Origin of the sequence: Cyclobacterium jeungdonense, from assembly GCF_010994275.1 — a bacterium.
Classification (GTDB): Bacteria; Bacteroidota; Bacteroidia; order Cytophagales; family Cyclobacteriaceae; genus Cyclobacterium; species Cyclobacterium jeungdonense.
Genome location: NZ_WMCD01000001.1, coordinates 1 through 57,671, shown reverse-complemented (window position 1 = coordinate 57,671; position 57,671 = coordinate 1). Strand labels below are relative to the sequence as shown.

The following is a 57,671-nucleotide window of genomic DNA, read 5'->3' as shown; positions in this document are numbered from 1 at the left end:
TGTATACATTGACGATATCCGGCTCAAGCAAATCCTGATAAATCTACTTGGAAATGCGGTGAAGTTTACCAAAGAAGGAGAAATCGAATTAAAAATCCAGACATTAGAGGAATTGCAGGACGGGCACAAACTGATTCGCTTTGAAGTCCGGGATACGGGAATAGGCATTTCGGATGAAAATCAGAAGAAAATATTTGATGCTTTTTCCCAGGAAGATGGGTCCACCACCAAAAAATATGGCGGAACCGGTTTAGGATTAACCATCTCCAATAAACTGCTGGCGATGATGGGATCGGAACTAAAATTAACCAGCCAATTTGGTCAGGGAAGCAAATTCTATTTTGACATAGCCCTGAAAACAGAAAATGGAAGTTACATAAAGAAAACCAATACCGATTTTATAAAAAAAGTATTGGTAGTGGATGACAACGAAAACAATCGCCTCATTTTAAAGGAGATGTTTTCTCTTAAAAATATCCAGATGGAAGAAGCTACGAATGGCTTCGATGCCCTCCAAAAAATAGAAAATAACGGTGATTACGATACCATATTGATGGATCTAAACATGCCCTACATGGATGGTTTAGAAACGGCGACAAAAATTAGAAATAATTTTTCGCATGAAAAAACCAATTTGCCCATCATGCTTTTACACAGCTCGGCAGATGACGATTATATCCATAAAAAATGCAAGGAATTATCCATCCAAATAAAACTATCCAAACCGATCAAAATCAAAGATCTATACGATTCTTTAGCACAACTAAACCCCCGCAAACCTGCCCAAAAAACGGCTCCTTCTTCCTCTTTTTCCCATAAATCATTACAGGATAATTACCGCGTGCTTATAGCCGAAGACAATTCTATCAATATGTTTCTGGCAAAAACCATCGTTCTAAAGGTTTCACCGAATACCGAAATCCTGGAGGCCACAGATGGGCTCTCTGCATATGAATTGGCAAAAGAGTATCTGCCTGATATCATTCTGATGGACATTCAAATGCCGGTCATGAGTGGCCATGAAGCCACTAAAAAAATCAAGGAATCTCCTTTGCTTAAAGATATTCCCATTGTGGCCATCACCGCAGGAAACATCAAAGGTGAAAGGGAAAAGTGTCTGCAATCAGGTATGGTGGACTTTGTGGCTAAACCTATTGTAGAAAAAAATATCCGCCAAATTTTTGAAAAATGGGTGCCCCCCAAACAAGGGCAGGAAAAAAATAGGACAGCAGGTTTAACCGAACCCAAGGAAGTCAAAAACGAGGATGTAGACCAGTCCTATGATGAACTTTCAGCCCATTTTAACCTGGAAAAAGTGAAAGAATACCTCGGTGGTGAAACAGAAGTAATCAAGGAAGTTCTGAAACTCACTTTATCTGAATTAGATCACTCCGGTGAGGTTCTAAAAAAACATTTTTCCAATAAAAATCTAGACGGGATCTGCACGGAGGGGCACAAACTGAAAGGGTCTGCGCTGACCGCAGGGCTTGATACATTATACACCATTGCGTTGGAACTTGAGAACATGGCACAATTCGATCAGGACAGGATAAAAGAACTCTTAGAAAAATTTTCTAAAGAAAATGAACTCGTAAAAAAGTTAATAGGTAAGCATATTGATAGGGATTAGTCCAGGAAAATCCTACCAGTATTTCATTGAAAAATATCGATCGCTAATCATTAAACCCCGTCATAGAAAATTGACGCTTTTCTTCAATTGATCTTTATACTTTGCACCGATAGGTATGATTTTTCCATCCACTACAGCCGTATCACTATCGAAATCAGTAAGGTAATGTAAGTTGATAACGTAAGAGCGGTGGACCTGTACAAATTCTGCATTGGTAGCCAATTTATCCAGGAAGTTGGATATAGTTGACTTAATCGTGAATGTCTGCGACTTGCACTTTAAGCTGATATAATCGCCTTTTCCCTCACAATAGCTGATATCGGCAAAGAGGATCTTTTTGTATAAGCGATCGTCCTTTACAAAAATAAAATCCTTAGAATAGGCATTCGGATCAATTTTCACCTCGGCTTCTTTGCATTTTTCTATTCCCTTTAGAAATTGGGGGTAGGCAAAAGGTTTGGGTAAGTAGAAACAAGCATTTGTTTCGAAAGCCGAAATCGCATTCTCATGATTTGCAGAGATGACAATCAAGGATCCGTCATACTGGCTATGTTTCAAAATCTCAAATCCATTCATTTCGGGCATCTCGATATCCAGAAAAATCAGATCGATAGTTCCTTTATTTTCAATCAAAAAGTTTAAGCCCTCGATGGCGTCCGTAAATTTAGCCAGCAATTCCAATGATTTTGTTTTCGATATATAATGCGAGAGCACCTCAATGCTGGCCGCATCATCATCTATAATTACACAACGATTCATCTCTTTATTAAATAATTTAATTATTCATTATAACTAATATTTTATTATATTTTATGGCACCAACACAGTTTCCGGCACCGGTAATTTCCTAATCAATTTGGCAGGGACTCCTCCCACAAGAGTATAAGGCGCCACATCTTTTGTCACTACTGCACCGGCGGCCACTGTAGCCCCTTTCCCAATCCGTACCCCTTTTAGCACCATACATCGGGTAGCCAACCAGGCACCGTCCTCTATAAAAATAGCACCGGATTTTCCCTTTTCATCCCGATTTTCTACACCATGAAAATCTCCATCCATGATGACTACCTGATTAGCTATTTGACAGTTTTTCCCAATGGATATGTGCTGACTTGCTGATAAGATACAGGCGGTATTAATAAAGGTATCGTCCCCAATTTCCAACAAAGCTCCCCGATCGGCATATAATTGGGTAGTGCCCATATGTGACCAAAGTTTACAGCGATCTCCAATTCGTATGGCACCACCTCCCTCTACACGGAGGCGACCCCTTACTGTAACTAATTTGCCCACTCGCTCGCATTTCCTCAATCTGATTTTTGCATTTAGTAAACGGATGATACCCTGAAGAATTTCCTTGAAAAGCGACAGGTAAAGGTGGGATTTTTCACCTGTAGTACGCGCTTCCCTTCCGAAAAGTGCCTGGCTTTTTTCCCGTAACCTATCCGCTAATTTCTGCTGAATCATCTATCTTTTAAATAATTAATGAATATATAGGGTGAAAATTTAAATTCAAAAAAAAAGGATAAATTAAAATTTTTAGTAATTTTATTTTAAAAATAGGGCAAAAACAGTAATATATTTTACATAAACCTATTTTTGTCATTAGCATATAAATAAATGAAATTCATGGTAAAAAAACCTTTTAGGTGCATAAACCTGGGCCTGATTTACTTTTTAGGAATTTTTACGCTGAGTGAATCTGTATTAGCTCAACAGGAAGGAGGTATTTTAGGAGAATTGGATTTAACGATTCCAATTGAAAATCAATTGCCTCCGCTAGACAGCCTTATAGAGTTGGCCGTAGGTCAGCATCCCACAGTCCAACTTAACGAAGCACTTGTCGGGTCTGCCGAATCGAGACTAAAGCTGGCAAAAAAATCCTGGACCAATTTGTTGCGCGGTTATGTGGATTACGGCTATGGTAATCAGGCCATCGTCACTACCGGATCTCAAGGTGCTGATCTATCGAATATTGCCAACGGATACCGCGCCGGTGCAAATTTGAGCATTCCGTTATCAGAAATATTTAACCGGGGTGACCGGATCAAGCTTCAGGAAAGAGAACTGGAAGCCACCTTTCACAAAACCCGGGAAATGGAACTGGTGATAGCTGGTCAGGTCATCGAGCAGTATAATGACCTTCTTCTGGCACAGCGGCTGATGAATATCCGTTCACAAATGCAGGAAAAGGCAAGAACGAATGTATTGCAAATGGAAATGGAATTCAACCTGGGCAATCTGGATGCTACCAGCTATATGCGCAATGTGGAGGTTCATACGATCGCCCAATCGGAATACGAAAATGCCAAAAGCAGTTTTTTTGTGGCCGTTCAGAAACTGGAATTATTAATCGGGGTCACACTGGACCAACTAATCCGTAAAAATGAGTATTAAGCACCTGATTCGTCTTCTCTGGAAAAACAAATTCCGAATCCTGATTCCTCCAATTTTGGTTGGGCTGGGTGTGTTTTTCCTCACTCAAAACATGCCACGCGAATACGAAAGCAAGACCATCATTTTCACCGACCCCAATACCAACCGTGGGGCTACCGATGGCGGAGTAATACGTATGGATTTTTACACCTCTAATAACTTATTTGATAACCTCACGCTACTGGTTAAATCAAGGGAGACCATAGAGGACGCTGTCCTCCGGCTACTGGCCATACACCTTTCGCTCTCTGAAGCTGTTCCCAGTATTATTCAGAAGGAGTCCTACCGGGATCTGCAAAATCACATTGACCCAAATCTCTGGAAGGAACTGTCCGTACCCGGCAACCTGGAACAAACCCTGGCACGGGTAAGGGCACACTACCAAAATATTCCCGACTCGCCCATTGAATACATACTTCGGGAACACGAGCACTATTCCATTAGAAAAGTACTGGAAAGATTGTATGTGGGAAGAAAATCCTCCTCTGATATGATGGAAATCTCCTACCGTACAAACGATCCAGGTATTTGTTTTCATACCTTACGACTAATTTCTGAAGCTTTTATGGAAAGGTATTCGGGGATGAAAGAAATGGAAAACACCAACTCCATTTCCTACTTTCAAAATCAACTTACGATAGCTCAGGACAAATTACGGGAGGCTGAAGGTAATCTGAAGTCATTCATGACCCAAAACAGAATCCTGAACTACTACGAACAGGGGAAATACCTGGATATCGCCAAATTAGAGCACGAACAAGACGAGGAAAGATCCAAGCGCCTGCTCTCGGGCACCCGGTCCAATTTAGATGAAATACAGGAAATGTTTAAGAATTTTGACAAAAGACAGGTGATTATTCAAAAAATATCCAGTCTTCAAGATAAAATTGTGGTTAGGGATATGGAAATCCAGGGCTTACTATCTCAGAACAGCTCAGCTCCTAAAATCGAAAGATTAACCGCTGAAATAACAAACCTAAAATCCCAAATAGAAGAAGCCTCCAAAGAGTTATTTCAAAACAGCAATACACTTCAGGGGATCCAAAGAGAAACCTTATTAGAAGAGTGGTTGCGACTAAAAATCCTCTTTGAACAGCAGAAACAATCCCTGGATGTAATGCAAAACAGAAAAGCTTACCTATCAGGAAAAATTGAAGAATTTGCTCCGCTTGGTGCAGAACTAAAAAAATTAGAACGGGATGTTAGTGTCAACGAAGAACAGTACCTTTCTATCCTTCACGGACTAAACATGGCTTATTTGCAAAAATACGACCTGGAGATGTCCTCTTCTCAGAAACTGATTGATGAACCCTATTACCCAAAAACACCCCTCCCCTCCAAACGCATGTTATTTATTCTGGGAGGTACCCTGGCCACGGGTTTTTTGGGATTTTCACTGGTGATTTTATCTTTTTTTCTGGACCGTACCATTAAATCTGCCCCTCAAGCAGAGAAATTAACCGGATTGAAGGTTTCCGGGGCATGGATCGATGAAACGGTTTTGAGCAAGGCGGTAAAGAAGGATATTTTATTTAACCGCCTGCGGAAGCAATTTTATAACAACATCGGCAAACACCTGCCCCAACAGGGAAAAAAAATCATCCTCTTTTATAGTTTAAAACAAGGGGAGGGTAAAACCTTCCTAATCCAAAAATTGGTGGAAGAATTAATGGACCAAAACAGAAATATGGCCTATTGGGGCAAACCTGGGGACGCAGCCCTAATGCCCTGCGATACCCTTACCTACAACCACCAAATGACAATTTATGATCAAGAAGACAGATACTGGGAAGATAGGATTGCTCAAACAGAAAAGGAATTTATCCTTTGGGAACTTCCCAACATCGAAGAGGTGCCCTTGAATTACACCCTTATTAATCAGGCAAATGTGTTGGTGATGGTTTTAGATGCCGAACGCAACTGGAATTCATCCGATACCCGCTTTCACGAGAGTTTGAAAGAAATGATAGAAATCCCTCATGTGGTCTGGCTAAATAACTTGAAAGACGATGAACTGGAGGATGTCAATGGAGAAATTCCCAGAAAAAGGTCCTTCGTACGGTCAAAAATTAAAAAAATCTTGTCCTGACCCTATGGATTTATCCCGAATTCAACTAACCTTTCCCCTGACAGCACTGGTCTTATCCTTGATGGTCAGTTTGTGGGTGGTCCATACCGGGATTTTTGGCATAGGAACCTTATTTGCTATTCCACTCGGAGTGGGCCTCGGCGTATACATGATGGGACATCCTGCCCATTGCCTGTACACCGCCCTGATATTTGCCTTTGTGTCCATCGGAGCGAGTAGGTATGTACCTAGCCTGCCGTTGGGACTAACCGTGGACTTCGCCCTGGCAGCAGTGCTTATCAGTGCTATTTTTCATACCCGTGTCAAAACCGATTTCACATATCTCAAAAACCCACTGATATCGGTTACCTTAATTTGGATGGGGTATAACGTGGCAGAGATTTTTAATCCTGAGGCCAGAAGTATTTCCGCCTGGGTGTATGCCGTCAGGGGCACAGCTCTTTACATGTTGCTTACCGTTCCACTCACCCTACTCTATGCTCATACTCAAAAAGATCTAGACCGGTTCTTCAAAATCATTTTTCTGTTTTCCATACTGGCTTCGCTGTGGGGACTAAGACAGTATTATATCGGATTAGACTTTGCAGAAAACAGATGGCTGGATCAGGGGTCCAGGTCCACGCATGTCTTATTTGGCAACCTGCGCGTTTTCAGCTTTTTCTCCGATGCGGGCCAATTTGGAGCTGGCATTGCTCATTCGGGAATGATCGCACTGGTACTTGCGTTGGGTCCTTTCCGGACAGGGTACCGGGTCCTTTTCGGATGTTGTGCCTTGTTATTTTTTTACATGATGATTATGAGCGGAACAAGGGGAGCCTTGATGGTGCCGGTAGCGGGAACGCTGGCTTATCTTTTTGCTTCAAAAAATTTTAAACTAATGGCCATTGGATTGATTGGTCTGGGAATGGTATTCGTATTTCTAAAATTTACGAGCATTGGAAATGAATATTACCAGATACGAAGGGTACGATCGGCTTTGGATCCCAATGACGCTTCACTCAATGTGCGGCTATCCAATCAGGCAAAATTTGCAGAGTACCTGAAAACCAGGCCCTTTGGAGGAGGTATCGGTACTTCCGGTTTTTGGGGACAGCGATTTAGCCCCGGCACCTTCCTGGCTGAAACACCCAATGATAGCTGGTTTATAAAAATCTGGGCAGAAATGGGGATCGTCGGGCTAGCACTGCATGTTTTTATCCTGGCTTTTATCGGTTTATTAGCTCTTTTCCGAACCTGGCAGGTAAAAGATCCGCGGCTCAGACAAAAATTACTCGCGTTATTTGCCGGTTACGTTGGAATAGCTGCCGCCTCCATAGGCAATCCATTATTGGGGCAAATGCCTACGGGGATCATATTGTACATGTCTTGGGCCTACCTGTATCTTTCTCCCCAACTGGAAAATAACACAATAAAATCGGGTAAAAATGGATAAACCGCTGATCTCTGTCATCACCATCAACTACAATGGATTAACGCATACCCTGGCTTTTCTGGCCTCTTTCCAGAAAGTCACCTATACACGGGTAGAAATCATTGTCGTAGACAATGCCTCAAAGGAAGACCCTGGAGAAATTCTTGTGCGGTATCCAAATACCATTTTAGTACGAAATCCTCTCAATGAAGGGTTTGCGGGTGGCAACAACCGAGGAATGGAGGCAGCAAGCGGGGATTATTTCTTCTTTGTCAACAATGATACCGAGGTCGCCGAAAATATTCTGGATGTACTGCTTGACCGCTCCCTTACAAATCCAACGATTGGGTTGGTTTGTCCAAAAATCTTATACTACGACCAACCGGACACCATCCAATTTGCCGGGTTTTCAGCCATTAATCCGATTACAGGCAGAGGAAAAGGAAAAGGGTATCTGGAAAAAGATCGAGGACAATACCAAAAAGCGGAAATCACACAGTTGGCACACGGTGCCGCCATGTTTATTCCCAAGACAGTGGTTTTAAAGATAGGTATGATGGCTGAATTGTATTTTCTCTATTACGAAGAAATGGATTACTGCGAAAGAATCAAGGACGCCGGCTATACACTTTGGTACGAACCACAGACATACATTTTGCACAAAGAGTCCATGAGCGTGGGAAAAAACTCCTTGTTGAAAACCTACTACATGAGCCGAAATCGCTGGCTTTTTTTACGCAGAAATGTAACCTGGCCTTTATTCTTTTTTACTGCCCTTTATTACCTGGCCATCGCCTTACCCAAGAATCTCATCGTGTATCTGATACATTCAGAATGGGCTCATGCTAAAACTTATTTTAAAGGCTTTGGGGCTGGGCTTTTTATGCAAAACATTAATGATAATTTAAACTTGATCCAGAATGAGGATAGGCATTGAAGCACAGCGCATTTTTCGTAAAAAAAGGCACGGAATGGATATGGTGGCCCTTGCACTGATCCGCAATTTGCAGGAAATGGATACTGAAAACCAGTATTTTATTTTTGTAAACGAAACTGAAGATTCATCACCCATTCAGCCCACTGATAATTTCACCATTATCCCCCTACCCGCTTCTCCCTACCCTCTCTGGGAACAATATCATTTGGCCCGGGCCGTAAAAAAATACGAACTGGACCTGCTGCATTGCACCAGCAATACGGCTCCTGTATTTTGCCAGACAAAACTCGTAATAACCCTTCATGATATCATCTATCTGGAAAAAATAAACCTGAAAGAAGGAAGTTGGTACCAGCGACTGGGTAACCTATACCGTCGATGGAATGTGCCGGTTGTGATGAAAAAAGCAGCGGGAATTTTTACGGTTTCAGCTTTCGAACAGGAGAGGATTACCCGCCATTTCGGATTGGATTCATCAACGGTAGCTGTCGTTTACAACGGCGTTGCCAGCCATTTTAAGTCCGAAACCATTTCCAGGCAACAAGAGGTTCGCGAAACCTATGCACTTCCGAAAACTTTCATGCTTTTTTTAGGAAATACCGATCCCAAAAAAAACCTGAAAGGGGTATTGAAGAGCTTGGCGCTTTTGGAGTCGGCAAATGTGGCATTTCCCGTTTTGGTCATGCCCGATATTGGAGAGGAAGTGCTTCAATCCATGCTTTCCGAAATCGGAGCTCCGCTGCTACTTTCCAAAATTCACTTGACCGGATACATTCCCAATGAAGACCTGCCAGCCATTTACAGCCAGGCCGTGCTGTTCCTTTATCCTTCTCTTCGTGAAAGTTTCGGTTTGCCGATTTTGGAAGCCATGGCCTGCGGCTGTCCCGTAATCACGTCCAATACCTCTTCCATGCCGGAAGTGGCTGGAAATGCAGCGATGCTTATCGATCCTTTTGATCCGGAGAGCATCCGCCAGGGCATCGAACAGCTTCTAAATAATGAAGAAATCCGTGAAAAATTAATAGCAAAAGGGCATCAAAGACCTGCATTATTCGATTACAAAAAGGGTGCCGCCACGACACTGGCCAAATACCAGGATATACTCCACCAGGCATGAGTGATAAAAAATATTGGCTTAAAAGTGGCTTTTTTACCATGATGCACCGAGGGGTGGATTTTTTACTGGGTTTTGTTGGGTTCATGTTGCTGGTTCGGATTTTTTCACCAGAGGATTTTGGGGTTTGGGTACTGCTCATCACCATTACTTCCATTCTGGATATGGCCAGAAACGGGTTTATCCAAAACGGTATGATCAAATTCATTGTAGGAAAAAATCCAGCCGTACAGCGAAAAATCCAATCTGCAGCTCTTTTGCTCAATGCCTTGCTTAGTTTCCTGATACTCGTGCTTCTCTTTTTGGCAGCTCAGCCGATTGCTGAACTATTCAATTCTCCGAAGTTGGCAACTATTCTAACGATTTATGCCTGGGTGCTACCTGTATTGGTTATCCACACGCATAACCTGGTTTTGATGCAGGCCAGTTACGATTTTAAGGCCTATTTCCTTGCAGGAATCAGCAAAAGTTTGCCCTTCTTTCTGGTAATTTTGATCGGGTACCTTAGCGAAAACAAATTAACCCTGGTTCACCTCGCCTGGTACCACAATGCCGCCTTTTTGTTAGCTACCCTGATGTCGGCCTATCAGGTCCGGCGCTATTTTGGTTTTCAATGGCAGGTAAAAAAATATTGGCTGGCAAAAATATTTCACTTCGGGAAATTTGTATTCGGAACCAATCTGGTTTCCATGCTTACCAACGGACTGGATAAATTTCTGCTTGGAGCCCTCCTCTCCCCCGTGCAGGTTGCCATGGCCAATACGGCCGGAAGGGTGTTAAACATGGTAGAAATACCTGTGAATTCCATTGCTTCCATTAGCTACCCCAAGGCGGCAGAAGCTCACGATACCAGGAAAACAGGGGATCTTAGCCAACTTTATGAAAAAACAACCGGAATGATGCTGAGCCTTACCTTTCCATTTTGGCTATTTTGTCTGGTTTTTGCGCATTACATCGTTTTATTTATAGCAGGAGAAACCTACCTGGATGCAGTACCTTTTTTACGAATTATGGCTTTTCTGGCACTGATCAAACCTTTTGACAGGCAGTCAGGTGTGTTTTTAGATGCCATTGGCAGGCCTTTTATTAATATGGTAATGGTTTTTGGAACCTTTGTTTATGGCGCGGGATTAAGTTGGTTATTCATTCATTGGATCGGCTTATTAGGAGCCGCCTATGGGTTGGTTTTGGCGGTTTCTTGCACCGCTTTGATCAAACACCTGGTTCTTAAAAGGTACATTAAGATACAATTTTTCCAATGCTGGGTACAGGCGGCCCGAGCCTATCCAAAATTAGTAGCTTCCTTACTGGCGAAATTCCGAAAAACGTAAAATAAACTTCAGGAATTATTTCCACCATGCTTCCAGATGGCTGAATTCATTCCGGCGTTTTTCCCAGAGAGGCTCAATTTCCGTGATTTCCTGATGACTGGTAGCCATAAAATCCTTGTTGGCTTTTCTTATTTTCAACATGCCGGACAGTTGGCCCCAAACAAAAAGTGGTATTTTGGGTATGGCTTTGATTACTTCCAAAGGGGTATGGTTCAATGTAAGGAGGGTCAAAAAACCCAACCCAAACAAAATCAAACATCCCGCCAATAGAAAAAAGTAACTTACCTTAACCCACAATGCTGCAAGAGCAAGCAATAAACTTACCCCTACCAAAATGACCATGGGAGGCATGGACACCATTACCGCAAAATAGATTTGGTTCCAATCCCAGGAAACCAGCCCTTTCAGCAAAAGCCGGAATGAAGTTGGAATCTGACCAAAATAGCTGTTTAGCCACCTGCTCCTTTGTCTGCCGATTTGGGGAGCAGCTGTAATCTTTTCATCAAAAATGATCGCTGCTGCCGCATACCCGATCCGGATTCCACTTCCCACCAACTCCACCTGCAGGGATTTGTCCTCGGCCACCACCAAGCCCTTTTCCTCCAACACCTGCATTTCATGGTAAATGTTTTGCTGATAGATTTCTTTTTCCAGAGACATTCCAGAACCGGCAATGGTGGACGAAGAACCTAAAAGGTAAGGGACATTGCGGACAGCAAAATCGTAGTAATACTCTCCAAGTGCATCAAGTGCCGCATAGGTGCCATTTGTATTTTTTGCTATTCGCTTCCCTTGCACCGCTTGAAACCCAGCTGCATGGTAGCGGTTGATCACTCCCAGAAAATGAGCGGGCACCAGGTTGTCCGGATCAAATATCACCACATGGGTGTGCTTTTTTTTCATTTTTTCCAGAACCAGCGCAATGGAGGCTACCTTGCTGTTTAGAAAAGGTCTCGGCTGAAAAAGGGTTAGTTTTTCATCTTGAACCTGCTTTTCTAAAGGCTCCTCGATTCCATCTGCCACCAGATAAACCTGATAGTGGGGATAATCTTGTTTAAGTAAAGCCCTTACCAAAGGCCAGGCAATGTCATTTTCTTTGTAAACCGTAATGATACAGGCAAAATTGGCCGAAAAAGAGTTTTCCCGAAGCTTTTCCTTCCTGCTCAGGACTGCCAGCAAACCACTAAAAAGGGGGAACAAAAGATAAAAACAACAAACCCAGACAATAATTTCAAACAAGATCAAAGCAACAAAAATTAATGGTTATTTTTATTCTAAATTTACCATTTACTCATTAGAATGCGATACAAGCAGGTCTAAAATAACCGTTTTTTTTATGAGCAATTTTTCACTTTCAGAATTCAAACAGCTTCCGATAGTTATGACCAGCATGTCCCGCTGGGATGGAGACTTTTCTTCTGCTTCCTGGTCCCTGGCCAAAACCTTTTCCAGAAATCAGGTAATTATTTATGTTGATTACCCATTTACACTACTAGATTTTATAAGGGAAAGGAAAAAACCCAGCCTGAAAGCAAGAATACCTGCATTGCTATACGGGAAAAATTGCCTGACTCCCCTTACCGAATACCATACTAACCTTTATGCGCTGACTCCTCCCCTGATGCTTCCAATCAATTGGCTGCCTCCCGGGAAATTGTATCGCACACTTGCAGGCTGGAATAACCGGCGATTGAGCAAAAGTATTCAAAAGGGACTTAGAAAGTTAAAATTCAGGGATTTCATTTTTTTCAATTCCTTCAACCCGCTTTACCTAAGTAGCCTGCCGAAAGGTTTTTCACCAAAAGCCTTTGTTTACCAATCCCGCGACAACATCAGAGCCCTGGAACCTTACCTTCGGAAGCATGGCGCCTATCTTGAAATTCAGGCAGTAAAAAATGCCCATCTGAGTCTGGCTACTTCACGTTTGCTTCAAACGGATCTGGAACACCTTTCCGGAGAAAAAGTAGCCTATTTTCCCAATGCCGCTGATTTCAATTTATTTAAATCTGCCTTTGAAAACGAAATACCTTTGCCCGAGGAATTAAAAAAACTTCCCAAACCTATCATCGGATATACCGGCAATATTTGCCATCGGATTGATTACGAATTGGTGAAGGGTATTTGTGAAAGAAACCCTGAAAAAAGCCTGGTCATGGTGGGGCCAAGAAACCATTGGGGACATACAAAGCTGGATTTGGACGAATTACCTAATCTGTATTTTACAGGACCCAAAAAAATAGAACAACTGCCTTCCTACTTAGCGCATTTCGATGTGCTCATCTTGCCGTTTCTTTGCAACGAGGTTACCAAAAGCATTTACCCTCTTAAGATCAATGAGTACCTGGCCTCCGGCAAGCCCATCGTGGCCACGCCATTCTCTGAAGATATTCAGTCCTTTTTTCCCCTTATCCGTCTTGAAAGAGACGCTAAATCCTTTAGCCAGGCCATCACCGAAGAATTGGAATCGGATACGCCCGAAAAAGGCACTCAAAGGTATCAAGAGGCTTCAAAAAACACCTGGGAAGGGCGGGTTTCCTTATTTTGGAAATTAATAAATCAAACGTTTTCGCTTTGAAAAAGAGCCGGAACCGTACGCAGCAAAATTTTCAAGTCAAACCAGAAAGAAAAATTTTTGACGTAATCGTTGTCAAGGCTCAATCGCTCTTCCTCTGACATTTCCCCTCTTCCTCTTTTCTCCACTTGCCAGAGACCGGTAATGCCAGCTGGCCCCAGAAATCGAAGTGAGTATTTGTCGGTGGTGATTTTTTCTGCTTCGTATAAGGGAAGGGGGCGATTACCTACCATCGACATATCCCCTTTCAACACATTCCAAAGTTGAGGTAACTCGTCTATACTGGTATTGCGGATAAACTTTCCGATACGGGTAACTCTGGGATCATCTTTAATCTTAATAAATGCGGCGTCTTGATTACCGGATTTTTTAGCCAAAAGGAGTTTCTCACAGACCATCTCATTATCGTCGTACAGGGGCTGAAGACAGCCACCTCCAGCTTGCTCACAGAATTCGCAAAGTTCCTTTACAGCAGTGGATCCCATTGAGGAGTTCACCTCTTGCCGCTTATTTTCTTCCGGCTTCTGGTACTGATTCAGGTGCTTTAGTTGGTGAAGCTTCGCATCTGCATCGGGATCCATGGAACGGAATTTGTAAAATTTGAAAACAGTGTATCCGGTACCAACACGATAGGAATAATAAAAAACCGGACCCCTTGATTCCAGTTTTATCAAAATTGCAATAATAAGAAACAGAGGGGATAAGGCTATAAGTATCAGACAAGAAACCAGTATATCAAAAAGCCTTTTTATTTTTGGAATTTTATACTGTTTTAGGGGGGTGATTTTCGACTCTTTTATTTTTTGTATGGGATGACTGATCTGGAACTCCAGTCGAGTAAGCAGCTTTCTTTTATCAATAGGTTTATAAATAAAATCAGAAATACCTTGCTTCATGGCTTGACGAATTTCCTCACGGCTTGCCTGATCCACCAACAAAAAAAACGGAAGGTGGCCAAAACCCAGCTTTTCCATGGTTTGCTTTAGTGGAATTCCGTGAACCCCTTTCATAGAGGAATCACTGATGACCATTAGAAATTCAATCCTGGCATGGGATAATTTGTTATAAAAAATGATACCATTGGAGTACGTAGCGATTTCAAATACCCCAGCAAGAGCCTGATTCACCAGATCCACTACTCCTTGATTTTCAGATATCAAAGCAATCTTTGGGATATTTTTACCCATCGATGGATTCCAAAGCTGGTTTACCGGTTCTTCGTAATATAGAGTTTATCCGTGCTTCCAGTTCCTTCGGGTTGAAGGGCTTCACCATAAAATCATCCGCCCCCAGGTTTAGGATAGCTATCTTCTTTTCGGAGGATTCTGTGGCGGAAAGAACGATCAAAGGGATAGCCTCAAAAAAACCACTGGATCGGATCAACTCCACAAACTCGGTACCGCTAATTTCCGGCATGTTGAGATCACAAATTATAATATCCGGCAAATTCCCTTCATGCATGGTAGCAATAGCATCAGCAGGTTTATTGAAAACACTGACTTCATATTTTTCCTTGAAGTAATGTTTAATGATCAGCAATACCGACGGCTCATCATCAATTGCGAAAATTTTATAACTGCTTTTCATAACAACTTGTATTACGGGTGATGTATTTTACCTAATAAAGATAGTTGTCGCCGAACAAATAAAAAAAGGTTTTACTGATTATTTTTAAATTAAAACTGATTTTTATTGAATTAAAATTAATTTTTATTCTGATTTATTACAAAATACAAAATTTGTCGTTTAAAAAACCAAAATCAGTGTTTAAAGAAATGAGTCTTTTGAATGTTTTTTATCAGGTTTATTCATCTGAAAAAAAGGCACAAAAAAAGCATTGCTCTCGCTCAGGAAAGCAATGCCTAAAACCGAATTAATAGCTTCACTAATACTGTCCTTCGCTCAAAATCTGCTCAAAATAATGGATGGTTTCTATAAGGCCTTCTTTGAGGTGCACCTTAGGTTCCCATCCTAGTTTTTCCCTGGCCAAATCAATGTTTGGTTTCCGCTGCATGGGATCGTCCTGTGGTAAGGGAAGGTATTTAAGTTTGCTTTTGGATCCTGTTAATTCCAGCACGTTCTCTGCCAGTTCCAGCATGGTGAATTCCACTGGATTACCAATATTCACGGGGCCAATAAATTCATTAGGACTATTCATCATCAGGTGCATCCCCTTGATCAAATCGCTTACATATCCGAAACTTCGTGTTTGTTTACCATCTCCAAAAATGGTAATATCTTCTCCTTTCAATGCCTGGACGATGAAATTACTCACCACCCTGCCATCCGAAGGATGCATGCGGGGACCGTAAGTATTGAAAATCCGTATGACTTTAATATTTAGTTTTTGCTGCCTGTGGTAATCAAAAAACAATGTCTCTGCACATCTTTTTCCTTCATCATAGCAAGCCCTGGGTCCGGTGACGCTTACACTCCCCTTGTAGGATTCCGGCTGAGGGTGAATCTCTGGGTCTCCATATACCTCGCTGGTACTTGCCTGCAAAATTTTTACTTTTAATCGTTTGGCAAGACCCAACATGTTAATGGCACCTATTACACTTGTTTTGGTAGTTTGTACTGGATCAAACTGATAGTGTACAGGACTAGCGGGGCAGGCAAGATTATAGATTTCATCCACCTCAACGTACAGGGGCAAAGTCACATCATGTCGAAGAAATTCAAAATTTTTGTTGTCCAGCAGGTGGTGGATATTTCTTCTTCTTCCTGTGAAAAGATTATCAGCACAAAGTACCTCATGTCCCTCACCTAAAAGTTTGTCGCAAAGATGACTACCCAAAAAACCAGCACCTCCGGTTACTAAAATCCGTTTCATTTTCCTAAAATAAATATTTCAAAATTAACCCTTTCTTTTTATAGAAAGCAAAAACCAAAAATAATAATTTATTTGCCATTGCTATACTTTTTTTTTAAAGTAGTTTGATTTTATTTACATTTATGTACTGAATCCAATATTTGGATTTTCATTACACAAAAAACTCAACGTAACATGCTAAAAAATTGCCCTTTTCTAATTGCCGGAAGCCTGATGCTACTGTTTTCCTTAACTAGCTACTCGATATCCCAGGCTCAGGATGGAAAAAGAGACCTTTACGAATTGAAAATCTACCATATTTCCAACCAAAATCAGGAAAAAATGGTGGATGATTATCTTAAGACAGCTTTTATCCCCGCAGCCCACCGGGCTGGCATAAGCAATGTAGGCGTATTTAAACCCCTGAGTTCCGAAAAGGATGCTGGAAAGAAAATCTATGTATTGCTTCCTTTCAAAAATTCCAAAAACTATTTTCAATTTCAGGGAAAACTGGATAAAGACCAGGCCTACCAGAACGCAGGTAAAGATTACATATACGCTGCCCACGACAACCCTCCATTTGTGCGTCTAGAAACGGCTTTACTTCAGGCATTTACAGGAAGCCCAAGGATGGCTACACCAAATTTGACTGCGCCAATGTCAGAAAGGGTATATGAACTCAGGAGCTATGAAGGCGCCACGGAAAGGCTTTACCGTCAGAAAGTCAAAATGTTCAATAGCGGTGAAATTGACATTTTTGACAAGCTTAACTTTAATCCTGTTTTCTATGCGGAAACCTTGGCGGGGGCGAATATGCCAAACCTGATGTATCTGACCACCTTCGAAAATATGGAAGACCGAAATGCACATTGGGATGCATTCCGCACAGATCCTGACTGGGATGCCATGAAAGACCTGGAAGAATATCGGAATACGGTATCCAAAAATGATACCCGTCTGCTGAAACCGACTGACTATTCCGATATCTAAATCTAGCAATGGTTAAATTTTTATTTAGTGCTGTTTCCGGTCCGAGACAGCACTTTTTTTATGGCGTTACCGCTGCTAAAAAAGCACTTGTCGGTAGGGTTTTTTGAATCAGTTTCACTTCTGACAACATTTTCATGGTATTCTCCAAATGAACGGGATGAATCTTCTTTGAGGTAGCCCAGGAGGTTTGTTTCAGCCATTGATTCACATCCTCGGCACCCAGGTCATAGGTTTTTTGGATCGCCGGAGCAATTGCTTTTTTATCCTCCATCAGGGATGAGTTGATGGCATAGATCGCGTCCAGCAATTTATCAGTAAGCTCCGGGTGTGTATTCAGAAAATGATCAGAGGCAACGATCACAAAACAAGGCCAGGGAGTGGGTATTTCACCGATCCGACGGAACCATCCTTTTGTTACGAGCGGCTGTGTGGTGTATTTCTCCCAAAGAAAGGCTTTCGGATTAGCGCTTTTAAAGGATTTGATGGCTCCATCCAAATTACCGATAATTTCAAAATTTATGCCCGCTGTGTCCCAGCCCTGCTCTCTGGCCAGGAGAAAGGCCATTAAATGGGAACCGGAACCCATTCTGCTTACCAAAAAAGGGACATTCTTTAATTCAGAAACCTGCTCCAACTTGGAGTTTCCAGGTACGTGAATTCCCCATACGAGTGGCGAATCTACATGAAAACCAATGATTTTTCCCGGGTTTCCTTCAATTTTGTCCTTTACAAAACTTTCTGTTAGAATAATGGCAAGATCTGTATTTCCTTCCCGGATGGATCTATTCATGGCTCCGGAGCCTTTGGATTCATTTTCCCAGACTAGTTGTATATCCTCGTCCAAAAATGGTTGTTTTTCTACCAACTTTAGCCATGGGAAATTAAAATGTTCTGGTACTCCGGTAATCGTTATCTTTTCCATAAATCAAAGATAAAAAGGAAATTTTATAGTTTCTAATAAAGATTAAAACCGCGTTTTCACTAGCATTCTTTGGTAAATCGGTTATTTTCATGCAAATCATAAGGCAATTGTTCAGCGGTATTCCTATCTTTGCACTTTGATTCTTCATTTCTTCCAGAAATAGAATCATACTATCATTAATCAAAAACCATTCCTTATGAAATTCAAACCTGGAGTTAAATACGGCGAAGAGCTGAAAGACCTATTGGCTTATGCCAAAGAAAGTGAATTTGCAATGCCAGCCGTAAACTGTATCAACAGCAATACAGTAAATGCTGTACTGGAAACGGCAAAAAAAGTCAATTCTCCCGTGATGATCCAGTTTTCGAATGGGGGTGCGCAATTTTTTGCTGGTAAAGGCTTGCCCAATGACAAACAACAGGCCTCTATCGCTGGTGGCGTATCCGGTGCTATGCACGTGCAAAAAATGGCGCAAGTTTATGGCGTTCCGGTAATCCTGCATACGGATCATGCCGCTAAAAAATTGCTTCCCTGGATTGACGGCTTACTAGCCGAAGGAAAAGCCTATTACGAAGCCTTTAAAAAGCCTTTGTTTAGTTCACACATGCTGGACCTATCAGAAGAATCATTGGAAGAAAACATTTCCATTTCGGTAGACTACTTCAAAGAGTTTGCTAAGCTTCAGATGGCGATAGAAATAGAACTGGGTGTGACTGGTGGAGAAGAGGATGGTGTAGACAATACCGATGTAGACAGCTCCAAACTTTATACCCAGCCCGAAGAAGTCGCCTATGCTTACGAAGAGCTAAACAAGGTCGGTGATATGTTTACGATAGCCGCCGCCTTCGGTAATGTGCACGGGGTCTACAAACCCGGTAACGTTTCGCTAAGACCGGATATCCTGAAAAATTCTCAGGATTTTATTAATAAGAAATTCGGAACTACCGGTAAACCCGTAAACTTCGTATTTCACGGAGGATCAGGTTCCACTGTAGAAGAAATCCGCGAAGCGAATGGATATGGCTCTATAAAAATGAATATCGATACAGATCTGCAGTGGGCCTTCTGGGAAGGGGTATTGAAATATTACCACGAAAAAGAGGCATACCTTCAGACGCAATTGGGTAACCCTGATGGCGCAGATAATCCCAATAAAAAATCCTATGACCCCCGGGTTTGGTTACGAAAAGGAGAGGAAAATTTCGGAAAACGTCTGGAATTAGCCTTTGATATGCTGAACGCTATTAATCGGAACTAAATCACAATCGCAATCACAAACAAAAAGCTACCTCGAAAGGTAGCTTTTTCTGTTTTAGGTAAGGCCAACCAAAGTAAAGTTAAACGGTCTTGGCTAAGTTAAACCTCTCTGATTTGTTATTACCCGGTAAATCATGGTTGAAGCCATTGCTGCAAATACCCCTTTCTTTCTTCGGGATCCGCTGTTTGTATAAAATTAATTTTTTCCAGGGTAGGTCTTTCCGGCAGTAGCGATTGCCCCTTGGAAGGCATCCCGGAATTGCCCTGCAATACCAACGGTTTTTTGTCCGCCAGGTGTTCGAGCAGATCAGGCAAATCATAATGAGGAAGGGAGTTAGCCACCGAAAACGGAATCAGGGAAGGATCGTAGTTTCTTTCTTGCACCAGCTCTCGGTAAGACACCATGGGATCAATTAATGCAATCGACGAATAAGCCTCATTGTAATTCGCTGCATGAAGTAGAACGGCTGACATACGTCCTTTGGCCAGGCCTTTGATCGTTTCTCTACCCGAAGTTTCCTGCAGCACCTTTGCCAATCGATTGGCATCTCCAGCATGCAGACCTACCAGACTCCTTCCGATCAAAATACTTCCGAACCAATGATTAAAGGAATTCCCTTCGAAATTAGAGTCACCATTGAAACCTCCGTTTCCCATTTCCCCGGTGTTCAACAGATCAGGTGCCAGGACCATGGCCCCTTCATTTACCAGGGCCTCCATCTCTCCTCCAACCGAGGCATCGGCCCCTTTTCCTTCGGGATTAAGGTATAATACTGCTTCAGCAGTGACTTGGTCGGGGATCAAAAGCAAAAAAGGAATCCAATATTCCCCCTCTCCTTTTATCAAATGCTTTTCTACGACATATCCTTCGCGTTGGTACCTGCCGGTCATCATACGCTCCGATTCTCCCTCAGGCTCCAGGTATCCGGATAATTCCCTTGAATCCGCAACCCGATCTTCCAGGCTTCCGGTAGGCTGATCGGAAATGAATTGCTGATTGAGTTCCTGTACGGTTTTCCCTGGATAGGTCTCCAGCAATTGCCCTTTTGGACTAACCATGAGCTCCTCTTTGCTCAAGGTATCAATCTTTTCATCGGATGATTTTCCTGGCAGATTAAGGTGCTTTTGGAAAAAGGCATACATGGCCTCCCTGTTTTTATGGGTGGATGCATGGCCATCATCGTCCTCCACCATCGCAAAATTACCCGGCGCATCGTAAGCCTCGTAAATACGCTGAACCTGATTTGCTGTTTCCCTTGCCCCTTCAATATTGAATATATCTCTGCTCGTGGCAATAAGCAAACTAGGTTTGGGTGCCCTCACCAACAGCAAGTCGGGCTGATCCAGCCCGGAAGCAATCCCCCGGTAAAAATTTTGTTCGGCATCCTGTGGCCCATGAGTCAGCCAGAGCCGCTTAAAATTGGTCAGGTAATTTTCAGGTGCTGAAGCATAAATACGGTCATCAAAGGCAGCTATATAAGAAGCTTGGGTGCCTCCACCAGATCTGCCAGTGATGCCTATTCTTTCAGGATCCACTTCAGGCCGGGAAATCAGGTAATCAATCGCTCTGATTCCATCCCATATCATGTATTTTGCCTGGGACGATCCGGCAATAAAAGCCTGCGCACCGGGATAGGAATGTTGTTTGGTAGGTCCCCCGATGGTAGGCTTACCAGTGGCGGAATCGTAGTATTCAAGTCTTTCTCCCTGCCCCACAGGGTCAAAGGCAAAAACAATAAATCCCTTTTTTACCAAATTCAAAATCACATGCTGATAGGTAAAACTCCGGTAGGATTCCAGGGCATGGCCCGAACAATAAATAATGGCCGGGGCTTTTGATTTTAATCCATTTGGTATGAAAAGGGTGGCGCTTACATAAAATTCAGGCTGGGACTGAAAGACCACATGGTCCATTCGATAGTCGGGCTTTTGGATCGTTCGGGTGATTTCTGGCCGAAGCGGGGTCTTTTCCGGAAAGGGTCCCACCACTTTCATCAATGTCTTTCTTACCTCCTCCTGCCAACCTTTCCAGTCCCCAAGGGTACGCAATTGCTTTACCGCCTCCTCTCTGGCATCTAGCATTTTAAAGGCCTGCGCTGCCTGGTGCTGGTAAAGGGCATTGGGGCCGTCCGTAAAACTAACCCAATGTGGTTGAATGACTTTCAAATCTTCCTGAGCCTGACTTGATAAGCCAAGAAAGACAAAAATCAATAAGGTGAAGAAAATGCGATTCATTGGAAAATGGGTTTTAGAATTAGAAAGACATTAATAATCACTGACAACTGCAGGGTAATCGGGTCTTTTTATAGGTCCGAACGAGCCGTTGCAGCCAAAAAAACAAAAGGGAATGACATCATGCCCTCCCCTTGTTTTTTTTACCCTGACCGAAATTAAACCTGCTCAGGAACTACATAAGGTGGCCGGCTGGGTCTGGTCAACATGGTATCTGCCTCTGTATCATTGGCAAACTTCTCATACTCTCCCATAAATTTCAACTCTCTTTTCAGGCGGTAGGAGATATTTGCAATCAAGGGCAAGGCGGAAGAATAGTATCCTTCCCGGATATCACAATGCAAGCTTTCCTTTTTACCATCTCTGACGGCATCCAGAAAGTTAGCATAATGTTCGGATCCTCCCGGGGCTGCCAAAACATTGGATCCACCCGAGGTTTCAGCCTGTGCTTTTTGAGAGCTGGCAAAGGGTTCTTTTTCATCCTTTCGAAAGGCTTTCCAGGTACTGCCGTCCAGTTCAAGGTAGCCATCGGTCCCGTAAAACATGTTTCCTATTTTGATTCCCAGACTAGATTCTCCATGTGTGTACCTGCCCCTTGTTTCAAATTCCAGCATTTTCCCATCATCGTATGTAAAGAGCGATGTCTGCGTATTAGGTGTTTCCTGCGAGCACTCTTGGGGAGAAATCCCGTAAATTCCTCCCGCAGAATACACCGAAACGGGATGTTCATTTTTATTCAAACCCCATCTGGCGATGTCAAATTGATGGGGCCCCTGATTGCCAGTGTCACCGTTACCGGTATCCCAATGCCAGTGCCAGTTGTAATGACCTCTTTTCTCATTGTATGCCCGGTAGGGTGCCGGACCCAGCCATAAATCATAATGAAGCCCTTCTGGTGGCGCACTGTCCCTTGAAATCCCAAAGGAATTCCTGGGCTTGTAACACAAGCCGCGGGCCATGTACACCTCTCCGATATTGCCATCATGTAAAAATTTCATCGCTTCCATCACGTTTTGAATGGAGCGATTCTGAAATCCTACCTGCACAATACGGTTGTATTTCCGTGCTGCTTCGATCATCTTTCTCCCTTCATACACATTGTGGCTGGCAGGTTTTTCCACGTAAACATGCTTCCCTGCCTGGCAGGCCCAAATTGTACCCAATGCATGCCAGTGATTTGGAGTGGCAAAAGAAACCGCATCTACTTCCGGATCCTCCAGGACCTTTCTCATGTCGTATTCCGTACCCGGGGTATCTCCAACGCTATCCTCTACCAATTTCACTTTTTCGGACCATGTTTTCTCATCCGCGTCACATAGTGTTTTAATCACTACATTTCGGCTTTCTTTCAGTTTACAAAATTGGTTGATATGGTTTGTTCCCTGTCCTCGGATTCCAATAACTGCCAGATTCATTTGATCATTGGCTCCCATAATGTTTGCGTAAGACTTCGCGCTCATGCTCATGCCCGCCATGACAATACCCGCACTTCCCAGCAGGCTTTTTTTAATAAATTCTCTTCTTTCTGACATGTTTATTTCAGGTTTGTTTTTTTTTAATTAGATGTTCTTTATAAAATCTTCAAAAAGGGCCTTTTGCTCTCGCATGGACGCAATCTTGTCCTCAGGATTACTATGAGCTTCCAACAATACCCATCCCTGATAATCCGCCCCCTCTAATAGGCGGAAAAGTTCCTGATAAGGATAGGAATTCTCATTGAAAGCTCGGACGTGAGTGGTATCTCCCAGCCAGTGTTTTACCATCGCAAAATTCGCTTCCAAGCCTGGATCCATCAGATCCGTATCGTTGCTGTTCCAACAGATTTTAACATTTGAGGAAGTTACCTGATCAAATATTTCCTTCATCACCGGTAACTGCTGGGTAATTCGTCCGTGAACTTCCACCCGAATCAATTGCCCGTGATCCGCGCCGAAATCTCCTACTTCACTGAGAGACTTCGCAATTTGGGAAATGGTTTTTTCGCGGGAAATCCCCTCCGGCAATGTATTGGGTTTTACCTTGATCCCGGTGGCACCAATGTCCCGGCAAAGTTGAATATATGCTTTGGTTTGCTGAATGTTTTCTATTAGTACAGCAGGCTCCGGACTATGGTATTCGAAATTACTTCCATACCCGATACAGGTCACAGGACTATCCGCAAACCGTTTTCGCACTTCCCTTCTTTCATTTTTGTTCAGGTGTGCCTCTACGCCATGGGCATGTTCGGTACGCAATTCCACTCCCTCATACCCAGTTTTTTCACAGTTGGCAATCAGTTCAGGTAAGGACCAGTCTTTCCCCCATAAATAAGTCACCAGGCCAAATTTCATGGAAGAAGCTTTGGCGGACCAGGCTCCCAACGTACTCAGTGCTAATCCAGATATCAGGGTCTTTTTAAGAAAATCCCTTCTGTAGGTTTGCTTGTTATTCATTTCTAGTCCCATTTTACATTAAAAATAGAGGTAATCCCACTTTCAGGAAAGGGGTTATTGTCATCAAAAGGATATAGGGTCTCTTGCGTTTCCAACACTACGTCCTCTTCATTTAAACTACCATCGGCATGCAAGGCTTTTGAAAGATCCAGTCCGAGGTGTTTGGCCAGAAAAGGATAGACCGCTTGTCGCTTTTTGGCATCGTATCCGTGATTATCTCCCGGAATATGAACATTTTGCACCATTTCAGGCTTTCCCTTCAGATTATAAATATATTGAATGTGGGGATATTCTACCTCCGGGGTGTTTTTGGTCCAATCCCCTCCCACAGAGACCAATAACAACGGTTTGGGAGCAATCATAGCTGCAATTTCCACATTATTGGTTTGAAAGTTTTTGGATTTGTGGATGGGCATGCCACTTTCACACACACAACCACCAAAAAAATGAGCGGAAACCATCACCACCGGTGCAGCTACGTCGATACGGTCATCCACCGCCGCCAGCAAAAAGGATTGGGTGGCACCACCAGATGCACCAGTAACGGCCAGCCTTTGAGGATCTGCACCTAGTGAAAGGATAAAATCAACCCCTCGAATGCTATTCCATAATTGCAATTTGAGCACTTCCCCATCAACACGGTGCTCCCACCCTAACTCTTCCTGCTGTCCATATCCGACGGCATCGTACGCCAAGACCATAGCTCCCATTCGTGCCATGGAAGCGAATCGTTTTTGGGCATCGGCCCGGTACCGTCCTACATCCCCTTCCTGGTCCCAATGTCCGTGCGGACTTAATATCCCGGGCAGTTTTCCGGAAGCTTCCGTAGGCATGTATACGCTTCCCGTCACAAACACTCCTGGTAGGCTTTCAAAGGCCACATTTTGCACCTGATAGCCTTCGTGTACGCGCACCTCACCCATGATGGGATTCAGAGCGGTTTTTTCAGGCATACGTTGTAGTCCCGTTCCCTTCAAAATCTGTTTTCGAATGGCTCTTACCCGTTTATCCCAGGCATTTTCACTTTTGTATTCTTCCCGCATCATTTGAAGAAATGCCGCTCCTTCCTCTTCTGTCCAATGAGCACCCACACAAAGCATCTCATCCATCTCTGTTTGGGCATCCGCGGTGGTGATTGATAGCATTAGCCAACAAAAGGAAACCAGCAGGGCACTTGAAATTCGAGTAATCAGGTTATTTTTCATATGTTTATAATTGTTTCTTAATGGCCATATGGAATCTCGCATGCTTCATAATCATCCCGCTGTGTGAGATTTTCGTCATGCTCGATTTCATGAAGTTATTTTTAGGTTTTCAGCCATTTATCCCACCAGGAAAAAGCTTCCTGCTGCATTGCCTGATCAAATTTATGTGGCCCAGGGTAATAGGAAGCCTTGTAACTATTCGTTGCCCCTGCCTTTTCAAATATTTTCTGCAAAATCAAATCTGCCCTTTTCATTTCGGGTAGTGTGTACAATTGATCCTGCTCGTCATTTAAAACCAGCGTAGGTAGCGGGACACGTAAGCCCAGGATTTCGGGAAAATCCAATTCCTCCGGCAACCGGGGGATATAGGTCATCCAGGTATGGGTATAAGATTTGTTCAAAAGGAAATCGGTCCAGGTACTCATAAATCCCACGCAAACGGCACATTTAATCCGGTGATCCAGCCCTGCCATCATGACGGTCCTAAGTCCTCCTCCGGATAATCCGCCACAGCCTACGTTCTTTTCGTCTACATCCGGACGAGCCAAAAGCAAGTCCAATGCCATCTGATCTTCTGCAAAAAACACTCCCGGCCAAGTAGTTCCACCACAAAAAAGCGATTTGGCCATTACGTGTTCGTGCTGACCCGCCCATTGGTTATAAGCTTCAATCGATTCAGGGGCTTCCGGATCCCTGTCGGACAGTCCGGATCGTTGATCTTCGGGAACATCTTCCATCATCACTCTCCTGCTGGCAAAGGTAAAGGCATCCGATACCATGACCACATACCCTCTTTTGGCCATTTCATTGGCCCATGCATTTCCTTCGTAATAATGTTCCTGATGGCTTGACATCAGTTCATGCTGTTCTTTTCCCGTTTTCGTAATTTTCCTTAAGCCAAAATACTTGTTCCCACCATGGTCATGGAAAGCCAGGATAGCAGGTAATTTACCGGTTGCCCCTTCCGGTTTCAAAATGAGTGCTTTGGTAGGCCGTCCATAGGGGAGTTGCCAGGATACTTCCTCTATCTGCAACCCATCGTACACGTGGGAATCATGGATCTTCACCCTGGGAAGCTCACCCAAAACCGGAATACCCAGTCTTTCTTTGGTCCGACCCAGCGCAAGAGACTTCCATTTGTCCAAATCGGTAAACGAATCATTACGAAAAGAGAGGGATGGTAATTGCCTTTTCATTACCTGATCCAACCAAGGGCCATAAGGGCCTATAATACTCTGTTTGGCGCGCTTCATTTCCGTAAGGGTTTTGGCTGGGGAGCCAGTCAGGGCAGCAGGGAAAGAGATTCCCCCTGCCAAACCCACCCCAGCAAGGCCTGCCTGCTTTATAAATTTTCTTCTTTCATTTTCCATGTGCATCCTGCTGCAAGTTATTGAGCCAATTCAAGCCCCCGGGTAGTGACATAATATTTTGCCAGCATGTTGGGAACTTCCCAGTCGGGCAATTTACCCGCTGTAAGGTATTGGATGTAAGCTTCCGTTACTTCCCTGAAATGATCTTCATGGCTGGTACGGAAAGCCTGAGGAATGACTATCCGCCAGGAATTTTCCCCTTCCACCTTCACTACATCCAGGCCACTAAATTTACTTGCCAGTTTGGAGACTTGCTCCTGTACCGTGCTTTCAAATGCTTCGGGATCGACTCCTTCAACTGGTTCCAGATACAATTCAGGTGTGTAATTTTCTTCCGCATCCTGCCGGATCACCAGGTTAGATTTGGTTCCTCTCATAATGGAATAATGGGTATCGGCAGACCCTTCCGGAGCGATATAGTTCCAAATTACGGATACCCTGGCATGAATACCATTGATCTTGTAGTTTATCTCACCGTTTCCATACACTTTTAGTGTGTCGTTTTCCACCACCCTTTGCAGGTAATCCGGGTAGGATGCCAAGCCGGTGGAACGAGAAAACTGCTCCATGGTCAGATCTGTGGTCCATCTTCTGGCCTCAAGCATTTCAATATCGGTCTCATAATCAATAATTGTTTCGGGGAAACTTTCCCATTGTACCAAATCTACCAGGTGGGTAGTTACATCCACTATACCATTTCCCTGCTGGCTCACATCGTAAAACCAGGCGGGTCGAATCAACGGTTTGCCGGAAACCTGCTTGTAAAAATGGTGCACACTTTCTTTGGTAATGGCGGGATCCTCCAGGCTTCCTTCCACCAGGGTACCGAAAACTTCCGGAATCATGGAAAATTCACGTTGAAGAATGGTGGATATTTCGAACCTTTCCGTCATAATGTCATAGAGCAACACGTTATTTTCATTGGCCGAAGCGAAAGCTTCTTTGAGCAATTCAAACCCCGCTACATCAATGGCCATAGGTTTGTCTGCCAGGACATGAAAGCCAGCATCTACAGTAGCCTTAATGTTAGCTGTCTTCTCCCGGTTATTACCGGCAGTAACCATGACATTTCCCTTCTTTTCCTGAATCATTTTCTCCAGGTAATCATCCCCAGTGTATACTTCCAACTGCCAATTGGTAGGGTTTTCTTCCCGGGAATTATAACTTTCAATTGCTTGCAGGTAAGCCTGCAATTCCGGTCCTCCTGGTGCGTAAACATGTACTTTAGGATCTACCTGCTCGTACATGGATTTTTTTACCAAATGGGCATGAAAATGTCCCGGGTCTAAGGTTACTAGTTTGATTTCATTTTTTTCTCCGTTAAAGGTAGTTTTCACTTCTTTTTCCACATTTTTTTCGTTGGAACATGAGATGGATAAAAGTAAAATTGAGGCAGCAACAGGTGACCAAAATTTACTATTGAATTTCATAAGTGTTTCTTTAGATATTAAAGTTTAATGAGATTTAATTAATTAATACAGTACTTTTTATGGTATTCACTGCTATGGTGCTTTCATTTTCTGTATAAGAAATGGAAAACGGTTTAATAAAGGATTAAATATAAAGAATATCACAAAAGAATAAAACATATAATAGCGCAATCGATTGCATTTGCTGGATTATTTCCTTAATATTCATTTTAAACGGTTTCAGGGCTGTTTTGCTAGTTACGGTTTTCTAGAATGCCCAATGAAAAAAAAAGAAAAAATTACCATTCATGATATTGCAATGGAGATTGGGGTCACCGCCTCCACAGTTTCAAGGGCTTTGAACAATCATCCCAGAATAAGCCCTGCCACAAAAAAAATGGTTTTAGAAGCCGCCAAGGCTATCAATTACAAACCCAATCGAATTGCAGCAGCACTCCGTCACGGAAAAAGTAAGCTTATTGGCATAATTGTTCCAACCATCAACCGGAATTTTTTCTCTTCTATTGTCCGCGGGATTGAAGAATATGCCAATGCTCGTGATTACAAAGTCATGATCAGCCAATCATATGACGATTATAAAAAAGAGGTTGAAACAATTGATGCCCTATTGGATGCCCGCGTGGATGGAATCATGGTCTCGCTGGGAAAAAACACGCATTCTTTTTCCCATTTTGAGTCTGTCATTCAAAAAGGAATTCCATTGGTGTTTTTTGACCGAACCACCGACGAACTGGAAGTGAATCAGGTAGTGATCGATGACTATTCATCTGCCTATCAAGCGACAAATCATCTTATCCAACAGGGATACCGCCACATCGCTCATTTTACCAGCCATATGAAAATAAAAATTTATCAGGAAAGGTTGCGCGGTTATACCCAGGCATTACTGGATAATGGTATACAATTTGATGAAAAGATGGTAGTAGAAAGCAATATGCAGTTGGATGGAGGCAGAACTAGTGCGCGATATCTTTTGGATCAGGGCTTTGGATTTGATGCCATCTTTTCGGCAAGTGATTATGCGATTGTAGGCGCCTTGCAGGAATTGAAAAAAAACCATGTTAAGATCCCTCAGGAAGTGGGTTTGATTGGCTTCAGTAATGAACCCTTTACGGAATTTACTGAACCTGCACTCAGCACGGTCGATCAAAAGGCCATTTCAATTGGTGAGAATTCTGCTGCCCTGTTTTTTGAAATGATAAATGGGGATCACAAGCCGAAACCCATGATAAAAAAAACCCTGGAAGCTAACCTGATTATCCGAACCTCCTCCAGCAGAATTCCAAATATCCAACTTAATACTAACTCAACTAATCCGAATTAATTTATGAAACCTTTACACAGAAAAAACATTCCCTCCGACCAGACAAGACCTTTAAAAATTGTGCAGTTTGGTACAGGTAATTTTTTGAGAGGATTTGCTGATTGGATGGTAGACCTGCTAAACGAAAAAGTCGATTTCAATGGTGACATTCAAATGGTACAGGTACACAGCCGCAAACCCGCCGCCGGGATAAATGCCCAGGAAGGCCTGTATCACCTGCTTACCAGAGGCTTCCAAAAAGGGCAAATTATTGAGGAAAACAGGTTGATTCAGTGCGTTAGAGGTGCCATTAATCCCCATATTGATTATCCGGCCTTCCTGGCTTTGGGAAACGAGCCCGAATTGGAGTTTGTCTTTTCCAATACTACCGAAGCCGGGATTTATTTTGAAGAAAAAGACAAGGACCGAACGCTGACACCCGATGCTTTTCCGGGAAAACTGACCGCCATGCTTTACCAACGTTTTACGCATTTCAAGGGAGACCCTGAAAAAGGGCTGGTAATTTTACCTTGTGAACTAGTGGAAGCCAATGGGGATAAGCTCAAAGAAAATGTCCTCAGGTATGTCAATCTCTGGGACCTGCCTGGATCCTTTGAAGATTGGCTGGTTAAGTACAATTTTTTTTGCAACACATTGGTGGATCGCATCGTGCCTGGATTTCCTGTGGAGGCTGCACCAAAGATACAGCAGCAACTTGGATTCAGAGACGACCAACTGGTTATGGCCGAGCCATTTCACTTTTGGGCTATCGAAGGACCAGATTGGCTTCCGGAGGCATTTCCTGTAGAGAAACTTGGTCTAAATGTGAAATTTGTAGACGATTTAAGTCCTTTCCGCACGCGGAAAGTACGGATATTAAACGGAGCCCATACCAGTATGGTGCCGGTAGCCTATCTTAGTGGGCAGCGCTTGGTCAAAGAAGCGTTGGACGACCCGAAAACCAGTCAATTTGTAGAGAAAACCATTTTTGAAGAAATCATTCCCTCCATGGATTTGTCTTCGGATCTGGTAGAACCTTTTGCTGCTGATGTGCTGGATCGATTCAGAAACCCTTTTATCAAACACAAGCTGATCGATATATCTTTGAATTCCATCGCAAAATGGAAGGTACGGGTGCTCCCCTCGATTTTGGAGTATATCCAAAAAAAGGACCGCTTGCCCTCGAACCTGTGTAAAGCCTTTGCGGCGCTGTTGGTATTCTACAGAGGACATTACAAAGGGGAATCCATTCCTCTAAGGGATAAGGAAGAAAACCTGCATTATTTCGATCAGCTATGGAAAATTAAAACGCCGGAAGACCTCGTAGGGAGCGTACTTTCCAGAATTGATTTTTGGGATGAAGACATGAATCTGGTTCCCGGCCTCAGTGAAGCAATGATCAAAGAAATCAATGCATTACTAGCCCAAGAATAAAGGAAAAAACCAAAACGGCTTCTCATCAAGGGAAGCCGTTTTGGTTTTGTAAGTTTGGTAGGCTTAAATGTATTGATTCAGGATATTTTCGTACATTTCTTGCTTACCGCTGATCATCTCTGGCTCACCCATTTCCAGCGCATGGGATCTCAGGTCTTCCAGACTAAGTTTTCCTTCTTCAAAATCCTTGCCCTTGCCACCGTCATACGAAGCATACCTTCTTTTGCGAAGCAACTGATAATCGGATTTTTCCATGATTTCACTGGCAATGAGTAAACTTCTGGCAAAAGCATCCATGCTACCTACATGTGCGTGAACCAGATCGTCCAGATCGGTGGAATTCCGTCTGATCTTCGCATCAAAGTTTACACCACCAGTAGTAAACCCAGGCCCCTGTAACAATACCAGCATGGCTTCGGTCAGTTCCTGAAGATTGATGGCAAACTGGTCTGTATCCCATCCATTTTGGTAATCTCCTCTGTTGGCATCTATACTGCCCAACAAACCGGCATCCTGTGCAACCTGCAGCTCATGCTGAAAAGTGTGTCCAGCCAGCGTGGCATGATTCACTTCAATGTTTAATTTGAAATCTTTATCCAACCCATAGTGCCTCAAAAATCCCACGACAGTCGCCGCGTCGTAATCGTACTGATGCTTGGTGGGCTCCATGGGTTTGGGTTCGATCAGGAACGTACCCTTAAAACCCTGCTTTCTACCATAATCTCTTGCCATGCTGAGGAATTGGGCCAGATGCTCCGTTTCACGTTTCATATCTGTATTCAGAAGGGACATATACCCCTCTCTTCCACCCCAGAAAACATAATTTTCGCCGCCCAGTACTATGGTGGCATCAATGGCATTTTTGACCTGGGTGGCAGCCCGGCTCAAAACATTGAAATCAGGATTGGTAGCAGCACCGTTCATGTAGCGTGGGTTACTAAACACATTGGCCGTGCCCCAAAGAAGTTTAATGCCTGTTTCCTGCTGCTTGTGCTTTGCATATTCGACAATAGTCTGCATGTGCTTTTCATAAGTAGCGATATCTTCGCCTTCATCTATCAAATCCACATCGTGAAAACAGTAGAAAGGAGCTCCTATTTTACTTATGAATTCAAAGGCTGCGTCCATTTTATCCTTTGCTCGCTGAATCGGGTCAGATGCTTTATCCCATTCCCGCACCAGGGTACCCGGACCAAAAGGATCGTTCCCCGTTCCACAGAAGCTGTGCCAATAGGCAATGGCAAACCGAAAGTGGTCTTTCATGGTTTTTCCTTGAATGATCCGGTTTTCGTCATAAAACCGGAAAGCAAGAGGATTCTTGGACTCCCTGCCCTCAAATTTAATTTTTCCGATAGTTGGGAAATATGATTTTGACATGGTAATCGATTAGTTAAGGTATTTACAATTCGCAATTTATTTATCTCACTTTATTCAAGCTGTTCTCCCATTGTTGGTAAACATCCCGATAAGCTTTCATTTTTTCCGTCTCCGGATCCAGTACCTGTATTCTTTCCAGTCCTTCAAAAGCCTCCGTTGCACCGGCGTAAATACCAGCACCAATACCTGCCCCTCTAGCTGCTCCCTGGGCGCCATCGGTATCGTACAACTCCAAAGAAACCTCATTCATATTTACAAAAGCTTCCCTAAAAAGGGGGCTTAAAAACATGTTGGCTTTCCCGGCCTTTACGGTCTTCAAGTTGAGCCCCATGTCTTTCATAATTTGAAAACCATAGGTTAGAGCCGATACGATTCCTTCCTGTCCGGCACGCAAGACATGCCTGTGATCATGCTTCAGCAAATTCAGCCGGGACAGATGAGCGCCTACCTGTTTGTTTTGCATGATTCTTTCCGCCCCATTGCCAAAAGGAATGAAACTCAAACCTTCCGATCCAATGGGAACCTCTGCTGCAAGATGGTTCATTTGCTCGTAGCTGTACCGATTTCCTCCAAGGAGCTTCTTGAGCCAACTATTCAAAATACCGGTTCCATTGACACAAAGTAAAACTCCGTATCGGGGATCATCCGACCGGTGATTTACGTGAACAAAGGTATTTACCCTGGAATGGGGGTCAAAAACCGGACGCGAGCTCACTCCGTACACGGTACCCGAGGTACCTGCTGTAGTGGCCAATTCTCCTTCTTCCAGTACATTTAACGAAAAGGCGTTATTAGGCTGATCGCCTGCCCTGTAGGTGACGGGAATACCGGGTTCCAGCCCTAGTTCCTTAGCAGCAGCCTCTGACACCTTCCCCTGGTTACCAAAAGAAGCAACGGCCTGCGGCAACAGTGATTTATCAAATCCGAAGTGGTCCAACAGCCGGCCTGAAACATCGTTATCTATAAAATCCCAAAACACACCCTCCGATAAACCGGTTTCCGAAGTTAGGATTTCATTGGTGAGTTTCATGGCGATGAAGTCCCCGGGAAGCATTATTTTGTGGATTTTGGAGTAGGTTTCCGGTTCATTCTCTTTCACCCATTTGAGTTTGGAAGCGGTAAAATTTCCTGGAGAATTCAAGAGGTGTTTCAAACAGTAATCCTCGCCTATTTCCCCGAAAGCCTTTCTTCCAATTTCAACTGCCCTGCTGTCGCACCAAATAATAGCCGGTCGGATCACCGAAAAGTTTTTATCCACCAACACCAGTCCGTGCATCTGATAGGAAACACCGATTCCTTTCAATTCACCTGATTTCACCTCGGCTTTACGGAGTACTTCCTGCGTAGTGGCCTGAATGTATTTCCACCAAAGCGCCGGATCCTGTTCGGCCATGTCCGGTTGAGGTGCGTCGATGATCATTTCTTCTTTGGGTAATCCTTCAGAAGCCACCACTTTGCCGGAATCCGCATCCAGCAGTGTGGTTTTAACAGAAGAACTTCCAACGTCATATCCAATCAGTAGTCGTCTCATAAAAGTGTTTACTTTTTTGAATTACCAGAATACAATGTAGAGGGCGGCAATGATTCCCGAAATTAAAATGGCACCGATCTTAAACTTAGTACTGGTAACAAAAAGATCTTTCGTGATTTCAATTCCTTTGGGATGGTCCTTTCCTTTCCCTTCGTACAAACTAATTCCTATAATCAAAGCGGAAATGATTAGGAATACCACCCCCATCCGATCGATAAATGGAAGACTCGGAGTCAAGAATTTGAAGGCCGTCGATAAAGGAATTGTCAATGCTGCTGCTGTAAGTGCGGCATTGGAAGTAGTTTTTTTCCAGAAAAAACCAAAAATGAAGATGGCAAATACCCCGGGAGAAACAAATCCCGTGTATTCCTGTATGTACTGAAAAGCCTGGTCCAATTCGCTCAATGCCGGAGCTACAATGGCAGCTACAATAAATGCAACAATTGCTGTAATCCTTCCCACCCGTACTTGTTTGTTTTCCGAGGCTTTTTCATCTAAAAAGGTCTTGTAGATATCCAGGGTAAATATGGTGGAAGTACTATTGGCCATAGAGGCTAGGGATGAAACGATAGCAGCTGTCAAAGCTGCAAATGCAAGTCCCTTTAATCCTGACGGAAGGAGTTGCAACAGGGTGGGATACGCCCTATCCGATTTAATTATACCTGTATCCGGATCAGTCATCGATGCTATGAAAGAGGTGTCTAATCCTTGATTAACGATGACAAAGGCTGCAATACCTGGAATTACCACAATCAGTGGCATCAATAACTTCAAAAATCCAGCGAAAACCATGCCTTTTTGAGCTTCATTGAGTGACTTGGCTGCTAGTGCCCGCTGAGTAATGTATTGGTTAAACCCCCAGTAATTTAAATTAATAACCCACATACCCCCAATGAGAACACTGATACCGGGAAGGTCCATGTAAGCATCTCTTTCTCCTCCGGATCCATCCGGAATCATCATTTCACCTTCATTAATGATCATTTGAAAGTGAGAGGGTGCTTCCTGTAGCAGGGAAACAAAACCCGCAACTACGTCCCCAGATCCCACAATGGATAAGGCAAGATAAGTGGTGGCCAACCCGCCCAGAATCAGGAAGAATACCTGAACCACATCTGTCCATGCTACCGCCTTTAGCCCTCCATAAATCGAATAAAGCATGGCAAATACAGCAAGCCCGGCAATTCCATAAACCAGGGGAACGCCCAGGATGGTTTCCAGGCTCAAGGCTCCCAAGTACAGCACGGAGGTAAGGTTTACAAAAACATACACCAAAAGCCAAAAAACCGCCATGACCGTCCTGACTCGTGAATCATACCTGCGCAGCAGAAACTGAGGCATCGTACTGATGCCTTCTTTGAGGTAAATCGGTAAAAAGAAAATCGCTACGATGATCAGCGTGGCGGCTGCCATCCACTCATAGGTAGATATCGCCAGTCCAAGGGCAAATCCAGATCCTGACATGCCGATAAACTGCTCTGCGGAGATATTGGAAGCGATCAAGGAAGCTCCCACAGCCCACCAGGGCAGTGCCTTACTGGCCAGAAAATAATCGTTTGAATTTTTAATGTGTCCCTTTTTCTCCCTGGATACAAGGTATCCCATCAGGAGAATTAACACACAGTAACCTATAAAGATGATCAGGTCTAAGGCGGTGAAATTCATGAACAAATGGATTAATGGGTTCGGTCTTTTGTTAATTCACTTGGCATTGTACAGAAAATTAAAGGTGCAATATAGTCAAATAAGGTTTTTATAAAATTAAAATCACCCAGAAAGTAAATGCTTCCGGAAAAGAACCGCTCTACTGAATGAGGGCATTCGCCTCGGTGAACTCCTTTCCTCACAAGGGTTTTGCAGGACAGGCCCTTGATACTTATAGGATAAACAGTATCTTTGAAATGTATAAAGTCAACCAACGCAACTTAAACCATGAATCGCAACCCACTGCAACTTCGCACTGCTGCCCTATCGCCTCATTCCCTTTTCCGGTTATTAATTATTACATGGGGACTCGTATTTTGGGTTTCCTGCCAGTCCGCCCAAAAGCATGAAAATACTGATATTCAATCTGTTACCCTTCCCAAACAACCCAAAGTAGCCATTGACGACATAGAGGCCGGAATCAAAGCGTATATTGACGCCAAAACCGAACAAAACGAGGGGTATTTTTTGGTAAAGGACGAAGATAAACTGCTGCGATTGCGATTGGTCCGGGTCCACACAGAATACCTGTCTAACCTGGGTCCAAACAGCCATTTTGCCTGCGTGGACCTGGCAGACATAAACGGAGATGTCTATGATGTGGATTTTTTTCTGGAAGGCAAACCAGGGGCCATGGATGTGACCCAAACTACTGTCCATAAGTTGAATGGTAAACCATTCTACAGCTGGAAACAGCGAGAGGATAAGACCTGGTTTCGCTTACCCATGGAAGAAGCCACCAATGAACTAATGGGGGTGATTGAAGGAGAAGACCAGTTTCGGTTTCACTACAAGGCCACCGTCCCCAGCCTGGATTTACCCGCAAAAATGTGGATCCCCATAGCAGTCAGCGATCCCTTTCAAACGGTAGAATTGGAATCCATGGAAGTTCCTGGAACACACCGGCTGATCGAAGATAAAATCAATTCCAACACCATCCTCTACATGGAATTGAATCCGGAACACAGTGGTGAAGAAATCGCTCTAACATACAAAGTATCACGGAAAGAAAAAGGACCTTATGAGGAAACAGGCGAAGTAGAGGATCGGTATCTGGCATCCAACCGACTCATGCCGGTAGACCGAAGATTTCGAGAAATTGCTTTGGAAGCCATCGGGGAAAAGAGAAATGATAGCCAGTTGATGAAGGCAAGAGCTATCTACGACTATATAATCGATAATATGCGGTATGCCAAATCCGGCGAATACGGCAAAGGTGATGCGGTTTACGCCTGTGATACCAAGACCGGAAACTGCACCGAATTTCACTCCCTATTTATTTCACTCGCCCGCTCGGTAGGCATTCCTGCCCGATTTTCAATTGGTGCAGCCATCCCATCGGACCGAAATGAAGGAGGAATAGACGGTTACCATTGCTGGGCTGAATTTCATGCAGAAGGAAAATGGTGGCCACTGGATATCAGTGAAGGGAACAAGTATACAGCCCTTGCCACTTATTATTTTGGAAGGCATCCTGCAAACCGTATTGAATTTAGTAGAGGAAGGGATCTCGAGCTGAACCCGGGGCCTGCATCAGGGCCTATTAATTTTTTAGCATACCCGCTTCTGGAAATTGACGGCAAACCAGCTACAGCGCCATCTTCCTTTTCTTTTACAAGGATTCTCTGATCCCTCCTGGCATATAAATAAAAAAACGAAGCAATGAAATAAATGGAATGAGTCAGGTTTTAGAGATCGGGAAATTTTCCTGATTTCTTAATTTCATCAACTCACTTTTATTTCATCACTTCGTCATGCTCTTTGTTAAAAAGAGCCAGCATTCTTTACACTAACTACAGTGATTATTCAGGATGCTCATCGGCACCTTCCGGATGCTCTTCGTCTCCCTCAAGGTGCTCGGCTCCTCCTTCATGGTGTTCGGTATCATCACTTTTCTTGTTTCCACAAGAGGTCACCGTGGCTGAAAAGAAAAATCCCATTAGCAACATAAGGATTGCCATGGACTTTAGATTTTGTAATATTTTCATCGTTTATTTGGTTAATGGTTGAAATTCAAAGTAAAGATACACTTTTTATGAAGAGAACCAATTTGACGGCTAGGGTTAATTGCCATCAGAATTCACCAGTATTTGGACTGCAGGGATTTTGTGCGTATTTTAACGGTGTAAGTGAAAATTTTTCATTTCAATACCCACTATTTTAAAACCATAACCCAAAACATGGAAAAATTAGCCTATAAACAAAAGGTAATGGATCAAGCGATTCTTACTCAGGAGGCTTTGGTAGCCGATTTTAGAAACCGAATTGAAGAAATGAGAGATGGTGAGCAACAGCCTCAGGATCAAAATTTTGAATATGATCAGCAGGGCCAGGAAGATGAAAGTGCCCTTGTGATTAATCGCATGGCAGATGAGCTGAATTTTGTTATTGAGGAATTGGATTTTCTGAACCAAATGAAAACTTCAACTAACCTTTTTGATGAAGTGACGCTGGGTGCAATTGTGAAAACGGATAAAATGACCTTTTTTCCTAGCGTAAGTATAGAGAATTTTGAAGTGGATGGCGAGAATCTTTTCGGCATATCCCGGGAAGCACCCATCTATGCAGAAATGAAAGGGAAAAAGAAAGGAGATTCCTTTTCAATGAATGGCCGAACCTATAAAATATTGGACGTATTTTGACTGATTTATAAGCAAGAAACGAGCTTCCTTCTAACCTCTTCCGCTATTTATAGCTTGCATGCCGGCAGCTAGAGCGTAAGGTACCAGCCAAACTTAAACCAAATGCGCTGCCGCAAATCCGCATTGAAAAAGCGATCCGTGCGATAGTCTATTCCTGCCTGGAACTTTTGTTTCTGTAAAGAAAGGTGCCCAAGGGCAGCTGCAAATCGATTCTCAAAGCCAGTTTCCCCATCCTGATAGCTGAAAATTGGTTCGTCACTCACAACCAGGTATACTTCGCCCGGGTCCAGGCTCTGTCCTTCGAGAGGGATTTCAAACGAAAGCCGGTACCTGAGCCTGTATTCGATCGCCTCGTTCACAGCAAAGGTCTCGTCCGCACGGATTCGATGCCCGATTCGGTAGCTGTCTTTTCTTTGCAAAAAGGAGATTTGCTGAATGGCCCTGTGGCTATCCTCATTATCTCCATCCAGCCGGTACTGATAGCCTCCTGTAAGGGACACATAGGGATTTAGCGAGGTTCCTGCAAATGCCTGGAAATCCGTTTGCACGTGTCGGTAGCCCCAGGAGGCTTCACTTCCTTCAGGCATGGTGGCCATTCCATGCTGACTTTCAATTTTTCCGGTCAGTTTCAAGTTGTCACCTGCATGAACCCTTACCTGCAATTCTGGAAAAAAACCCAAATTCGTCAGCCTGTTCTGAGCGACTCCCTGATAAGACAAAAACATCCAAACAAAAACGAGGATTAATCTACGCATTAAAAGAAAAGGTTACTGGCTGCTGGCAAAATAATTTCCCGGAGGTTCAGCATTTTTCCATTTTCATCAAATAATCCCTCCCAAAGTTTCTTGGCATTTTCGGACTCTCCATAAAATTCAACTTCGTAACGGGTCTGTATTAAACCTGAAGAAGCCGTTTTTGCCCATTTTATCATCTCATTGGGCTCTCCGGTATATTGTACTTGTACTTTTTCTATCCGGAACTTTGAAAATTTCGACTCAAAATAAGCTGTAATAGCATCCTGAATCTTTTCAGGTAATTCTGTCCACTTGACCTGAACCTCCACATCTTCAATCTTTCCAGACAGGTCAAACTCCACGCTGTGATTTAACCTATCATGCGAGAATTTAGCTTCAAAACTACTCTTGCCGGACGTTTCTTCGTAAAACCACTTTATTTTATTACTTGGATTAAAAGCCTGGATTACCCATCTTTTGGCAGCCTCTGGCACCTCCTCCGCTTTTACCCGAAATTCCCGCTCTGTCTTTTCCTGTCCCATAGTCTGGCCGGAATAAAACACCAACAGTCCGATGAATGAAAATATCGGTAGCTTCACAAACGGCATACTTTTTATTTTAAGCATCTAAGTCCCTTTTTATTTCCACTGGTTGCGCTCTCTAACGAGAACAAAAAACTCTCTCAAGGTCGGAGTAACATTTTTACAAAGAGAATGAGGAAACCCTGTTTTCGATGTCCGACAAAAACCCCACCTGACGCGAGATTAGAGGTACCTATAGCTACAGAGCGGGTTACCAACTTAAATAAAATCCCCTTTTTGGCCCTCAATCTTCAAATTCATGAGAAAGTGGCACAAGGCGTGCGCTTAAATCAGGGGTATCCATATCTGGATCGAATGGAAACATGGGTCGGTTGATCCGCTCAAATTCCAGCCGCTCCAAATCCTGATCCACGCCACCCGGGGTTAGGGCCATGATCCAATCTTCCCGCATATCATACAATTCGGGTACCAGGTAGCCAATTTTCACCACTACGATATCCGTTTCCCGTGGACTCAGCCCCAGGTTGGTGAAATCTCGCTCTCTGTGGTAAGGCTTTCGTTTTTTGGTGACGATTACCTGAACACTTCCGATGGCTACCACTACTTCGGTTTCTGCATTTTGATCCCCGTGTTCGATGGCCTTTACCGTACCTGCTAGTACTAATGGGGGAGAAAACCGGTCGTCTACTGCAGCACCGGCTTTGGCAGACACCTTCCCTCCCACTCCAACTGCTACGGCTGCTTCTACCAATTCCGGGCCGGGAATAGATGCGTATATCAGGGAAGGGCCGTCAGAAGATTGGAACTCGGGCCTTGCCAATATTTCTCTCAGCGTCCAGGTAACATCTCCCGCTCCTCCAGCGGTAGGGTTATCCCCCATATCGCTAATCATAAATGGTTTTTTGTCACTGGCAATAGCCTTATCCAAACTTTCCTGTAAACTGGCAGTTGGAGCTATGAAGTCAAATTCGAATCTTCTATCCCAAAAACTTTTTGCCAGATCTTCGGCGGTAGTGGTCACCTTCGTTTCGTCATCCCCTGTAACCATTACCACCGCATGATTTCTTGGCTCATCGGCCCAGGCATATCCAACCCAGATAGCAGCGTCTGTTACGCCTTCCTGCTCGGCAGCAGGATACACCTCAGCATAAAGGCTTTTTCCAGGATCCACTCGGGTACTGGTTTTTTCGCCAGGAAGCAAAATTGGCACAGGTATCCAGGCTTTGAATGCTGGCTTTCCTTGGCCAGATTCCAGCCTGTCCAACAAATTGTCGACAGCTCTCTTTTTGGATTCCAATGCATCCTCATGCGGGGCCATCCGGTAACAGGTAATCAAATCAGAATGCGCTGCGAGACGCCAGGAAACATTTCCATGCAAATCCATGGAGGTGGAAATAAGCGTTTCCTCTCCTACCACCTCGCGGACCCGTTTGATGAAATCTCCCTCAGGATCATCCAAACCGACCACGCTCATGGCACCGTGAATGTCAAAAAATAAGCCATCGTAAGGTAGGTTTTCTTTAAGCCTATCCAGTGTTTCTCCCACAAGAGATTCGTACGCTTCCCGCGACACAATACCACCCGGAATGGCATGACCCCGTAATGTAGGAAACCAATTTGCCCGGGAACGGTTCAGGGAATCCTCGTGCATAAACGGATAATAATCAAAAACCTCGGTACCTCTTCGGGCAAGAAAGGCTTCCTCCTCCGTTACCGCGGGAGAAAACGTACTCGATTCTATGGCTAAACCTGCTATGGCAATACGGGGCAAATTTTCAGACTCATTTTCTATCTTGTCACCATTACCGCTACAAGCAGTTACCAGCAGGAAAATAAGGGCATAGGAAAGCCTTGAAAGAAGGGGATGCTTCGAAATCATAAACCAATTAGTTATTTAAAATTTAAAAATACAATCGCTGGGCTTCTTTTGGGTGGTGGGTGGAATTCAAATTAAGGTAATTTTTTGAACAATTCAATGAATCACCAGGTATTTTGAATTTATTGATCGTTTAATTTATCCAAGATTTGTCGTAGTATCTGGTTTTGCTCTTTCTTGAGGTCGTTATGTCTTTTTGCCCATCTAAACACCAAAACAAAAAGTATAATTAACAGTATGTAAAAGATAGCATAAATTATAGTAACGTAAACCATGATTGACAAGGGTTGGTAAAACTTGAACTCAGCTTCGGAACGACCTGGAACAGGCTGTAAACAAATTTTTCTGCAATCTAATGAAAGTAACTGGCTTTTTGTGCCAATTTGTAGTTAAATTAAGCCATTAAACTATAAAATACTTTCGTAAGTAACGCTAGGTTTCGGACATGCCTTTCAGTGATCATAATCCTCCTATTTTTACACAATGGCAAAACCAGTTGGATCGGTTCTGCAAACGAGAAAAATTACCTGGTGTCATCCTCTCCCTGCATCAGGAAAAACAGGAGCCTCTGGTCTGGGCTGGAGCCTCGGGAGTACTCTCGCCGGAACAACCCTACTTCATCAGCAGCGTGGCCAAACTTCACTTAATGGCTTTGCTGGTAAAATTAAAAGTGAGGGGTAAGGTTGAATTGGACGATGCCATGGTCCATATTCTACCCGAAAAAGAATATTCGGAATTGTCCACCTTCGGCGAACAAGATCACACCCCTGAAATCACCCTGAAACACCTGCTTTCTCATCTTTCAGGCTTGCCCGATTACATGGAATACCCATTCCAGGGTGGAAAAAATCTAAGAGAAGAACTTCTTGCAGGAAATGACCAATCCTGGACATTCAAAGAGCTAATTAAAGCCGTCAGGAAATTAAAGCCGCTTTTCAGACCTGGTGAATCCAAAAAAGCTCATTATGCTGATACCAATTATCAACTTTTGGGAAAGGTAATAGAAAGGGTAACCGGCAAAAGTCTGGGACTGGCCCTGGAGGAATTCCAAAACCAACCCCTTGGCTTAAGCGAAACCTATGTTTATACAGATCTCTATGACCGTACTCCGGCTCCCTTTTACCATGCTGGCAGGAAACTACACCTTCCGCGCGCCATGACCTCTTTCGGTCCTGCGGGAGGAATTGTCAGCACCGCCAGAGATAGCATGAGATTTCTGAAAGCACTATTCCACGGACAGCTATTTCCACTATCCGAACTGGAAGCCATCCAAAAATGGATTCCAATGGGGCCCTCCCTCTCGTACGGCCTGGGAATCGTTCGTTACGAAAAAACCAGGTACGGATTTACGGGAGGAAAGCTTCCAGAAATTATCGGACATACAGGCATTTCTGGTGCATTTGCATTTTACGTACCAAAATTGCACCTGATTTTGACCGGGACTGTTAGTCAATCAGACGACCCCATGCTCCCCTATAAATTGGCTCATAAATTTATTCAAACTCTGTGAAATTACGGCTCACCACCCTGTCTCTATTTTAACCAGTCCGGCTTGGTTGTGTCAATGGATGCCTGAAGCTGATTCAACAAATTGTACAATCCGAAATAGGTTCTGTTAATATACAGCCCATGCCTTGAACCCCTTGCCTGTTTGGATTTTCTAAACATTTTATCGTTTGAGATCTTGTCTCCCAAGGCAAATATCTGCTGGAAATAACTGTCGTCTGCAAAATCAAAGCTATCTACGTGAAATGGCTTTCCTAAAAGGGAGATCATTTCCTTGAAGATAGATTTAAAATAACTCTTCTCTTCTTCGGTATCTTTATTACTGATAAATTCCAAATTGTAAAAAATTTGATTTAATTCCTCTTCACGGATAAGCAGATCCTTTTTGATCAATGAAAAATAACCCTGATAGAATTCCTCTGGTATCACTTTCACACAACCAAAATCAATAACCGCCAGTTTATTTTCTTCCTGAATAATGAAATTGCCCGGGTGGGGATCGGCATGTACCTGCTTCAATTCGTGAACCTGATGGTGGTAAAAATTCCATAAGGCTTGCCCCACTTTGTTCTTTGCATCCTGGTCAGGGGATGTCGCTAACCACTCCTTCAAGTGCAGCCCTTCCATCCAATCCATGGTGATAATCCGGGGACTGCTCAGTTCCTCGTAATAATTAGGGAATTTCAGATTTTCAATATGGGAACAAGCTGAGGAAATCTCTTTGCTCCTTCTCACTTCCAACTCGTAATCGGTTTCTTCCAGAAGTTTTTCCTCCACTTCTTCCATATAATGGTCCAGCTCCCGCTCGTTCATGTTGAGCAGGCGCAAGGCAAATGGCTTGACTAGCTTCAGGTCCGATCGTACGCTTGACGCCACCCCGGGATACTGTATTTTGACAGCAAATAGTTTTCCATCTTTGGAAGCCCGATGAACCTGACCAATGGATGCAGCATTGACTGCAGAAGGAGTGAAGGTATCAAATAGCGTTTCTGGTCCTGTCTTGAAATATTGGGCGAAGGTTTTCACCACCAAGGGATAAGATAAGGGTGGTGCACTGTACTGAGCCATCGTAAATTTATCTTGGTAGGCCCTGGGCAACATATTTTTATCCATGGCCATCATTTGCGCCACCTTCAGCGCACTACCTTTAAGTTCACTCAGGGAATCGTATATATCAGTGGCGTTATCCCGGTGAAGATCATCCTTATTCATGGAAGGGTTTACTACCTTTTTGGCATAGTGCTTCATGTAATTTCCGCCTACCCTGGCCCCGGTGCTGATAAATTTCGCCGCTCGTTGCACTTTGGAAACGGGAATATTCTGCTGTTCTTTCAATTTTTCTGTCATGGATTACCTGGATTGGAATAAAAATTTGGCAAAATCCACGAAACTATCCACAGCGGACTTTCCCATGAGATCAAATGCCAGATTCACTGATTTTTCGATGGCTGCATCGGTCTTTTCAAAGGCTGGAGAATCATCTTTGAGCCAAAACCGAAAAATAAAAAGCACCTGCAGCCAAAGCGCATCGTCATAGCGATCTGCCACATAAGGGCGATTAGCAATTTCTTCCGTCTCTTTACCCTCCATGATAAGTTCGTTGACAAAGTCTTTAAACCTACCTTTAAATCCTTTTAACTCTACCGGAAAATTTCGGTCTTTGAAGGCGGTCTGTCCGTAAACCGCCAGCAGGTAGGAGCGTCGGGTTTTCAACTTTTCGATCCATGTAAAATAAAATCCCAATAGTTTTTCGCGTGTACTGTAGGATTTGTAGACCTCCTGGCTTTCAAGATTAGCGATAGTAGCCTCAAAAACCCGCTCCCATACTGCTTTTTTTATTGCCTCAAAGTTGTTAAAATGATCGTAGAAGGCAGCCTCCTGCATTTTCAACTCTTTGGTAAATTTAAAAACTGAGGCCGGTTCTTTACCAGTTTCCAACACATGGTTAATATAGGCATCGATTATTTTGTTTCTATCAGTCTTTTGTTCTTTTGATTTTTCTGTCATGGCTAACTCTTTAATGAATTCCAAACAAACAACAACCGTAGGCAGGAAGTGGTTTGTAAAAAGAGGGAAATAATTTTATAAACTCGTTTTGAAAATCCCAGGGAATTTTTTCTTCGTATGGATTTGTTAATCACTTGTACATCCTATTTGGTTTTTTTTTCGTTAATCTTTGGTAGAAAAGGATAGTTAGGTTATGATTTTAAAATTGAACAGAGGTTTTCTTGGTCTCTTACTGGTATTTTCAGTTATCCTTTCCTCGTGTAACGAGGATTTAGGAGAAACACCGTCCAGCCAAAACTTAGTAAAAGAGGCCATTTTTGAAAGCATGAAAGAATGGTATTACTGGAATGATGAATTGCCGGTTTCAATAGACCCTGCGGAATACCGCAGTAACGATGATCTTTTATATGATTTAATGTACTTGCAACTGGATCGATGGTCTTATCTTACCACCCGTGAAGCTTTTGATAAGGCCTTTACCGGTCAAAATGCAGGTCATGGATTTGGGTTTGGGTTGGGGGATGATGGAAAATTGTATGTATCGTTTGTTTACACAGAATCTCCAGCGGGAAAAGATGGTTGGGAAAGAGGCTGGGAACTAACGAAGATCAATGGCCGACCCATCGAAGACTATCGACTTGGTAACGGGTATAATTTTGAACTTGGAGAAAACACAACGGGAGTCACCAACACGTTCACATTTAAACTGCCGGATGGGACGACCACTACCCGACAAAACACCAAAGCAGAATACCAGGCCAATTCGGTTCTTTACCGGGACGTGAAGGATATTGGAGGCAAAAGTGTAGGTTACTGGGTTTACAATAGCTTTAAAGTCAGCCCGGGTACTAGCCCAAACCGCAGCCAGGAAGTAGAAGAAACCTTGTCCTACTTTGAAGAAGAAGGTATCGATGAGCTTATTTTGGATTTGAGGTACAATGGAGGGGGCTCAGTAGACGTAGCTGAACAGATAATGAACGGTTTGATCCCTACGGCTGATGATGGAAAGCTCATGTATACCAATGCCCTCAACCTGGATAAAAGTAATTTGAATGAAACCTTCCAATTCAATAAAACAGGTAATTTGGATCTGAAGCGCCTCGTGGTGATCACCTCCAGAGGTTCTGCATCTGCCAGTGAACTTCTAATTAACTGCCTTAGCCCCTATATGGAGGTGGTATTGGTAGGTCAAAGAACCTATGGCAAACCAGTGGGATCTTTCCCATTGTCCCAGTTTAATCAGGTACTTTCCCAAAATGAGGTAGAATTGGTTCCAATCACCTTTGCCATTGCCAACGCAGAAGGAAACGCAGCTTACTACGATGGATTCCCGGTTACCATTCCTTCTATGGACAATCCTGCTTTTAACTGGGGAGATACCCGAGAGACCAATTTAGCTAGTGCCCTGACCTTTATCCAATACGGGAGTACAGCCGTGGGCGCTCGACAAAATGTTCGAGAGGATCAATGGCAAATGATCGATAACTTTTCAGGATTGGCTAAAGAATTTCCTGTCTATTGAATTTCCCTGGACAGCTTTGCCCGCTTCATAAAAAAACAGCAATTCTCTCTCTATGAAATCGGGCATGAAGCTAGCGACATGCAGAGGGATGATTATCAAACATGCGAGATTCTCCCGATTTAGTATCGGGACAGGCTATCCCGACCTTTGGTACGGGACAGGTTATGACCAATAAAAGAAAATAATAAACAGATGAAATTCAACCTGTCCGAGTTCCTTTCTTTGCTTCTGGTTAGCTTGCTCGTCGGTTCCTGTTCCAGCGCATCCACCAAAACCGATGAAGAAAATAAACCATTCACGCTGGCTTTTGGTAGCTGCAACCGCCAATTACTAGATCAACCTTTATGGAAACCGATAATTAGTGAGAATCCGGACGTCTGGGCTTGGCTTGGAGATAATATATATGCCGACACCCATGACATGCAGGAAATGGCCGCCGGTTATTCCATTCAGTTTAATCAACCGGGTTATCAGGAATTGAGACAATCGACCCGCGTGGCGGGCATTTGGGATGATCATGATTATGGTATTAATGATGGGGGAAAATATTATAGCCAAAAGGATTCCAGCCAGCAATTACTGTTGGATTTTTTAGAAGAGCCTGCATCTAGCCCGCGAAGGGCCCAAAAAGGAGCTTATACTGTTCATACCTTTGCTTCCGAAGGGAAGCAAGTGAAGCTTTTTCTACTAGATACCCGGTATCACCGGGACACTTTAAGCAAGGAAAACGGACAATATGTCCCTAATCAGAAAGGGACCATTCTGGGAGACGCCCAGTGGAAATGGCTGGAAGAAGCGTTAGAGAATAGTGATGCAGCCATAAACCTCATTGCATCAAGCATTCAGGTCATACCGGAGGAACATCGATTTGAAAAATGGGCGAATTTTCCGCAAGAAAGAAAAAGATTGCTAGATCTAATCCAGAAAACTCATCCTAAGGGCACGGTCTTGTTAAGTGGGGACCGCCACATTTCCGAAATATCCAGAATGACTTTGGAAAATGGGGATCCGCTATACGAGATTACAAGCAGCGGGCTAACTCATGCTTACACGGCCTATTCAGGGGAACCAAACCGGTACCGAATAGGAAAAGTCATACACCAACTTCATTATGGGCTGTTACAAATCAATTGGCAGAAACAAATAATGAATTTCCAAATCAAAGGAGAAGATGGAGAGCCTCTTCTAAAACAAGAAATACCATTCTAATCTAAAAAACACTTCCCCTATTCAAAACGTGAAAAAAGCTTGTGAAAAGGGCATGCTTTGGGACTATTTTGAAAAATAAAAGGCAGTGAGAAACTCCCACCGCCTTTTAGCTTATCCATATTTAATCTACGATCAATACCCTGGGTTTTGTGGTCCCAGGTTAGGGTTTACATCCAACTCGATCCTGGGTAATGGCATCAGATAGTCTCTGGCAGGATCAAAATTAGGATGTGGCTCCAGGCTTTCACCTCCAGTAAACACCTGTGTTCCCAGTTGCCGTCTTTTAATATCGTACCACCTTTTGTACTCAAAGGAAAGCTCCAGCCTTCGCTCATTGAGCACCAGGTCAATAAAGCCTGCCTTATCCAGGCCAGCTTGTTGTACATCTTCCGGAAAGGCAGTTTGTACACCAGCCGCATTCCTGGCCCGCTCACGGATGGAATTGACATAGCCAACCGCTTCTGGTGTGGGACCGTTATTCACTTCTGCAGCTGCTTCTGCAGCGATGAGTAATACCTCCGCATAACGCATAGCCGCATAATTGTGGTCAGAATACCTTCCATCGGAATTGCTATTCCCAGGATACCTTCTGTATTTGGCTATATGAGGTCTTTGCGTGTTGGCATATTCCGTATAAGGTTCCAAAACACCGTTTATCAATGCTTCAGGTTGAAAGCTAACTTCTTTACGGTAATCCCTATCATCCCAGGTATTGTATACGGCCATCGAAGGGACTAAAACGCTCCAACCAAGCTGATCCGCACCGCGGATACCGGTCATGGGAGGCATGATATCGTCATTGGCGCCACCGCCACCGTTTTGCTGACCCAAAAAGTCCAGCGCAAAGACGTGTTCTTCCAGGCTATTTGCCATTTCAGCCCGGAACAGGTTTTGATAATCTGCTTCCAATGCATAGCCAAATCTTTCTTTGTTGTCAATTACCCATTTAGCTTCTTCATAAGCCTTCGGGTAATCTCCAAGTGTAAGGTGTACGGAAGCAAGGTACGAAGCTGCTGTACCCTTGGTTGGCCTTGACCGTACGTCGTTAGGCTGATTATCGGGAAGCCATTGTTTGGCAAATTCCAAATCTGCCAAAATCCCCTGGTATACATCCGCTGCGCTGGTCTTGGAAATGTCCTTAACCGCTTCCGGATCGTTGATAAAATAATCGATGTAAGGAATATCCCCAAACACCCGCACTAAGTGGTAATAACTAAAGGCCCGGACAAACCTGGCCTCAGCCACCAATCTGTTCCTGACTTCTTCTTCTAATTCCAAACTTTCGGTTCCGGAAATGCCCGCATTTGCCGCACTTATTACCTGATACCAATAAGGCCAGAAAGACCTGACCATCCCGTTATTATCATCCATATTGAAGTCATTCACTTGCTGCCGCTCAGCAGGAGTGCCGCGATCTCCAATATCTACCATATCTCCCCGAAGCATCAGGGCGGATACAAACTGCCTTCCGTACAATCTTTCGGAAGCCAGCCAGCCATAGGCTCCGAAAATTGCTGTTTCCACATCTTGTGCAGAATTAAACAAACTTTCAGGAGCCAACAATCCTACTGGTTTTTCTTCCAGATCGGTACATCCGGCAAAACAACAGGTCATGGCCAAAACCAAAGATTTATATATTTTCGTTTTCATGGTTATTTCAATTTAGTTGGCTATGTTAAAATCCTACATTTAATCCCACCGTATAACTCTTTGCGTTGGGATAACTTCCGTAATCCAAGCCCAAATTTCGATTTCCATCTGTAGCTCCGCCTGAACGGTAATTTACCTCAGGATCATATCCTTCATATTCGGTAAACGTCAGAACGTTTTGCGCACTTACGTACACTCTCAACCTGGAAAGACTCAGCCTGTCCACAATAGCCTGGGGGAAATTATACCCCAGGGAAAGGTTTTTCAATCGGGTAAAGGTACCATCATAAATCCAACGGGTTGAAACCCTTCTTGTCCTTCCGTTAAAGGCTCTGGGGATATCCGTTTGTGTATTGGAAGGCGTCCATCGGTTCAATGCCGCCGTAGTGGCATTATTGATGCCAGACATTAAATCCAACTCCATGAGGGTATAACTCAGGATATCGTTTCCAAAAGAACCCTGAAAGAATACGTTAAGGTCAAAATTCCTGTATCGGAAATCGTTATTCCAGCCCCAGAAGAAATCAGGGTGAGGGTTACCAATTATTTCCCTGTCATCACTGTTTAGGGTACCATCACCATTCAGGTCTCTAAACTTTTCCCCACCGGGATTTTGCTCAAAACCGCCGCCTGGAAGAAAATCTTCCCCTTCCTGATACACTCCGTCGTAAATCCAGCCAAAGAAACTACCTACAGGATAACCTTCTTTAAGCAATTGGGTGGTACCTAAGCCTACCATGTGCCCGGGTCCGGATCCATATTGGATGTCGTTACCCTCAGGTAATGACAAGACTGTATTTCGGTTTCTGGAGAAATTGACGTCCATATCCCATTGAAAAGCTCCTACCAAATTTCTGGACCCAATGGTCAACTCTATCCCCTTGTTTTCTACTTCACCAATATTTCTGAGCTGGTTAGTATAACCCGAATATTGGGGCAATGGAACCGCAAACAGCAAATCGGAAGTAACCATACGGTAATATTCAGCGGATAAAGTCACCCGATCATCCCAGAAACCAATATCAGTACCCAGGTTAAACTGAGTAGTGGTTTCCCAGGTAAGGTTGTCATTAGCTACCGTTGTTGGGCGAACAGCATTGACAGGAACCCCGTCGATTACAGTAAATACAGGCGAAAACCTGGCCAGTGTTTGGTAAGGGGAAATGGCTTGATTTCCGGTAAGACCGTAGCTTACTCTCCACTTCCAGAAACTAATCAGATCTGAAGTTTCAAGAAAGCGTTCATTTTTCATATTCCAGGCAAGGGCTCCGGACGGGAAAAAGGCCCATTTGTTATTTCTGGAAAAGGACGAAGACCCATCATATCGAGCATTAAAAGTCAGCAGGTACTTATCTCCGAGCGAATAATTCAATCGACCATAGAAGGATGAAATTCTCCAATCTGAAAGTCCGGAGCTAGGTGCTTGCCACACAGCCGCGGAACCCAGATTCCAGAATGAAAAAGCATCTGTGATAAACGAAGTCCCTCTGGCTCCCCAATCTTCATTTTCTGAAGATTGATAGGAATATCCTGCCATGGCCGAAAAGGTTTGGTCACCAGCAAAATTTTTGGTATACGTCAGGTAGTTTTCATTCAGGAGCAATGTATTCCTGGAAGCATTTATACGGGCATCACCTCCCACATTTCTGCCCTCGGTAACGGTAGTTGGCGAATACAAGCCGGTTCGACTGGCATTGGCGGTGGCCCCGAAGGTAGTTCTAAACTTCAAATTCTCCATTAAGTTATACTCTGCAAAGAAATTGCCTTGAAACCGATCATTTTCGTTTTCGTTAACCAATTGAGTGGCGACTGCGTAGGGATTATCGTGTGGGTCATTCAATCGGGCCACGGTAAAGCTTCCATCCTCCCGATAAATAGGCTGATCTGGTTCAAACTTAAATGCCGAAGACACAACTCCTGGTGTCAATCCTCCAGATCCTTCCTGGGTTCTCACCCCGTCACTGCTACTTCTCCGGGCAAATAGGTTCATACCGAACTTAAGCTTCTCCGAAGCCTGAATGTCCAGGTTACTAGTGATGCTAAACCGACTAAAGTCAGAATTGATGATAACTCCTTTTTGATCAAAAAAGGCTCCGGAAACATAATAGTTCACATTGTCCGTACCCCCACTGATAGAAAGTTGGTAATTTTGTATACCTCCTGTCCGAAATATCTGATCCTGCCAATCGGTATCTCCGCCAGCCGGTTCGATATTAGGTCTGGCATCGGTTATATAATCATTAAACTGCTCTGCATTTAACAAATCCAGCCTATTGATCTCATTTTGCATGGAATAGGAAGTGTTGAAATCAATTCTGGCAGCACCCTTTTTTCCTTTTTTGGTAGTAACCATGATGACACCATTGGCTCCTCTGGATCCGTAGATGGCCGTGGCCGAGGCATCTTTTAATACCTCGATGGAGGCAATATCTTCCGGAGGAGGCATGGCGGCTCCAATAAATCCATCCACCACAAAAATAGGATCACTGCTGGCATTGATAGAAGTACCGCCTCGGATTCTAACCTTCAAACTGGCACCAGGAGCTCCATTATTGGCCTGAATCTGAACCCCGGCGGCCCGACCCTGAAGCGCCTGTACGGCATCAATAGCCGGGTAGGCTGTTAATTCCTCCGCTTTCACAGAAGAAACCGCTCCAGTCAGATCACTTCGCTTTTGAGTTCCGTACCCGATGACCACTACTTCTTCCAGGGATGATTCATCCATTGTCATGGAAATGTTGATGACCGATTGGTTTCCCACGGCAACCTCCTGGGAATCGTATCCTATATAGGAAAAAACCAATATCGAACCCTCCGGTACGGTCAGGGAATAACTGCCATCGAGGTCCGTGACGGTACCCGTGGTGGTTCCCTTAACAGACACCGTTGCGCCGGGCAGGGGCTCTCCCTGATCGTCAGTAACGACACCACTCACACTCTGATCGATCACCAATACCCTTTCCGTTTGATCTGGGCTTACTTTTGTCACGTCTATCTGATCATTGACCTGCCTAAAGCCAAGTGAAGTTTGCAGTGCCACTTCCCGAAGCATGGTTTCCACACTGGCATTGCCGGTAGATAATTCCACCCGCATCCTCGGGTCTATATCTTTAACATCATACGAAAAGGAATAGGAAGTCCTGGCTTCAATCTGTCTGAAAAATTGACCCAGAGACAATTCATGCTGATTCAGATTTACCCAAACTTTATCTATCGTTTCATATTGGGCGTTCACATTTCCTGCTAAAACCAGGTTGAGAAACACCAGCTGCAGGGAGAACCCGTAAAGAAAATATCTTGACAACATGTAGATTGTCTTTTGTAAGTTAAATTTCATACTTTTAAAAGGTTTATTGATACATTCATTAAGCCTGGTTCGGTGATGGTGCATTCCCCAATGACTTTCCATCCCGAACCATTTATTGAGCTATAGCCCATTTTTGATTATTTTTGAGTTTATTTCATAGAGTTAAAATTTTAATTGAACATTTTTTCCCTTAATGCTATAGTCAAACGTTTCTATAAAAGCCATTCGGTTTAATACCAGATCCAGATCTTGATTTGCGTACCTGCCGCTTAATTGCCAAGAATTTTCTGGATGGCCTGAAACCGTGATCTGAACCCCATACCAACGTTCAAGTTTTTTGACCACCTCTTCAAAACCTGCCTTAGAAAACTCTAATATTCCATCTTTCCACCCCAGTATTTTTTCAGCTGAAAAGGTACCCACCTCCATGCTTTGATTGGAGTCTCTATAACTCAGTTGCTCTCCGGGATTCAGCAAAACGATCTCCCCAGTCCTATTGTGATTTATTTTTACTTTGCCGCTGACCAGTGAAATTTCCAGCCTATCCTCCACGATGTCGTTAATAGAAAAAGAAGTTCCTAAGGCCTCGGTTACTATTTTTCCAGTTTCCACACGAAATGGTCGATGGGAATCAGGTATCACATCAAAAAAGCCCTCTCCATGGAGAGTAACCCTTCGTTCCAGAGAGTCAAATTTTTCCGGAAATCTCAATTCGGTACCCGAATTCAACCAGACTGAAGACCCATCCGGAAGTTTAATTGTTAATTTTTCCCCAAATCGAGTAATTTTGGTTACATATTCAGGCACTGAGATCACATTTTCCTCCTGAGCGGGAGGCGTATAAGTCATTTTGTTCAACAATACCGTGGACGAAAGGGTCAGGAATAAGATGGCTGCTACCTTTGTCCACTGGTCCAGTGCAAACCAGAAAAGGTTTTTGGTACTAGAAATAGATTTCTTCGAAAATTGTTGATTCGGTATCCTGTCACTGGCCAAAATTGTTTGAAGTACCCTGCTTTTGGCACCAGCATCAGGTATTGAAGATGGCCGCCGCAAACCTGACACCATCTCCCTCGCCCTTTTTACTGCCTCAAGACTTTCAGGATGGGCCAGCATCCAATTTTTCCAATAGGTATCTAGCTCCGGATTGGGATGTTTTACCCAGCGGATAAACTCCGGATTAGTTATTAAAAAAAAGAAAATATCGTCTTGCCTGTTCATGTGCCTTACGCTTTCACAGATATAAGGCAACACTTCGTGAAATGACATCAGAATTATTCGGAAAAAAAGCCATTCTTTTTTTTGTCTTTGCGCTCAATTGATATTTGAAGCGAATTGACAACCCCTTCCTGATCTTTTTCTATTTGTAATCGATGGCCTTTTTAAGTGAAGTAATGGCCTGATAGACTAGATTTCTGGCCGATTTTACATGAGAAAGTCCCATCAATTCACTGATCTGCGGATAACTTAGACCTTCAAAATAAAAATAGTACAAGGCTTCCTTTTTTCTGCCGGAAAGTTGTTTCAAGGCATTATTGAGCAACCACGCTTGTTCCTCATGAATTTGCCTGTCAATCAGTGTCTGTTCGTGTGAATAAGTAATTAAAAATTGTTCGGAGTAGTTAAATTGAGTCGTATTCCTGGTTTTGCTCATTTCCCGGATTAACTTTCTTTTCAAGCATTTCATAAGATAAAAACAAATGGAATTGGTCTCTCCAAGACCGTTCCTTTTTTGCCTGATTCGAATAAAAATATCCTGAATACAATCTTCCGTTAATGCCGGTTTTCCGGAAAGTTGATTGCCGTATTGAACCAGCTTATCAAAGTAGCGATCGTAAATTGTAATAAAAGCCGTCTCACTTCCCTGTCTAAACTGATCCCAAAGTTCCGATTCATTCTCTCTCAAACCAGGTAGCGGAGCGGGGATATCTGGAACTAATGGAAAAGAATGTGTTATTTTGGGTTCATTCATTATCAACCTAAATGTAGCTCAATTCTGTTAAAAATAAAAACATAGGTAAATAACTACTAGAAAAAGGACCTTTTTGCTTCCGATTTAATGAATTTTATCACCTTTTATAAAAAATGTTTCGAGTGGTGGAATATTAAAAATATTTGGAATTAGTTTTGCAGTACTAAATTAAATTCAACGATAGTGATTTTAATAATATTATTCTTTCTTCATTGGTATTTCTCTCTGTTTTGCCAGAGTTTTTTCTTGCACCGCTATGCCGCGCATCAGATGTTTGTGATGAGTAAATTCTGGGAAAAGTTTTTTTATCTTTTCACCTGGCTGGCACAAGGGAGTTCGTACCTATCCCCTCGTGCTTATGCTATTTTACACCGCATGCACCATGCTTATAGCGATACCCCCAAGGATCCACATAGCCCACATCATACTGAAAATTTGTTTACCATGATGTGGAAAACTAAAAAAATTTACAACGAACATTTCACATTTAAGGTACAGCCCGAGGAACGGTTTTCAAAAGATGTTCCTGATTGGAATCGCTTTGACCGATTTGCTGATACCATGATCATACGTATCGGTTGGGTTCTGGTGTATGTGCTTATTTATGTTTTGAGTATCAGCGTATTTGAATTGGCGGGGACTCACTGGTGGATGTACTTTTTACTTCCCATTCATTTCATGATGGGCCCTGTGCACGGAGCCATCGTCAACTGGAGCGGTCACAAATATGGCTATGCCAATTTCGATAATAACGACCATTCTAAGAACTCCCTGTTTTTGGATTTTTTGATGCTCGGAGAATTGTTCCAAAATAACCACCACCGTTTACCAATGAGGGTAAATTTTGCAGTGAAATGGTTTGAATTCGACCCTACCTACCCCATCGTGAAATTATTGCATGCTACAGGCATTATCAAACTAAAACAGACTGGTTGATGGTAAACTAGTATTTTACAGATCTTACTGTCTCCATTTGGATAAAGAGGCGTTTACTTTGGTCTTATATTTCATTTTTAACAGTATTTTTTGAATAATTTCTTTTATAGAATATTTTTTTTAAAAAAGTTTTGCAATTAAAAAACTAAATGGTTAAGTTCATGGAAAATCACCTACTTTATTAAAAATATGAGAGAATTAACACGAGCAGAAGAGCAGATCATGCAGATTCTATGGGACATTGAGAAAGGATTTGTCAAAGATGTCCTGGAAAAAATGAAAGCACCAAAACCTGCCTACAACACGGTATCTACCATTATCCGGATACTGGAAAGGAAGGGGTTCGTCAAACACCGTGCTTACGGAAAATCACATGAGTATTATCCCATCGTTTCGAAAGATGAATACCGGAGTTTCACCATAAAAAATCTACTTTCAGGTTATTTCAGTGGCTCATTTGCCAAGCTAGCTTCGTTTTTCGCAAAGGATGAACAGCTTGATGTTAAAGCTTTGGAAAAGATTATGAATGAGGTAAAAGACGATGTGAAGAAGTAATAAGCTTTCTTATTAAAATAGAAAAAGGGTGCATTGTCACCCTTTTTCTATTTTACGGATAGATTGAAAAAAGGAATTCTATTTTTCAATCAGCCGTACCGATTGCATGAACCTGAAAACCAATCGCTTTTAAAGCCTCTTTATCCAATAAATTCCTTCCATCAAACACATGCGCTGGCTTTAGCATACTATCATAAATTCGTTGCCAATCATAGGATTTGAATTCGTCCCACTCGGTCAATACAGCTACGGCGTGGGCTCCTTCGCAAATTTTATAAGGATCGGTACCTACCAATAAGTTCTCCCGGTTTTCTTCCGGAGATCTGGTACCTAAATAGTCCAAATCGGTATAAATTTGTTCCTTTTTTACTTTTGGATCAAAAATTTCAATAGCTGATTGTTCGTTCAAAAGATGATCTGCGACGTAAATGGCAGCTGATTCCCTGGTATCGTTGGTGTCCTTTTTAAAAGCCCAACCCAAAAAAGCGATCTTTTTTCCATTCACCGTGTTGTACAGGCTTTTGATAATTTTTTTAGCAAATCTTCTTTTCTGATGATCATTCATAATGATAACTTGTTCCCAGTAATCCGCCACTTCCTGCAAACCATAGGTTCTCGAAATATATACCAGGTTTAAGATATCTTTTTGAAAACAAGACCCACCAAAGCCAACCGAAGACTTTAAAAATTTTGGACCAATCCGTGAATCAGTCCCTATTGCTCTAGCCACCTCATTGATGTCCGCTTCGGTGTGTTCGCACAGTTCCGAGAGAGAATTGATGGAAGAAACCCGTTGGGCTAAAAAAGCGTTGGCAGTCAATTTGGACAACTCGGAGGACCAGACGTTTGTGGTCAGTATTTTTTCCTCCGGTACCCAATGAGCATAAACATCCACCAACGCCTGTATGGCTTTTAGTCCTTCTTCCGTTTGATCTCCACCGATCAAAACGCGGTCCGGATTCATCAGATCGTCGACAGCTGTTCCCTCTGCAAGAAACTCAGGATTTGATAGAATCTGGAAACTCAGGCCATTTCCCGTATGGGTAAGTATATCTTTGAGCGTGCTGGCCGTCCTTACGGGCAAAGTAGATTTTTCCACTACAATTTTATCCCCTTTTGCTACCCGGGCAATCTGTCGAGCGCATAATTCAATCCATTTCAGGTCAGCAGCCTGCCCTTTTCCCTCTCCATAGGTCTTGGTAGGGGTATTTACTGAAATAAAAATCATTTCAGCCTCATCAATGGCTTTGTCTACGTCATTAGAAAAAAATAGGTTTCTTCCTCTTGCCTCGGCCACCACGGCAGGTAAGCCTGGTTCGTACACGGGGATATTATCCACATTTTCATCGTTCCAGGCAGCAATTCGTGCCTGGTTGATATCGACTACAGTCACCTTAATATCCGGACATTTTTTTGCGATTACGGCCATGGTTGGACCTCCTACGTATCCGGCACCAATACAACAAATATTTTGTATTTTCATTATTTATGGTTTAAAAACTACATGAGCATGCTGCTACAATAAAATTGATTCTTTATATCTGAATAAAAATTAGTTCTGCGCCTCACGAAAGAAAATTTTCCTTCCAGGATTCAAAAATAAAGCATTCCCTGAATTATCAAAAATAAAGCATTCATTTTCATAACAGAAAGGTTACTGTTCCTCAAATTCAATGAAAAGTTCGTAAACATAA

At 43.3% G+C, this 57,671-nt stretch carries 46 protein-coding genes (1 of these 46 running past the window's edge); 19 read left to right on the top strand and 27 right to left on the bottom strand.

Translation table 11 applies throughout. The features are described 5' to 3' along the window. Positions 1-1,630, top strand: partial view of a response regulator gene (locus tag GKS34_RS00230; protein ID WP_205601991.1) — the 3' portion only. It extends 2,501 nt beyond the left edge of the window; 1,630 of the gene's 4,131 nt are visible here — the last part of the coding sequence; the start codon falls outside the window, past its left edge; the stop codon is at positions 1,628-1,630. 60 nt (positions 1,631-1,690) lie between these two features. On the opposite strand, the gene GKS34_RS00225 is transcribed toward GKS34_RS00230, so the two are convergent. Both GKS34_RS00225 and GKS34_RS00220 read right to left on the bottom strand, forming a co-directional pair. Next, positions 1,691-2,389, bottom strand: coding sequence for a LytR/AlgR family response regulator transcription factor (locus tag GKS34_RS00225; RefSeq protein WP_163382815.1), 699 nt, complete (start codon positions 2,387-2,389; stop codon positions 1,691-1,693). A 51-nt stretch (positions 2,390-2,440) separates the two neighbouring features. Then, positions 2,441-3,097, bottom strand: a complete 657-nt coding sequence (locus GKS34_RS00220; protein ID WP_163382814.1) for an acyltransferase — start codon at positions 3,095-3,097, stop codon at positions 2,441-2,443. Positions 3,098-3,259: 162 nt separating this feature from the next. Here GKS34_RS00220 and GKS34_RS00215 point away from each other — a divergent pair, with 162 nt between their 5' ends. From GKS34_RS00215 to GKS34_RS00190, 6 genes are read left to right on the top strand one after another with little or no spacing between them, the layout of a single operon-like run. Next, positions 3,260-4,027, top strand: a complete 768-nt coding sequence (locus tag GKS34_RS00215; protein ID WP_240459133.1) for a TolC family protein — start codon at positions 3,260-3,262, stop codon at positions 4,025-4,027. Next, positions 4,017-6,155, top strand: coding sequence for a GumC family protein (locus GKS34_RS00210; RefSeq protein ID WP_163382812.1), 2,139 nt, complete (start codon positions 4,017-4,019; stop codon positions 6,153-6,155). Before GKS34_RS00215 ends, GKS34_RS00210 begins: the two co-directional genes overlap by 11 nt. A gap of 4 nt (positions 6,156-6,159) precedes the next feature. Next, positions 6,160-7,587 carry an O-antigen ligase family protein gene (locus GKS34_RS00205; RefSeq protein WP_163382811.1) on the top strand — a complete coding sequence of 476 codons (1,428 nt, stop codon included), beginning with the start codon at positions 6,160-6,162 and terminating at the stop codon, positions 7,585-7,587. After that, entirely contained in the window at positions 7,580-8,503 is a 924-nt protein-coding gene (locus GKS34_RS00200) for a glycosyltransferase family 2 protein (RefSeq protein ID WP_163382810.1), read from the top strand. Before GKS34_RS00205 ends, GKS34_RS00200 begins: the two co-directional genes overlap by 8 nt. Continuing rightward, positions 8,487-9,620, top strand: coding sequence for a glycosyltransferase family 4 protein (locus tag GKS34_RS00195; protein ID WP_163382809.1), 1,134 nt, complete (start codon positions 8,487-8,489; stop codon positions 9,618-9,620). Before GKS34_RS00200 ends, GKS34_RS00195 begins: the two co-directional genes overlap by 17 nt. Then, positions 9,617-10,948 (top strand): oligosaccharide flippase family protein, encoded by a 1,332-nt coding sequence (locus GKS34_RS00190; RefSeq protein WP_163382808.1) that lies wholly within the window; start codon positions 9,617-9,619, stop codon positions 10,946-10,948. The genes GKS34_RS00195 and GKS34_RS00190 overlap by 4 nt, the downstream gene beginning before the upstream one ends. Before the next feature lie 15 nt (positions 10,949-10,963). On the opposite strand, the gene GKS34_RS00185 is transcribed toward GKS34_RS00190, so the two are convergent. Continuing rightward, on the bottom strand, positions 10,964-12,193 hold the full coding sequence (locus tag GKS34_RS00185) for a glycosyltransferase (protein ID WP_163382807.1): 1,230 nt from the start codon (positions 12,191-12,193) through the stop codon (positions 10,964-10,966). A gap of 91 nt (positions 12,194-12,284) precedes the next feature. Between GKS34_RS00185 and GKS34_RS00180 the strand changes: the two genes are divergently transcribed. Then, on the top strand, positions 12,285-13,523 hold the full coding sequence (locus GKS34_RS00180; protein ID WP_240459132.1) for a glycosyltransferase: 1,239 nt from the start codon (positions 12,285-12,287) through the stop codon (positions 13,521-13,523). Here GKS34_RS00180 and GKS34_RS23660 read toward each other — a convergent pair. From GKS34_RS23660 to GKS34_RS00165, 3 genes are all read right to left on the bottom strand, one after another. Continuing rightward, positions 13,505-14,707, bottom strand: a complete 1,203-nt coding sequence (locus tag GKS34_RS23660; RefSeq protein WP_163382806.1) for a sugar transferase — start codon at positions 14,705-14,707, stop codon at positions 13,505-13,507. The two genes, GKS34_RS00180 and GKS34_RS23660, sit on opposite strands and share 19 nt — an antisense overlap. Then, the gene (locus GKS34_RS00170; RefSeq protein WP_163382805.1) at positions 14,700-15,107 is read right to left on the bottom strand and encodes a response regulator transcription factor; all 408 of its coding nucleotides are present in this window, start codon (positions 15,105-15,107) and stop codon (positions 14,700-14,702) included. Before GKS34_RS00170 ends, GKS34_RS23660 begins: the two co-directional genes overlap by 8 nt. Before the next feature lie 298 nt (positions 15,108-15,405). After that, the gene (locus tag GKS34_RS00165) at positions 15,406-16,353 is read right to left on the bottom strand and encodes a UDP-glucuronic acid decarboxylase family protein (RefSeq protein ID WP_163382804.1); all 948 of its coding nucleotides are present in this window, start codon (positions 16,351-16,353) and stop codon (positions 15,406-15,408) included. A gap of 174 nt (positions 16,354-16,527) precedes the next feature. Between GKS34_RS00165 and GKS34_RS00160 the strand changes: the two genes are divergently transcribed. Further along, positions 16,528-17,322 (top strand): NIPSNAP family protein, encoded by a 795-nt coding sequence (locus GKS34_RS00160; protein WP_240459131.1) that lies wholly within the window; start codon positions 16,528-16,530, stop codon positions 17,320-17,322. A 58-nt stretch (positions 17,323-17,380) separates the two neighbouring features. Here GKS34_RS00160 and GKS34_RS00155 read toward each other — a convergent pair whose 3' ends face one another. Continuing rightward, positions 17,381-18,244, bottom strand: a complete 864-nt coding sequence (locus GKS34_RS00155; RefSeq protein WP_163382803.1) for a type 2 periplasmic-binding domain-containing protein — start codon at positions 18,242-18,244, stop codon at positions 17,381-17,383. Between the two features lie 196 nt (positions 18,245-18,440). On the opposite strand from GKS34_RS00155, the gene fbaA reads away from it, so the two are divergent. Then, entirely contained in the window at positions 18,441-19,502 is a 1,062-nt protein-coding gene (fbaA, locus tag GKS34_RS00150) for a class II fructose-bisphosphate aldolase (protein WP_163382802.1), read from the top strand. 131 nt (positions 19,503-19,633) lie between these two features. On the opposite strand, the gene GKS34_RS00145 is transcribed toward fbaA, so the two are convergent. The 6 genes from GKS34_RS00145 to GKS34_RS00120 form a co-directional block, all read right to left on the bottom strand. Continuing rightward, positions 19,634-21,736: an alpha/beta hydrolase family protein gene (locus tag GKS34_RS00145; protein WP_163382801.1), complete on the bottom strand. Its 2,103-nt coding sequence runs from the start codon at positions 21,734-21,736 to the stop codon at positions 19,634-19,636. Between the two features lie 155 nt (positions 21,737-21,891). Continuing rightward, entirely contained in the window at positions 21,892-23,265 is a 1,374-nt protein-coding gene (locus tag GKS34_RS00140) for a Gfo/Idh/MocA family protein (protein ID WP_163382800.1), read from the bottom strand. Positions 23,266-23,292: 27 nt separating this feature from the next. After that, positions 23,293-24,165: a sugar phosphate isomerase/epimerase family protein gene (locus GKS34_RS00135; protein ID WP_163382799.1), complete on the bottom strand. Its 873-nt coding sequence runs from the start codon at positions 24,163-24,165 to the stop codon at positions 23,293-23,295. Between the two features lie 2 nt (positions 24,166-24,167). Continuing rightward, positions 24,168-25,370: an alpha/beta hydrolase family protein gene (locus tag GKS34_RS00130; RefSeq protein ID WP_163382798.1), complete on the bottom strand. Its 1,203-nt coding sequence runs from the start codon at positions 25,368-25,370 to the stop codon at positions 24,168-24,170. A 101-nt stretch (positions 25,371-25,471) separates the two neighbouring features. Beyond that, entirely contained in the window at positions 25,472-26,746 is a 1,275-nt protein-coding gene (locus GKS34_RS00125; protein WP_317167948.1) for a prolyl oligopeptidase family serine peptidase, read from the bottom strand. An 11-nt stretch (positions 26,747-26,757) separates the two neighbouring features. Further along, positions 26,758-28,170, bottom strand: coding sequence for a putative oxidoreductase C-terminal domain-containing protein (locus tag GKS34_RS00120; RefSeq protein WP_163382797.1), 1,413 nt, complete (start codon positions 28,168-28,170; stop codon positions 26,758-26,760). 259 nt (positions 28,171-28,429) lie between these two features. Here GKS34_RS00120 and GKS34_RS00115 point away from each other — a divergent pair, with 259 nt between their 5' ends. Both GKS34_RS00115 and GKS34_RS00110 read left to right on the top strand, forming a co-directional pair. After that, on the top strand, positions 28,430-29,494 hold the full coding sequence (locus tag GKS34_RS00115; protein WP_163382796.1) for a LacI family DNA-binding transcriptional regulator: 1,065 nt from the start codon (positions 28,430-28,432) through the stop codon (positions 29,492-29,494). A 3-nt stretch (positions 29,495-29,497) separates the two neighbouring features. Beyond that, a complete protein-coding gene (locus GKS34_RS00110; protein ID WP_163382795.1) occupies positions 29,498-30,907 on the top strand; it encodes a tagaturonate reductase in 1,410 nt (469 codons plus the stop codon). A 63-nt stretch (positions 30,908-30,970) separates the two neighbouring features. Here the strand turns inward: GKS34_RS00110 and xylA are convergent, their stop codons facing one another. The 3 genes from xylA to GKS34_RS00095 are packed head-to-tail and all read right to left on the bottom strand — an operon-like array spanning position 30,971 to position 35,480. Beyond that, on the bottom strand, positions 30,971-32,284 hold the full coding sequence (xylA, locus tag GKS34_RS00105) for a xylose isomerase (protein WP_163382794.1): 1,314 nt from the start codon (positions 32,282-32,284) through the stop codon (positions 30,971-30,973). A gap of 40 nt (positions 32,285-32,324) precedes the next feature. Beyond that, positions 32,325-33,815 carry a xylulokinase gene (locus GKS34_RS00100; protein ID WP_163382793.1) on the bottom strand — a complete coding sequence of 497 codons (1,491 nt, stop codon included), beginning with the start codon at positions 33,813-33,815 and terminating at the stop codon, positions 32,325-32,327. A gap of 21 nt (positions 33,816-33,836) precedes the next feature. Further along, positions 33,837-35,480 carry a sodium/sugar symporter gene (locus tag GKS34_RS00095; RefSeq protein ID WP_163382792.1) on the bottom strand — a complete coding sequence of 548 codons (1,644 nt, stop codon included), beginning with the start codon at positions 35,478-35,480 and terminating at the stop codon, positions 33,837-33,839. Positions 35,481-35,747: 267 nt separating this feature from the next. Here GKS34_RS00095 and GKS34_RS00090 point away from each other — a divergent pair, with 267 nt between their 5' ends. Continuing rightward, on the top strand, positions 35,748-37,148 hold the full coding sequence (locus tag GKS34_RS00090) for a transglutaminase-like domain-containing protein (protein ID WP_163382791.1): 1,401 nt from the start codon (positions 35,748-35,750) through the stop codon (positions 37,146-37,148). Between the two features lie 173 nt (positions 37,149-37,321). Here the strand turns inward: GKS34_RS00090 and GKS34_RS00085 are convergent, their stop codons facing one another. Continuing rightward, positions 37,322-37,507: a hypothetical protein gene (locus GKS34_RS00085; RefSeq protein WP_163382790.1), complete on the bottom strand. Its 186-nt coding sequence runs from the start codon at positions 37,505-37,507 to the stop codon at positions 37,322-37,324. Positions 37,508-37,699: 192 nt separating this feature from the next. On the opposite strand from GKS34_RS00085, the gene GKS34_RS00080 reads away from it, so the two are divergent. Then, complete coding sequence (locus GKS34_RS00080) at positions 37,700-38,161, top strand: hypothetical protein (RefSeq protein ID WP_163382789.1); 462 nt, start codon at positions 37,700-37,702, stop codon at positions 38,159-38,161. 68 nt (positions 38,162-38,229) lie between these two features. Here GKS34_RS00080 and GKS34_RS00075 read toward each other — a convergent pair whose 3' ends face one another. From GKS34_RS00075 to GKS34_RS00065, 3 genes are all read right to left on the bottom strand, one after another. After that, entirely contained in the window at positions 38,230-38,916 is a 687-nt protein-coding gene (locus GKS34_RS00075; RefSeq protein ID WP_163382788.1) for a DUF2490 domain-containing protein, read from the bottom strand. Beyond that, positions 38,916-39,521: a hypothetical protein gene (locus tag GKS34_RS00070; RefSeq protein ID WP_163382787.1), complete on the bottom strand. Its 606-nt coding sequence runs from the start codon at positions 39,519-39,521 to the stop codon at positions 38,916-38,918. Before GKS34_RS00070 ends, GKS34_RS00075 begins: the two co-directional genes overlap by 1 nt. A 199-nt stretch (positions 39,522-39,720) precedes the next feature. Next, entirely contained in the window at positions 39,721-41,316 is a 1,596-nt protein-coding gene (locus tag GKS34_RS00065) for a M81 family metallopeptidase (RefSeq protein ID WP_163382786.1), read from the bottom strand. A 442-nt stretch (positions 41,317-41,758) separates the two neighbouring features. Between GKS34_RS00065 and GKS34_RS00060 the strand changes: the two genes are divergently transcribed. Then, the gene (locus GKS34_RS00060) at positions 41,759-42,823 is read left to right on the top strand and encodes a serine hydrolase domain-containing protein (protein WP_163382785.1); all 1,065 of its coding nucleotides are present in this window, start codon (positions 41,759-41,761) and stop codon (positions 42,821-42,823) included. Positions 42,824-42,846: 23 nt separating this feature from the next. Here GKS34_RS00060 and GKS34_RS00055 read toward each other — a convergent pair whose 3' ends face one another. Together GKS34_RS00055 and GKS34_RS00050 are read right to left on the bottom strand one after the other, a co-directional pair. Then, a complete protein-coding gene (locus tag GKS34_RS00055; protein ID WP_163382784.1) occupies positions 42,847-44,166 on the bottom strand; it encodes an ABC1 kinase family protein in 1,320 nt (439 codons plus the stop codon). 3 nt (positions 44,167-44,169) lie between these two features. Further along, positions 44,170-44,826, bottom strand: a complete 657-nt coding sequence (locus GKS34_RS00050) for a TetR/AcrR family transcriptional regulator (protein ID WP_163382783.1) — start codon at positions 44,824-44,826, stop codon at positions 44,170-44,172. Between the two features lie 193 nt (positions 44,827-45,019). Between GKS34_RS00050 and GKS34_RS00045 the strand changes: the two genes are divergently transcribed. Together GKS34_RS00045 and GKS34_RS00040 are read left to right on the top strand one after the other, a co-directional pair. Then, positions 45,020-46,348: a S41 family peptidase gene (locus tag GKS34_RS00045; RefSeq protein WP_163382782.1), complete on the top strand. Its 1,329-nt coding sequence runs from the start codon at positions 45,020-45,022 to the stop codon at positions 46,346-46,348. A 192-nt stretch (positions 46,349-46,540) separates the two neighbouring features. After that, a complete protein-coding gene (locus GKS34_RS00040; RefSeq protein WP_163382781.1) occupies positions 46,541-47,557 on the top strand; it encodes an alkaline phosphatase D family protein in 1,017 nt (338 codons plus the stop codon). A gap of 132 nt (positions 47,558-47,689) precedes the next feature. Here GKS34_RS00040 and GKS34_RS00035 read toward each other — a convergent pair whose 3' ends face one another. The 4 genes from GKS34_RS00035 to GKS34_RS00020 form a co-directional block, all read right to left on the bottom strand. After that, entirely contained in the window at positions 47,690-49,207 is a 1,518-nt protein-coding gene (locus GKS34_RS00035; protein ID WP_163382780.1) for a RagB/SusD family nutrient uptake outer membrane protein, read from the bottom strand. A 25-nt stretch (positions 49,208-49,232) separates the two neighbouring features. Further along, positions 49,233-52,544: a TonB-dependent receptor gene (locus tag GKS34_RS00030; protein WP_163382779.1), complete on the bottom strand. Its 3,312-nt coding sequence runs from the start codon at positions 52,542-52,544 to the stop codon at positions 49,233-49,235. Positions 52,545-52,676: 132 nt separating this feature from the next. Continuing rightward, positions 52,677-53,735: a FecR family protein gene (locus GKS34_RS00025; RefSeq protein WP_205601990.1), complete on the bottom strand. Its 1,059-nt coding sequence runs from the start codon at positions 53,733-53,735 to the stop codon at positions 52,677-52,679. A 139-nt stretch (positions 53,736-53,874) separates the two neighbouring features. Beyond that, positions 53,875-54,486, bottom strand: coding sequence for an RNA polymerase sigma factor (locus tag GKS34_RS00020; RefSeq protein ID WP_163382777.1), 612 nt, complete (start codon positions 54,484-54,486; stop codon positions 53,875-53,877). A gap of 183 nt (positions 54,487-54,669) precedes the next feature. On the opposite strand from GKS34_RS00020, the gene GKS34_RS00015 reads away from it, so the two are divergent. Beyond that, positions 54,670-55,422, top strand: a complete 753-nt coding sequence (locus tag GKS34_RS00015) for an acyl-CoA desaturase (RefSeq protein ID WP_163382776.1) — start codon at positions 54,670-54,672, stop codon at positions 55,420-55,422. Between the two features lie 189 nt (positions 55,423-55,611). Next, positions 55,612-55,977, top strand: a complete 366-nt coding sequence (locus tag GKS34_RS00010; RefSeq protein WP_162419161.1) for a BlaI/MecI/CopY family transcriptional regulator — start codon at positions 55,612-55,614, stop codon at positions 55,975-55,977. Positions 55,978-56,062: 85 nt separating this feature from the next. On the opposite strand, the gene GKS34_RS00005 is transcribed toward GKS34_RS00010, so the two are convergent. Further along, entirely contained in the window at positions 56,063-57,460 is a 1,398-nt protein-coding gene (locus tag GKS34_RS00005; RefSeq protein WP_163382775.1) for a UDP-glucose 6-dehydrogenase, read from the bottom strand. Positions 57,461-57,671: the final 211 nt, after the last annotated feature.

What these genes read in the sequence shown, in the direction of transcription:
- GKS34_RS00225 (WP_163382815.1), bottom strand. Translation starts at nt 2,389, where the DNA reads ATGAATCGTTGTGTAATTATAGATGATGATGCGGCCAGCATTGAGGTG.
- GKS34_RS00220 (WP_163382814.1), bottom strand. Translation starts at nt 3,097, where the DNA reads ATGATTCAGCAGAAATTAGCGGATAGGTTACGGGAAAAAAGCCAGGCA.
- GKS34_RS00215 (WP_240459133.1), top strand. Translation starts at nt 3,260, where the DNA reads ATGGTAAAAAAACCTTTTAGGTGCATAAACCTGGGCCTGATTTACTTT.
- GKS34_RS00210 (WP_163382812.1), top strand. Translation starts at nt 4,017, where the DNA reads ATGAGTATTAAGCACCTGATTCGTCTTCTCTGGAAAAACAAATTCCGA.
- GKS34_RS00205 (WP_163382811.1), top strand. Translation starts at nt 6,160, where the DNA reads ATGGATTTATCCCGAATTCAACTAACCTTTCCCCTGACAGCACTGGTC.
- GKS34_RS00200 (WP_163382810.1), top strand. Translation starts at nt 7,580, where the DNA reads ATGGATAAACCGCTGATCTCTGTCATCACCATCAACTACAATGGATTA.
- GKS34_RS00195 (WP_163382809.1), top strand. Translation starts at nt 8,487, where the DNA reads ATGAGGATAGGCATTGAAGCACAGCGCATTTTTCGTAAAAAAAGGCAC.
- GKS34_RS00190 (WP_163382808.1), top strand. Translation starts at nt 9,617, where the DNA reads ATGAGTGATAAAAAATATTGGCTTAAAAGTGGCTTTTTTACCATGATG.
- GKS34_RS00180 (WP_240459132.1), top strand. Translation starts at nt 12,285, where the DNA reads ATGAGCAATTTTTCACTTTCAGAATTCAAACAGCTTCCGATAGTTATG.
- GKS34_RS23660 (WP_163382806.1), bottom strand. Translation starts at nt 14,707, where the DNA reads ATGGGTAAAAATATCCCAAAGATTGCTTTGATATCTGAAAATCAAGGA.
- GKS34_RS00170 (WP_163382805.1), bottom strand. Translation starts at nt 15,107, where the DNA reads ATGAAAAGCAGTTATAAAATTTTCGCAATTGATGATGAGCCGTCGGTA.
- GKS34_RS00165 (WP_163382804.1), bottom strand. Translation starts at nt 16,353, where the DNA reads ATGAAACGGATTTTAGTAACCGGAGGTGCTGGTTTTTTGGGTAGTCAT.
- GKS34_RS00160 (WP_240459131.1), top strand. Translation starts at nt 16,528, where the DNA reads ATGCTAAAAAATTGCCCTTTTCTAATTGCCGGAAGCCTGATGCTACTG.
- GKS34_RS00155 (WP_163382803.1), bottom strand. Translation starts at nt 18,244, where the DNA reads ATGGAAAAGATAACGATTACCGGAGTACCAGAACATTTTAATTTCCCA.
- fbaA (WP_163382802.1), top strand. Translation starts at nt 18,441, where the DNA reads ATGAAATTCAAACCTGGAGTTAAATACGGCGAAGAGCTGAAAGACCTA.
- GKS34_RS00145 (WP_163382801.1), bottom strand. Translation starts at nt 21,736, where the DNA reads ATGAATCGCATTTTCTTCACCTTATTGATTTTTGTCTTTCTTGGCTTA.
- GKS34_RS00140 (WP_163382800.1), bottom strand. Translation starts at nt 23,265, where the DNA reads ATGTCAGAAAGAAGAGAATTTATTAAAAAAAGCCTGCTGGGAAGTGCG.
- GKS34_RS00135 (WP_163382799.1), bottom strand. Translation starts at nt 24,165, where the DNA reads ATGAATAACAAGCAAACCTACAGAAGGGATTTTCTTAAAAAGACCCTG.
- GKS34_RS00130 (WP_163382798.1), bottom strand. Translation starts at nt 25,370, where the DNA reads ATGAAAAATAACCTGATTACTCGAATTTCAAGTGCCCTGCTGGTTTCC.
- GKS34_RS00125 (WP_317167948.1), bottom strand. Translation starts at nt 26,746, where the DNA reads ATGCACATGGAAAATGAAAGAAGAAAATTTATAAAGCAGGCAGGCCTT.
- GKS34_RS00120 (WP_163382797.1), bottom strand. Translation starts at nt 28,170, where the DNA reads ATGAAATTCAATAGTAAATTTTGGTCACCTGTTGCTGCCTCAATTTTA.
- GKS34_RS00115 (WP_163382796.1), top strand. Translation starts at nt 28,430, where the DNA reads ATGAAAAAAAAAGAAAAAATTACCATTCATGATATTGCAATGGAGATT.
- GKS34_RS00110 (WP_163382795.1), top strand. Translation starts at nt 29,498, where the DNA reads ATGAAACCTTTACACAGAAAAAACATTCCCTCCGACCAGACAAGACCT.
- xylA (WP_163382794.1), bottom strand. Translation starts at nt 32,284, where the DNA reads ATGTCAAAATCATATTTCCCAACTATCGGAAAAATTAAATTTGAGGGC.
- GKS34_RS00100 (WP_163382793.1), bottom strand. Translation starts at nt 33,815, where the DNA reads ATGAGACGACTACTGATTGGATATGACGTTGGAAGTTCTTCTGTTAAA.
- GKS34_RS00095 (WP_163382792.1), bottom strand. Translation starts at nt 35,480, where the DNA reads ATGAATTTCACCGCCTTAGACCTGATCATCTTTATAGGTTACTGTGTG.
- GKS34_RS00090 (WP_163382791.1), top strand. Translation starts at nt 35,748, where the DNA reads ATGAATCGCAACCCACTGCAACTTCGCACTGCTGCCCTATCGCCTCAT.
- GKS34_RS00085 (WP_163382790.1), bottom strand. Translation starts at nt 37,507, where the DNA reads ATGAAAATATTACAAAATCTAAAGTCCATGGCAATCCTTATGTTGCTA.
- GKS34_RS00080 (WP_163382789.1), top strand. Translation starts at nt 37,700, where the DNA reads ATGGAAAAATTAGCCTATAAACAAAAGGTAATGGATCAAGCGATTCTT.
- GKS34_RS00075 (WP_163382788.1), bottom strand. Translation starts at nt 38,916, where the DNA reads ATGCGTAGATTAATCCTCGTTTTTGTTTGGATGTTTTTGTCTTATCAG.
- GKS34_RS00070 (WP_163382787.1), bottom strand. Translation starts at nt 39,521, where the DNA reads ATGCTTAAAATAAAAAGTATGCCGTTTGTGAAGCTACCGATATTTTCA.
- GKS34_RS00065 (WP_163382786.1), bottom strand. Translation starts at nt 41,316, where the DNA reads ATGATTTCGAAGCATCCCCTTCTTTCAAGGCTTTCCTATGCCCTTATT.
- GKS34_RS00060 (WP_163382785.1), top strand. Translation starts at nt 41,759, where the DNA reads ATGCCTTTCAGTGATCATAATCCTCCTATTTTTACACAATGGCAAAAC.
- GKS34_RS00055 (WP_163382784.1), bottom strand. Translation starts at nt 44,166, where the DNA reads ATGACAGAAAAATTGAAAGAACAGCAGAATATTCCCGTTTCCAAAGTG.
- GKS34_RS00050 (WP_163382783.1), bottom strand. Translation starts at nt 44,826, where the DNA reads ATGACAGAAAAATCAAAAGAACAAAAGACTGATAGAAACAAAATAATC.
- GKS34_RS00045 (WP_163382782.1), top strand. Translation starts at nt 45,020, where the DNA reads ATGATTTTAAAATTGAACAGAGGTTTTCTTGGTCTCTTACTGGTATTT.
- GKS34_RS00040 (WP_163382781.1), top strand. Translation starts at nt 46,541, where the DNA reads ATGAAATTCAACCTGTCCGAGTTCCTTTCTTTGCTTCTGGTTAGCTTG.
- GKS34_RS00035 (WP_163382780.1), bottom strand. Translation starts at nt 49,207, where the DNA reads ATGAAAACGAAAATATATAAATCTTTGGTTTTGGCCATGACCTGTTGT.
- GKS34_RS00030 (WP_163382779.1), bottom strand. Translation starts at nt 52,544, where the DNA reads ATGAAATTTAACTTACAAAAGACAATCTACATGTTGTCAAGATATTTT.
- GKS34_RS00025 (WP_205601990.1), bottom strand. Translation starts at nt 53,735, where the DNA reads ATGAACAGGCAAGACGATATTTTCTTTTTTTTAATAACTAATCCGGAG.
- GKS34_RS00020 (WP_163382777.1), bottom strand. Translation starts at nt 54,486, where the DNA reads ATGAATGAACCCAAAATAACACATTCTTTTCCATTAGTTCCAGATATC.
- GKS34_RS00010 (WP_162419161.1), top strand. Translation starts at nt 55,612, where the DNA reads ATGAGAGAATTAACACGAGCAGAAGAGCAGATCATGCAGATTCTATGG.
- GKS34_RS00005 (WP_163382775.1), bottom strand. Translation starts at nt 57,460, where the DNA reads ATGAAAATACAAAATATTTGTTGTATTGGTGCCGGATACGTAGGAGGT.